This window comes from Pantoea sp. X-Soil-MYKO-1289, assembly GCF_059730625.1.
Map to the genome: position 1 here is coordinate 2,876,159 of NZ_AP036004.1, position 53,106 is coordinate 2,929,264.

Genomic DNA, 53,106 nt, shown 5'->3' on the forward strand with positions numbered 1-53,106 from the left:
TTGTCCAGTCGTTCAGGTTGTCCGGCTCTGACTGCAGCGCGGTGCGCAGCCCAAGCTGGAGTCGCGCCAGCTCCTCCAGGGTCAGCGGCTTCGCCTGCGGATCCATCACCCGCGCGCGCAGCGCCGGATAATCCTGCTGCACCTGCATCCATGCGGCGACCTGGGTCAGACCGCCGCTTTTCAGATAGAAGCCGAGCGACACCGCGATCAGCGCCACCACGCCGGGCAGCAGCACCAGACGGCCGCTGGCGCGCGACGGCGCGACGTTCTGCGGCGGAATATCGGTCAGCAGCGTCTGCTGCAGTTCGCTCACCATGGTGGCGCGCTGGCCGATTACGCCCTGCGCCTCATCCTCTTCCAGCTCGCGCAGGCGCTGATGATAAAAGTCGGTATTAAGGCGATCGCGATCGGCCTCGCTCGCCTGGCGCTGACGCCAGCCCGCGCCGAGAAACAGGGCGCTGGCGGCCGCCAGCAGAATCATAATGCTTATCCACAAAGCGCTCATTTCAGCTTCCCGTCGCGTTTCAGTATCGCCGCCAGGCGCTGTTGATCGGTATCGTCCAGCTCGCTGCGCGTTTTACGCTGGCGACTGCGCAGAACGATCACCAGGCCGCCGAGCACGGCGAACAGCGCCGGCCCGACCCAGAGGATCAGCGTGGACGGCGTCACCGGCGGCTCATAGGTGACGAAATTGCCGTAGCGCGCCACCATATAGTCGATGATTTGCTGGCGGCTCTGGCCCTGCTTCATCAGCTCATAGACCTTGAGGCGCATATCCGCCGCGATCATCGCATTCGAGTCGGCGATGCTGTTGTTCTGGCATTTCGGGCAGCGCAGCGAGGCGGTGAGATCGCGGTACTGCTCCTCCTGCGCCACAGAGTCGAACTGGTAAGTGTCGATCGCCGCCCACAGGCTGACGCTGAACAGCAGGCCGCAGAGCATAAAAAGTAAGCGTTTCATACGCCCTCCTTGCTGTATTTCCGCCACAGCGGCAGCACTTCCTGCTGCCAGACGCGCGCGTTGAGATCGCCCGCGTGGCGGTAGCGGATAATGCCGTTGCCGTCGATCAGGAAGGTTTCCGGCGCGCCATAAACGCCGAGATCCAGCCCCAGCATGCCGTCGCCGTCATAGAGGCTGAGCGCATAAGGGTTGCCCAGCGTATTGAGCCAGGTCACCGCTTTGGTGCGATCGTCTTTGTAGTTGAGGCCCACGACGCGAATGCCCTGCTCCGCCAGCTGGTTGAGATACTGATGCTCCGCGCGGCAGGTCGGGCACCAGGTCGCCCAGACGTTCAGCAGAATCGGTTTGCCGTCGTTGAGAACCTTCTGGTCGTAGATCTTGCCGGGCCGATCGAGCGCTTCCAGCTTAAACAGCGGCACCGGCTTGCCGATGAGCGCCGACTCCAGCCGGGTCGGATCGTCGCCGCCGGCGTTGCGCGACAGCTGCCACAGCAGCGCCGCCGCCAGCAGCAAAAACAGAATCAGCGGAATAAAGAGAATTTTCTTGTTCATGCCCGTTCCTCACGCGCGGCTTTTTTCCGCGAGCGGTAGCGCGGATCGAGCAGGCAGAGCAGGCCGCCGACCGCCATAAAGAGGCCGCCGAACCAGATCCAGCGCACAAAAGGTTTGTAGTAGATGCGCACCGCCCAGGAGCCGTTATCCAGCTCTTCGCCCAGCGCGGCGTAGAGATCGCGCGTAAAGCCGCCGTCGATCGCCGCCTCGGTCATCATGGTGCGCGCCGCGGTGTAGAAACGTTTTTCCGCGTGCAGCACCGCTTCTGGCTTGCCGTTGCGGCTGACGTCGATAATGCCGACGCCGCCGCTGTAGTTCGGCCCCTGCAGGTTATGCACGTCACGGAACACGAAGTGGTAACTGTGAATATCAATGCTGTCGCCCGCTTTCATGCGCACGTCGCGCTCGACGCTGTACTGGGTGCTAAAGGCGATGCCGATCACCGTGACGCCGACGCCGATATGGCCCAGCACCATGCCCCAGTGGCTGCGCGACAGATGGCGCAGACCGCGAAAGAAAGCGTGGCGGTGAGTGGCGCGCTCGTGCAGCTCCATCAGCGTCAGCACCAGGATCCACACCGACATCAGCAGTCCTACGACCGTCATCGCCTCGATGCGATCCTGCAGCAGCCAGGGCAGCAGAATGGCGCTGGCCAGCGTTACCACCAGCGCCAGCGCCAGACGCTTCCACAGCTTCTGCGGCTCGTCGCGACGCCAGCGCACCAGCGGCCCGATGCCGAGCATCAGCGCGAACGGCGCCATCAGCCAGCTGAACATGGTGTTAAAGAAAGGCTCGCCTACGGAGATGCTGCCGAGGCCGAGCTGCTTGTGCACCAGCGGCAGCAGCGTGCCGAGCAGCACCACCAGCATCGCGGCGATCAGCAGCACGTTGTTGCCGAGCAGGAAAGATTCGCGCGACCAGGTTTCGTTCTGCACGCGGCTGCGCACCTGTCCGCCCTTAATGGCGTAGAGCAGCAGCGAGCTGCCGATCACGATCACCAGGAAGGCGAGGATAAACATGCCGCGCGCCGGATCTGAGGCAAAGGAGTGCACCGACACCAGCACGCCGGAGCGCACCAGAAAGGTGCCGAGCAGGCTGAGGGAGAAGGCGGTGATCGCCAGCAGCACCGTCCAGGCTTTGAAGGTGCCACGCTTTTCCGTCACCGCCAGCGAGTGCATTAGCGCGGTGCCCGCCAGCCACGGCATAAAGGAGGCGTTCTCGACCGGGTCCCAGAACCACCAGCCGCCCCAGCCGAGTTCGTAATAGGCCCATGCCGAGCCGAGCACGATGCCGATGGTCAGAAACACCCAGGCAGCCGTGGTCCAGGGGCGCGACCAGCGCGCCCAGGCGGTATCCAGCCGCCCCGCCATCAGCGAGGCGATGGCGAAGGCGAAGGCCACCGAGAAGCCGACGTAGCCCATGTAGAGCAGCGGCGGATGGAAGATCAGGCCGATATCCTGCAGCATCGGATTAAGATCGCGCCCGTCGATGGGGAAGTCCGGCAGCGTACGGGTAAAGGGATTCGAGGTGAGAATAATAAACAGCAAAAAGCCGAGATTGATCATGCCCATCACCGCCAGCACGCGCGCCAGCGCATCCTGCGGCATGCCGCGGCTGAATATCGCCACCAGCAGCGTCCAGCTGCTGAGCAGCAGCACCCAGAGCAGCAGCGAGCCTTCATGAGCGCCCCAGGTCGCGGCGACGCGGTAATAGACCGGCAGCAGCGTATTGGAGTTGGCGGCGACGTAGGCGACGGTAAAGTCGTTGACCACGAAGGCGTGCACCAGCACGAGGAACGCCCCGGCGATGCAGAGGAACAGGCCGCTGGCGAGCGGACGCGCCAGCCCCATCAGACGCGCGTCCTGACGCACCGCGCCCCACAGCGGATAAACGCTCAACAGCAGCGCGATGCCCAGCGCCAGGCAGAGCAGAAAACTTCCAACTTCTGGCATCATGACTGGGTTCTCGCCTGTTCCGCCAGCGCCTGCGGGCTCTTGTGGTTCTTCTTCATCGCATCCTCGATTTCCGGCGGCGTGTACTTCTCGTCATGCTTCGCCAGCACCTCTTTGGCGTTGACCAGGTTGCCCTCTTCCAGCACGCCCTGCGCGACGACGCCCTGCCCTTCGCGGAACAGGTCCGGCAGAATGCCTTCGAAGCTGACGCTGACCACGCCGTTGGCGTCGTAAAGCTTAAACGAGACGGCCAGCGTATTCGGATCGCGCTTGACGCTGCCCGGCATCACCATGCCCCCGACGCGCAGGCGCTGCCCCGCTTCCGGCTTCTGATGGTCCTCGCCTTTGCCGTAGAGGATTTCGCTCGGCGTGTAGAACAGGTCGATATTGGAACGCAGCGCATACATAACCAGCGACGTGGCGAGGCCCAGCCCCACCAGGATCGCCACAACAACGTACAGGCGCTGACGACGACGGGTATTCACATTGGATCTCCTGCCGCTTCACCGGCGGCTTGTTTCATTTTCGCCGAACGGATGCGGCGCTCCCTGGACTGACGCTGGCGGATCTCTGCCAGCAGACGGCGGCGCTGCAGCAGCGTATGCAGCAGCAGCCCGCCAAGCGGAACAAGGGTGCAGATCACCGCCAGCCAGACGTAAAAGGCGTAGCCGCCCATGGCGAAAAAGGCGGACAGGGAAGAGAAAGCGGGCGTCATGCTTTACGGCCTCCGTTGGAGAGGTTCGCTACCCAGGGGCGGTGACGCTCGGTGTAGAGGATAAGGTTGCGCAGACGCATTAGCGTCAGCGTGACGAACAGCAGCAGATAGCCGAGGATCGCCCAGCGCAGCGGCGTGCGCATGCTCGGCGCGATCGCCTGCTGCAGAATACCTGACGAGCCCTGATGCAGGGTGTTCCACCACTGCACCGAGAAGTGAATGATCGGCAGATTGACCACGCCGACCAGGATCAGAATGCCAGCCGCGCGTCCCGCCGTGCGGCGGTCGTCAAACGACTGATAGAGCGCTATCACGCCCATATAGAGGAAGAGCAGCACCAGTTCCGAGGTCAGGCGCGCGTCCCAGATCCACCAGGTGCCCCACATCGGCTTGCCCCAGGCGGAGCCGGTGATCAGGGCGATAAAGGTAAAGACCGCGCCGACCGGCGCCATCGCGGCAGAGACCAGATCCGCCATCTTCATCTGCCACACCAGGCCGGTAAACGCGGCAACCGCCATCGCGGCATAGACGCCCATCGACCACATCGCCGCCGGAACGTGAATGTACATAATGCGGAAACTATCGCCCTGCTGATAGTCGGCCGGCGCAAAACCAAAACCCCAGATCCAGCCGAGCAGCAGCGTCGCCGCGCCCGCTACGGCAAACCAGGGAATTAAACGCCCGCAGAGCTGATAAAGCCGCTCCGGCCTTCCCAGCTGATGTAACCATTTCCACATGTTGCATTGCTCACAGGTTAAAAAATCATTCCCGACATGTCTGACGCATGTGCGGATCAGTGCAGCGCGATACGCAGCGCGGCAGCGGTGGCGAACGGCGCCAGCGTCGCGCTGGCCGCCAGCATCGCGCCGAGGATCGCCAGATAACCGCCGATCGGCAATCCCTGGCCCGCCGCGTCGATCGCCGCGCTGGCGAAAATCAGTACCGGCACCGCCAGCGGCAGCACCAGCAGGCTCAGCAGCACGCCGCCGCGCCGCAGTCCAACCGTCAGCGCGACGCCGATGGCGCCGAGAAAGCTGAAGGTCGGCGTGCCGAGCAGCAGCGTCAGCGCCATCGCCAGCCAGCTGTTGAAATCGAGCGACAGCAGCAGCGCCGCCAGCGGCGACAGCAGGATCAGCGGCAGTCCGGTGACCAGCCAGTGGGCGATCACCTTGCCCAGCACGGTAACCGGCAGCGGCGTCGGCAGCAGCAACAGCTGCTCCAGCGATCCGTCGATAAAATCGTCGCGGAACAAGCGCTCCAGCGCCAGCAGCGATGAAAGCAACGCGGCGACCCAGGCGACGCCCGGCGCGATGCGCGCCAGCTGCTGCGGTTCCGGCCCGATACCGAGCGGGAACAGCGTAATCACGATCAGAAAGAACCAGAGCGGGTTAACCACCTCTGCGCCGCTGTGAAAGGCGATGCGCAGCTCGCGCTGAATCACGCGCAGCGACATCAGAGCAGCTCCGCGCCAGTAAGCCGTATTTTACGCACGCGCGCATGGCTTTTTGGCAGATCCTGATGGGTGGTGAGAATAACCGAGCCGCCATTTTCGGCATGTTGCGTAAAGCGCTTCATTAACTTCTCCACACCCTCTTTATCTATCGCCGTCAGCGGCTCATCCAGGATCCACAGCGCGGCGTCGCTGAGCCAGAGCCGCGCCAGCGCCACGCGCCGCTGCTGTCCCGCCGAGAGCTGCGCCACCGGCACCTCTTCGTAGCCCAGCAGATCGACGCACTCCAGCGCGTCGAATATCTGCGAGGCGTCGCGGTTCGGATGATAGAAGCGCAGATTTTCCAGCGGCGATAGTACCGCTTTTACGCCGGGCTGATGGCCGAGAAAAAGCAGGCTTTGATGCCACTGTTCGCGCTGTTGGCGTATCGGCTCGCTTTGCCAGCGCACCTCGCCCTCTTCCGGACGGCTCAGTCCCGCCAGCAGGCGCAGCAGCGACGTTTTACCGGCGCCGTTCGGCCCTTCGATCTGTACGATATCGCCCGCCGTCACGCCGAACGACAGGCCGTGGAACAGCGTGCGTTCGTCGCGAACGCAAGAGAGATTAATGACTTCGAGCATGCAGGAGAGGTCGCGCCAGGTAAAAAGAGGCCAGGATAATACCACAAGGTTGCGGTGGGCCGAAGCCCATGCCGTGCGGCGCGGCGCGCCCGGTCTAAGGGTTATGGCTGTTCCAGGGCGAATATGGATAAAAAATGCTCAGCGTTAAAATTTTGTTACGCTTCATCTGAAAGATAGTTACATTTCGCCCTTGCCAAAACAGGCTACGCTTATTACGCGCAGCAATAATAACAAGGAGCAAACATGAAACCTTCCCCATCAGTTAACCAGGATGAAAACGATGTCGACAGCGAAGAGAAAGAGCAAGGAACGGAAATTGAGGTAAACGAAGAGGCCCTGCCCTCACGCGCGGCGGCGATACATGAAGAGATTCGTCAGGATGGCGAAAAGGAGCTGGAGCGCGACGGGATGGCGCTGCTCTGGTCGGCGATTGCGGCCGGCCTGTCGATGGGCGCCTCGCTGATGGCGAAGGGGATCTTTCAGGTTCATCTTGACGGCCTGCCCGGCGCTTTTTTGCTGGAAAATCTGGGCTACACCTTCGGCTTCGTTATCGTCATCATGGCGCGCCAGCAGCTCTTTACCGAGAATACGGTAACGGCGGTGCTGCCGGTGATGCACAAACCGACCATGGGCAATATCGGCCTGCTGCTGCGGCTGTGGGGTCTGGTGCTGCTCGGCAACCTGATCGGCACCGCTCTCGCCTCGCTCGCCTTTGCCGAGATGCCGATTTTCGACGACGCGACGCGCCAGGCCTTTAGCGCCATCAGCCAGAAGGTAATGGAAAACACCCCCGGCGAGATGTTCGCCAATGCGGTGATTTCCGGCTGGATTATCGCCACGATGGTCTGGATGATGCCGCAGGCGGGCGCGACTAAGCTGATAGTCATCGTGATGATGACCTGGCTGGTCGGGCTCGGCGATCTGGCGCATATTGTGGTGGGTTCGGTGGAGATCCTCTATCTGGTCTTTACCGGGCAGATTAGCTGGTATGAGTTTATCTGGCCGTTCGCGCTGCCGACGCTGCTGGGTAATATCACCGGCGGTACGCTGATTTTCGCATTGATCAGCCATGCGCAGATCCGCAACGATATGAGCGAGGCGGCGAAAGCGGAGATGAAAGCGAAACAGCGCGAAGCGAAGCAGCAGGAAAAGCAGCGCTAAGCTGTTGAGGAAATGAGCAAACGCGCCGCCATTGGGTTATTCTTGCGGCGCGTTTGCGCTATACTGCGCGCCGCGGTCCCCTTAGTTAAATGGATATAACGAGCCCCTCCTAAGGGCTAGTTGCAGGTTCGATTCCTGCAGGGGACGCCATGGTTCAGTTCGCTACTCTCCGTACAAGTTCGTAAAGTCCATACAAAGCAACCTCTTCCCTTCACATCTACTCCGCCATCGGTTGTCCCGGTTCGTTGACATCCACATGTGCCTCTGGGTAAATTTTGGGTAAAAAGATTTCACCCGTACAGATTTTACCCAATGCTCACTATTAAACAGATCAACGCCGCAAAGCCCAAAGACAAGCCTTACCGGATTGCTGATGGTAATGGACTTTACCTTTACGTACCGGTAACCGGTAAAAAGGTCTGGCAGGTCCGTTATCAGTATTATGGTAAAGAGAAGGTGCATACCATCGGTAAGTACCCGGAGATAGGGCTGGCCGATGCACGTAATCTCGCATTTGAGCTGAGACGCGATCTAGCTTCAGGTTTAAACCCGGCGACGAAGAAGCTGCGAAAAAGCAAAGAGCCAGACTCTTTCAGTACTATTTTTGAGGAGTGGTATAAATACAAAAGACAGTCCTGGTCTGAAAGCTATGCCATTGAACTCAGGCAGATGTTTAAGGATGATATCCTTCCTTACATCGGAAAATTGCAGATGGAAGAGATAGAGCCAATGACGTTGCTTGCGGTACTGCGTCGGTTTGAAGAGCGTGGAGCTCTTTCGCGTGCCAGCAAGGCCCGTCGCCGGTGTGGTGAGGTATTCAGGTATGCCGTAGTGACAGGGCGCGCCAGATACAATCCCGCAACTGATCTCGCAGATGCCATGCAGACTTACCGGAAAAAAAATTTTCCGTATCTGCCTGCTGACCAGATTCCAGCCTTTAATGCAGCGCTGGCAACATATCCAGGAAGTATTGTTTCACGCGTCGCTACTCAGGTTCTTCAGTACACCGCAATGCGTACTATAGAACTCAGAAGCATGCAGTGGAAAAACGTCGATTTCGAGAACAGGCTCATCACGATTGAGCCAGAAGTGATGAAAAGCCGCAAGATGCACGTCGTGCCGATGTCTGATCAGGTAATTGCGTTGCTCAAATTCCTGAAACCGATCACGTCCATATCACCTTATGTATTTGCGGGACGCAATGACAAGATGAAGCCAATAAGCGACTGTGCTGTGCTGACTGTAATTCGCCTGATCGGTTACGGTGGCATTGCGAGCGGTCATGGGTTCCGTCATCAGTTCAGTACCATACTGAATGAGCACCTGTGGCCTAAGGATGCTATTGAACGACAACTGGCGCACGCTGATCCAAATAATATCCGCGGCATTTACAACCATGCTCAGTATCTGGAAAAACGACGCGAAATGATGCAGTGGTGGGCAGACTGGCTTGATGGCAAGCTGAAGTAAATTTTAATACAGGTGCTAATCTTAGAATTTTCATCTAAGGAGTTTCAGAAATGGACGTATCACCTCGCACTGTTATTGCACTCAATATTATTTCATCCGTTGTGCTTGTTGCCGGGGCAGCCTTTTATCTGAACTGGATTTGAAGCCCTTCGCATAAACAACCGGCCAGTATGTCCGGATATTCAACGTTATTACTCAGCACGGTTATTACACTTCCCCGCTGGTAACAAATGAGCGTCCTGCGCGATAGGCCGTAAATTTTGGTGCTTCGCCAGGAGGGATATAACAGTAAACACGGCCAGACCGTTTACTGTTACCTACGAACACGATCAACTCGTGCACATGTGAACGGCCGATCGCCGGCAGGCTTATTCCTTTTATTTTGTAACTCATGCCCAGGGCATGTCCCTTATTACCGGTATCCGCGTAATCGAGCTGAACATCTTTATATATTTCGTTTTGATAATGATGATGCCGGATGATTAACTTAAACTGCTGCCGTTTATGCTGGGACCGAGCCACCAGAGTCAGATTTGTATCCAGAATACGGTCAAATGACTCGCCAGCGATTCTGAACAGAACGTGTTCTCCTTCTTTGTCGGACCAGCTGAAAGCGCCTTCGGGTAATCGCACTCCACCTGACTGAACATTATAAATGTCACCTGTTATCTGTTTTGCATCCAGAATACCTTCAATGGTGCAGCTGTCTTTAATCGTGACGTTCTCAAGCTCACCCGATATAGCGCGAAGCGTGCCGCTGATATCAGCATCCCTTGCCGTCAGTTTGCCATCAGGCGTGAGTTCAAAAGCTGGCGGATTACCGCTGCTGGTAATGCTGACCGCACGCAGGTACCTGATGAGCGCTTCACGGAAATAGATCTGGTCGTGTTCAATAACCAGTGCGGGCACAGAGTTTCCATTCTCCGGGTTCACAAAAGCCACGCGATCGGCGGCCATCAGGATCTGGCTCTGCATCCCCTCCGGCTTTTCTTCAATTCCCATGCCAAAGCCAGCCATGCAGTACTGACCATTTTTCAGCTGCTGTAATTTGACTGACCATTGCGAATTCAGTCGCCCTTCCGTGTTTTTCCAGCTCTTTTCAATTTTCCCGATTTTTGCGGCGCCCTCTGACAGCTGCTCCATTTTTGTCAGTAAGCTCTGTCCAAGATGTGTGTCGCTGATTTTTCCCTTATAAAACGCCAGATAGTCTTCCGCTTTTTCGCTCGGGCTGGCGGGCTGTTCTGTGAAAGCAGATTTTCCCAGCGCATTCAAGCTGCGAATATAGAAATAGTGCGTAATGCCGGGTTTTAACCCGTCTTTTATCCAGCAGCGTCCTTCTCCAAGATACTGCGCCTGAGATTCGGCCTGTTGTGGGTCAGCGAGCCGGGTTCCGGAATACCAGAATTCATAACGTACAGTGGCATCATAAACGGCCTGATGCGGCACCAGCGTGACCTGGAAATAGCCGGGTGTGGCATCAATGGATACGGGAGCCTCGGGTGCAGCAACCGTAATACCGGCAGAGGCAGGTTCGCTTTTCTGCCCGGCCTCATTGACTGAACTGACGCTCAGCGTATAGCTTCCCCTTTCTGGCAGAGTGAACGCACATTCAGGCCGATCCGTTGTGTGGCTGAAAACCAGATATCCCGTGGCATCATGGCCACGAGTGACCCGTACATCAAAGTGTGCGCTGCCGGATGTCCGCAGAACTTCCCACCGGGCAATGGCATGAATGTGGCCGGATGAAGCGCTGACGCTGACATGAAGATGCCGGACAGCGGGCGGTAACATGGCGTGCCCGCTGGCCGGGGGTTCTGAAAAGCGCCTGCCTTCGTCCACCCGCGCCTGCTTCTCCGGGCAGTGCTGTAGCGCGGTCACGGCATAGCCGCCGTTTTCGCTTTCACGGATGGCCACACAGCGAAACAGTCGCTGTCGCAGGCCCGGCAGTTTTAGTCCCCAGACGCTGAGTGACGCCATACCTTCAGGAATGGTATCCACCTCAACACAGTCAGGTTCAGGATGGCCGGTCACGATGACGGTGAAAGGCTGCCCGGCCTCACCCATCAGGTTCAGCGAGGCACGGCCCTCTTCAGGAAGGGACACGGGCCGGTCAAGCCTGAGCAATTTTTTCCCCGGCTCTGCGGCAATAATGCGGCCACCGGTCGCAGTCCCGGCATAATCGTTGTCGCATATTTCAAAGATATCCCCGGGAATATGGCGCAGCCCTTCTGCCCCCACGCAAAAATCGACAGTCTGGGTTTCCAGCAGTTCGGTCTGGATGATCCATAAGCCGGTCCGGTGTGCCTGCCCCCGGCTGGTACAGCCAAACGCATCGACTTTCAGCAGATTGCGCCCGTATCGCTTTATGGCCTCGCGGTCTTCCACCAGCTCTACGGAAGGCTGCCAGTTATTGTGTGGGTCGATGAAACGCACCTCAACCACGTTATGGCGGTCTTTCAGCGCGCTGAAGCTGTAATGGAACTGGCCGCCGGCCACGCTGGCACTGGTGTAGGTCCAGACAACATCCGAAGGCGTATCCTGAATAAACGTCAGACGCTGCCCGTTCCACACGGGCATACAGCGCATCATGCTGCAGAAATCACCGATGACATCGAACGTCTTCCGCTGCCGGGTCAGCCACGCGTTGCAGCGAATGCGAGGCTCCAGCCCGCCATAGCCATCACTGACCTTTTCATCACAGTAGCGGGCAATGTTATAGAGCGCCCACTTGTCTGCATCTGCAATACCCATTCGCTGACCCAGACCATAGCGTGGGTGCATCAGCAGGTCATACAGGCACCATGCCGGGTTGTCCGTCCAGGCCTCTTTAAACTCCCCATTCCAGCGATCTCCGGCATAGCTGCGCGTCACCGGGTCATAATTTGCCGGCACCCTGACCAGGCGCCCCCGCATCATGTAATTGCGCTCCGCGCGCTGATTGCCCGATTTTTTTGAGTCAATTTTCAGGCCCGTCACGGCCGTATGGGGATAGCATTGCCGGACACTGGTGATTTCTGTATATGATGACCAGAAGGTCTTATTGAACAGCCGGTTACCGGTGCTGTCAGGCGTAATACGCATTACGCGAACGTCAAACGGCGCAGCTGGCAGGTTTTCAAGGATCACCGAAAACGCAAACGGCTCGTGCGTACGTCCCTTCACGGTAATGTCTTTTTCCGTTTTCCAGCCTGCAGGATGCCGGATATGAATTTGCAGGGTGACTGACGCATCCTGCGTTTCGCCTTTTTTGTTGACCGAGAACAGCTGGCGAACGCCCAGCGTCAGGCGAAGCCGGTCTGTTTCCTTTCCATCCACCGTGCGCGTGACGGCATATTGCGCGGTCACGTCAGCATTGATCAGCTTTTCCCGGGCTGATGCCTCAAATCCGCTCAGCGGTGGTTGATCCGCCGTTCCGGCATGAAAGTGCATACTGACGCCCTGCACGTTCACCTGTCCGTCCGGCCCAAGCACAGGCGTGCCGTTAATCAGCACGCTTTTTAAACCGTCAACAAGACCGGCAACGGGGCCTTCGCTGACAACATCTATTACGCTCAGTACCTGAGAGGAGCGAAGATTGTCAGGTTTGTCGTGTGGCGTTTGTGCATGGTGATGCAAGATCTTCATAGTTTTAGCCTGAAGGAAATGAACCCGGAAACAACTCCCCTTTGAGTTCTTTTTTAATGCCCGATAACAATGACTTTTCCTTCCCCGCTCATGTCCCGGGTGGAAATCTCCTGAGAAATTACGCGTGACCCCACCCGCATTTCCCCATACAGAACCGGTACCGGCGCGCCCTGAGCCATCATGTTTTCTGTGCCTGAAAACCAGGTGCTTTTGTTATCTCTGCCATCTGCATCTGCAGATCGTGGAGCCAGCAGCTGAGCAGCTCCGCCCAGCATCAGGCTGGCCCCCAGCGAAAAAGCCGCCCCACTCAGCGAAAGCGTTGTTGCGCCCACTGTCCAGGCAAAAGCATTCAGACCCGGAATAAATGACGCCGCGATGAGCGCGGCACCCGCAAACAGCTGAAGCAGGCCTCGTCGGGAAGCACCCTGCAGCCGGGGAACCAGATGGACAACTGCGCCAGACGGTAGCTTTTCATGCAGGCGGGCATGCAGGTTGTCATTATCAAGATCGCTGCCGGCAATACGCACCTGATAAAGCCCTTCGCTAAACTGGCGCCTGAACTCACCGGACTGCATCACCAGCGCATGCAACGCTTCTGCCGCAGTCGTCACATGTAGATCAATGCGCCTGCCAGACCTGGCGAGGTTGCCGTACAGACACACCCGAACCGGTCCGGCCCTTTCAGAGGAAGGTTCAGTTGAGCTCATTGTCATCTCCAAAACGATAAATGCTGTCGCCGCAGACCAGCCACCAGCTGCAGGCGCTGTGCCTCATGGCGGCTTTATCCGCAGGGCTCAGTTCAGGTGGCCCATCAGGATGGCTGTGAACCAGCGCGATAATCGTGCCGGCAGCAGAGGCACTCAGGTAATCTTCAGGGGTGATCAGAAAATGCCGGTGTGACTCAGGGGAAGCGTTGATGCAGGGTCGATACTGGCAGTCGTCCGGTGTCAGGATGACCAGACCACAGCACTCCTGCGGATGACAGGCCCGGGCATGAGCGAAGATATCTTCGAAGAGACGTCCGGCCGTCGCTGCGCTACAGGCGTACGTCATTCTGCAGAGTACGCATTCAGCGAGAGAAACCCGCCGAAGCGCCCGGTGTTATGACGAAGCCGGCAACCTGCCGCACAGTTGCCACAGTGATCCTGAGTGGCCTCCTTCACGGGTTGTCCATTGCTGTCCGCAATAGCTGGCCCGGTGTACCCACAGTCTGCAGAGCGGTATTCCCACGGGCAAAGGTCGGACAGCATGATGCGGCCCGGGCACAGCTGCCCTTCGGTTTCTGTCGGCACGGCCAGAATAAATCTCGCCGTCAGTGACGTCAGTTCTGCCAGTTGCTCGATAACATAACGGCTGACCACTTCCTGCTGCGGATCGGCGTCCGGATTTCCTTGCCTGAAATTCTCTGCATCCAGAAACCGTGCGCAGACCGTTCGTCGAATGACAACGCCGCCCACCAGGCTCTGGTGCGCCTCAGCCAGGCCGGTCACGATGCCATACAGGTTTGAGACAACAACTGACGGACGCGCAGCCGGGCCTCGCCCGCTCATGCCACACTCTTCCATCCTGACGGGATAAGGCCGGTAGCGACGTTTCTGCCAGATAACCGCTTTTCCGAGTTCATTCTGTTCATTGCAGAAGAAGTAACGTTTACCGCCTGTTGCGGTCAGATCCGCTTCCCACAGGTCAATACGGGCAGACGGCTCTGTCCGGGTCAGTTCACTCAGCATTTGAGAAGGAATGGTGTTCATCGCTGTTACCTCAGGCGGGGACCTGTTCAAATTCGCCGGTTATTTCCGTGCGCCTCGCCATACGCACCGCCGACCAGCGTCGGCAGACAAAGGCGGCAGGATCGGGCTGGCCCGGCGGTTGCCACAGAAAAGCTCTGATACCGCTGTGCCGGGTAAGGAAGTCCTCCACCGCCTGCATCGTGGCGTGAGGTCCGGACAGCATAATGGCGTAGCGGCTCTGAAGAACATTCAGGCCATCTGCGCGCCGCTGCTCATACCCGTCACCAAACCGGATTGTCTGCACACGTGGCTCTCGCTCCGCACGCATACCCGGCCGGATCTTCCAGTTAAATGATTCCATCAGACCCGGCCTCCGCTCATCAGGCCGCCGTCACGCTGCTGCTGAAGGAAGAAATCTTTCGCGCCCTGACGCCCCAGCTCATACATCATTCTTGCGGCCTCCGGCCCGAGCTGCCCGTTACGGCCGTCATTGTGAATGGTGACATTAAAGACGGGTGCGTATTTCAGGCCGGCTCCTGTCATCCGGGCCACCACACCCAGCTTACCGTCGGCACCGCGACGTAGTGGAAAGATACCTTCCGGCCCGGCCTCTCCCATGACGCCGGCACCATGGGCAAACGCAAACAGCGTAGGCGTCCGGATCACGCTTCCGCTGAAGGCATGAAGATCCTGAGAATGAAAAACACCGCCCTGCGCATGAAATGACAACGCATGTTGCTTAAGCAGTCCGGCGAAAAAATCCACGCCCCTGACCAGCGTCATTTTCACCAGGATCTGGGTGAGCATGCTCAGAACGTTTCGGGTAAAGTCGCGAAAACCTGCCTTACCGTCCGTTAGCAGAGCACTCAGCTGTGTGCTTAACCCGTCAAGCGCCCTGGAGGAAGCCTGTTTTATCTGGCTGTTGGCATCAAGCGCCGCATCACGGTACTCAGCCCATGCGCTTTTTGCTCCCGCCAGCCAGTCGGCCCGCAGCTTTTCTTCCGCCTGCCAGGTTTTTTGCTGTGCCTTTAACACTGCAGCAAGTACATCTGGCGCCTCTGCATAAGTGGCGCTGAGTCGGGTAACGCTGGCATGCTGCTGCGCCTCCCGTGCCGACAGGCCGTGTTCAAGCGCCGCAATTTCCGCCTGCCGCGTGCGCTGCTGCTCCGTAAATTTTCCAGCCTGCACCTGAAGCTGATTCATGCGTTCCTGAAGCGCAACTTCATCCCCCAGCATGGCCAGTTTTTCCTGCTGAAGCAGGACGCTGGCTTTACCGGCAAGCAGGGATTTTTCCTCATGGGTCAGCTGGCGTTTTTGTGCGGCTTCCTCAAGAACATGAAATTTCGCCTGGGAGGCCCAGAGCTCTTTACGCTGCTGGCTGACAATATCTGCTTCCTGATGCGTCTTCAGAGCGTGAAGCCGGGCCTGCAGCGCCAGCATGTCAGCCTGCGCCTTTTCGCCTGCAAGGGCAGCCGCCGACGGCTGATGTGCGTCCCGCCGTTTTCGGCGGCCTGCGATAAGCGTGTCATAGCGCTGTTTTTCACGGCGCATCGCCTCCTCTTTAACCTCACGGGATGCCCATGAATGGCGGATAACTGACAGCGCGCGCTGATGCTTTTCCTCTTCCGTTTCATACTGTTTTTTCAGGGTCTGGTCAGCATCGAAACGGCGCTTTTTACGGATTTCCGCATCCTGATCTGCTTTATCGCGGGCGGCCTTCAGGTCATGCTGAAACTTCTGTTCTTCCAGCCGGGAAAGCCTGTCCCTGTCCTGCTGCGTGACAGGTATCCAGGCTTTGCCCAGGGCCTTTCCACCCGCGTTTAACTTCTCCCTCAGGGCAGCAATCTGCTCTTCCAGCGACCGTTCCCGTCCGATGCCCAGCATGGCATCCCAGGCACCCGCCGCCGTCTCCCCCAGCCATTTCCAGGTTTTCTCCAGCGTTCCCAGATGCTGTGCCACATCGTCGCTGCGAAGACGCAGGGTTTCAGCGTAACGATCCATAGCCAGAGCTGCCGCATCGGCTTCACGCCCCTGTTCTGCCAGGCGGGTGATGTTTTCCAGTTCAGTCGCCGTCAGAAAGTGCAGGGATTTATCCAGCTCCCGGACGGCAGCGACGGGCGTGTCCTGAAGCCGCGCAAACTGCCGGATAGTCTCTTCGGTAGCCTGACCGGTTACAGTTTTGAGACGGGCCGCGACGTCAGCGACCTGCCGGAGGTGCTGCCCGTTAAATAAACCCGAGCCAGTGACTTCCGCCAGCACAGAAGCCGCTTCATGCTGCGTAATACCGTTGCCCGTCAGAGAGCGGCTCATCGCCTGTAGCGCTGAGGTTGTCCGGGCGGCATAGTGGCCGGTGAGGATAAGATTCCTGTTAAAGGTCTCAGCTTCCTGACTGCCCTGATACCAGGCTTTCCCCAGTCCCCAGACAGCAGCGGCAATACCACCCACCATCCCGGCTATGCTCAGACCGCGCAGGGTCATCAGCTTTTCTATCCATCCGGCATTATTCGCAAGCGTAATGCCTGAGCCACGAAGTGCGCCAAAATTGCCCCGCGCCATTTCGCCAAACAACACGCCAAGCTCGCGCCGCGCCGACGCGCTCGCCAGTCCCAGAGAGTGTGTTTTCTGACGGGCCGACTCCAGCTTACGGATATAGATTTCCGCCGCATCGCCCAGCCCCAGCTGTGCCGCGCGCGTTCTCAGCATCTCTTCACGTGAAAGCCGTTGTGTGGCCAGCTGTGCCTTGAGCTGGCTGAGAAAACGGGCTTTTGCCTGCGTGGCCTGCACTTCAGCGCGCGAAACGGAGGAAACCTGCTGTGCAGCGCGCCCGGCCTGCTGCCCCGCGTTTTTCAGCTGACGTTCGACCCGGCCCATCTGCTCGTGAAACCGGGCAGTCTCAGCCCCAAGATTTACGACAAGATCAGCGATCTGCTGGGACATGGCGTTCTCCTCCCATGGACTCTGCTACGGCCATCAGCATGTCATCAGTCATGAGGTCACCGGTTCCTGAGCGACTGAGCAGGCTGAAGTCTTCTGCAGTCAGCCCGCATTCGCCTGTGGCGAGCGCCACCATTGTGCTGCTGAGCGCCGCAAATTCAGCATCCAGCAGGCGATGGCTGAACGGCACTGTGGCGAAATAACGCTGCCAGTCTGCGAGTTCAGAAGACGTCATCTCGCTCAGCATCCGGCGCCAGTCAGGACGGCGAAACTCATGGGCCAGAAACATGATAAATTTCAGCCCTCGTCCGTCGGCTTTACCTTCAGGTCATCCTCCCCGGGGCCGGATGGCTCGGCCGGCTTTTCATCCCCCTTGAGATCGCTGAGAACCATCACCTTTTCCGCAGCCACACACAGCGCCTTTTCGGGCCAGTCGGCCAGGATCCCCTGATAAATATCGTTAACGTCCGCCTCACGATGACAATTCCAGAGCGCACGCGAAACAAGCCAGGCACTGGACTCCGTATTCAGCCTGACTAGTGCTGCGTTCCGGGTTGCGTCAGTGGGGGCCTTATCTTTAACCACGTCAGAACTGGCAATAAACGCAAAAAACTCGGCGCGCTGCAGCGCTGTCAGTTCAGATAACTCCATTTGCTCGGACCCGTAATGAAACACGGTTTTTTCCAGAAACATCACAGTCCTCCTTTCTCATGGTTATTGTCGGAATGTGGCGCAGGTGCAGGCGACTGCGGAATTTCCTCAGCCAGAACCGGACGGCCGCTGTTCGTTACCTTGATGGTTCGCGTGATGACCTCTTTTGCCGGAATGGTCTTGCCCAGGCTGCTGACCCAGCCCCGGAACAGATCAACCGTGCCGTTCGGATAGCGAATCTTGTAATAGCGAACCTCCCCACTGTGAAACCAGCTCAGTAAATCTTTCTGTCCCTGCTCGCCGGGTTTCCAGGCAAGCGTAATACTGGCCTCTCCCGCCGATTTCTCGCCCTGCGCCGTGGCTTTCCAGTCGGCGTCCGGATCGTCCAGCCAGGTGTCGTCGTAACTTTCCGCACTGATTTCGCCAGGCTGCAGCTCCCGGATCTGGGCGAGCCGTGTCCAGCCGTCATCGTTCAGAGGTTTAGCGGTGGCATCGCCGCTGCCGGTGAAAATCAGTAAGGTGGTTCCTGCACCTTTGACTGATGCAAGAGGATTAGGTGTCGCCATAGTGGCTCCTTACATCTGATAGGTAATGAGATAAGTCAGATCGGCTGAACCCCAGCTCGCCATTTCACTGTCCCGCTGCCAGTCATAACTCTGCGGCGTGAGCGTATCGATCACGGATGAAAGTGCCGGCACATTAACGAGCGCCGGAAGGATATGGCGTTCAACCCACTCATCCAGTGCCGTATCCGGTTGGGTTGCCAGGAGGAATACCTCGATATGCAGCGTGGCCTGCCAGGCTTCTGCATCCAGATAGTTACCGCTGTAGCGGGCGTCTGACAGATAAACGGCTACGGCGGGCAGTTCTTTTTCATCAATAAAAACGGGGCGGCCATCATGAAAGGCCGCCCCGCTGATGTGGGACTTAAGCGCTTCCGTGAGGGTGCGCCTGATTTCAGCATGTTTTTTCATACCTTCCTCCTCAGGTACAGCCTCAGTTGCTGTCTGAGCGCGGCGGCCAGTTCAGCCTGCATATCCGTTTCCAGCAACTGCCGGCTTTGTTTCTGATAGCTCTCCGTCAGCGCTCCGGACAGCGGGATTTTTACAACCTGAACCGGATAGCGACTGCGGCCGGTCCGCTGAAGTACATGCCAGCGGCCGTTAGCCAGTTGCTGTATAAATGCATTCCGGAAAGTAAACCGCCCGATTTTCAGCACGCTGCCATGCCGGCCGGCTACTGTTTTTCGCCGGGACAGCTGCAGACGGGCCGTGCCCAGACTGATAGCCGGCAAATCCCCGCGGTTAACGACCAGTCGCGCGGTCGGATCAGCATGGCCCGGCGTGGCCGGGCGTAGCCGGACACGCTGCCTGACCAGCTTCTGAGGAACACGCGTCTGCTTTGCAACCTCGCGAGTGCAGCGCGTAATGACGCGACGGGCCACACGGTTCACCGCCTGCGCCAGCGCGCGGGGCACCAGCTGACGATCGAGCTCATGCAGGTTATTCAGTGCCTGGTTCAGTCCCTGCACTTTTATCCTCCTCAAGCCAGATTTGCGGCTTGCCGTTGTAAAACTGCCAGCGGGTCACTCTCCAGTGTTTCTCCTGCCATTCAACCCAATCATGTCGTTCGGGCTGATAAGCCCTGTCGAAGACAATTAATGACACGCCCTCTCCGGACAGTGGTCCCATGTCAGCCGTAAAGGCATGTTCAGTTGCGCACATCGTCCGCCCATTAATCACCACGGCCTGACCGAACCGGCGTGCAGTGACATCATCCATCCTGTCAGTCAGGCGGAAAAATGGGCTAGCCAAAAAGCTTAACAGCCACTACGGCCGCCTCACTGTCGGCGTTTTCCCAGGCGATACCCAGGGTTACGGCCCCCTCTGTCTTGTTGGCTACAACCTGATGGCCCTGTTCATAAACAGGTTTGCCGACCTGAACAGAGACATTGGCTTTTTTCGGTAAGGTGAAGACGCCTTCCGCCAGGCCAGTTCCGGGGCAACCTTTCGGGGTATCTGTTACGGCAATAACGATACGATCTCCCACACGCACCATATCGCCGCTTTTATAGTCTTCGTCCGCAATGAACGTCAGTGTCTTGCCATCCTGCACATAATTTTTTGCCATGGTTATTCTCCTTCCCGATCCGTGTTGACCGGATTTCAGGCATAAAAAAAGCCCTTCCGGGCGTTCAGGTTTATTCAGGGTGCATCAGGCGGTGCACTTCACCAGGCCGCGATAGTCAACAGGTGCAACACCAGCATCGATGCGTACTTTCGTCGTGACACCATCAGAAGTAAATCCCTCCATCTGGTCGATAAACGGCGTATCCACACCGTTAAGGTAAGCGACCTCAATCGTGTCCGAACCTTTTGCCGCCGCGAGGTAGAACGTGTTCTGGCTGGCATCGTCCAGACGTGGTTCGGCAATTACCGTTGCGAAGTTCTGCACGGGGTTAATGATACCGGCGTTGATGTCGGCACCTTTAACAGACGTTGAGCGAATGACCTGACTGGCAGTGGACTCCATGGCGGTCGGCACCAGCACGAAAGCAGGACGGATATTGAGATGGCGTTCGCCTTCTTTCTGACGACGCATCATCTGCCGGGCTTTATCCAGTGACGCTACATCCATTGCGGCTTTGGTCAGAAGATTTGCATGGCTGTCTGCAAACAACGCAATGTTATCCGTGCTCAGTTGCGGATTTTTCACGAGGATGGCATAGACCAGATCTGCCACCGTGGCTTTAGCCGCACGGCCAAGTTTCATGGGAACATCGGTCAGCATGCTCAGGTCATCATTGATAATGGCCTGGCGGGTGATGCTGAACAGCTCACCGTAGGTGGCCAGGGCAATCGTTGCCTGCTTGTCTGACGTCGTGACGTATTTGTATTCCGCCCCCTCGCGGACCTGACGTAGTGAAGGAAAACCACCCAGCCCCACACGGTGCGCAATTTTGAAATCGGACAGCTGTCCCTTTTTGGTCCACTCACCGAACGTCTCAGGGGCCTGTTCCCAGCCCTGAAGAATGGATTTGTAGGACACATCCAGCATGATATTGCCAAAATCGGAAGTGCTGTGCGTAAACGCCAGCCCGACGATCTGTACCGGGTTATAACTGGCCACACCAAAGCCCCGTTCGGTCAGTGACAGGCGCGCATGCTCGCGAAGCGTCATAGCGTTGTAAGGGTTATCTGACTGGAGTGGCTCATAACCGGCCCGCGCCATGATGGCCTGCCGGATACCGTCACCGGTAAAATTACCGTTTCCGGCATAGATGTGAGGTGCGGCTGATTTGTTAGACGGCGTGCTGTCTTTGCCCATTTGCGTCAGCAGCTTCTCGCGTGCCAGCTCAAGTGTGCACGTCGGATCCGCGATGCAGGCTGCCTGCAGAGCATTGTATTTATCACCGAACATCCCAAACAGGTCAGTGAGCGCCCGTGCGCGGACACGCTGTTCTTCAATGAACTGTTCACGTAAAACCGCTTCGTTCACACCTGCCTGAGGTGGAGCAGGATCATGCGTCAGGCTGTTCTGCGGCGGCGTCAGCATATTGCGAAGGTTTTCTGGCATTTTTTCGTACTCCTCGATACGTTTTGAATCAATGCGGGCCATTGCCTGAACGGCGGGCGCCAGCTGATCAGCGAATCCCAGCGAGACACACTGGGTCCCATCCATCCAGGTCTCTTCTTTCAGCATCCCGGCGATAACCTCATGGGCCAGTCCTGTTTTGGCGGCATAAGCCGGGATGAGCACAGCTTCTGTTTTATCCAGCAGCTCAGCGAAATCACGCATGTCATCGGCGTCACCGCCCGCAACCGCCCAGGGTTTATGGATCATCATGAAACTGTTGGCCGGCATGATGACCGGATTACCGACCATGGCGATGACGGAGGCCATCGACGCGGCCACGCCGTCGACATGAACCGTAATGGCAGCAGGGTGATATTTGAGTGCGTTAAAAATAGCGATCCCTTCAAAAATGCTGCCACCCGGCGAATTGATGTGAAGGTTGATGTGTTTGATCTCGCCGAGTGCCTGGAGGTCGCTGATAAACTGTTTTGCTGGCACCCCCTGAAAACCAATTTCGTCATAGATATAAATTTCTGCCTCAGCTTCGCCCCGTATGGCCATCCAGAACCAGGATTCAGTCTTCTTCGCCTGTATCGCCTGACGCTGGCTTATCTGCTTTATTTTCTCGGTCACTGCTGACTCCTTTGTCGTTTGCCGGGTCAGTGTCGAACACCAGCCCCTCTTTCTGGTTTTCATCGACTTCCGCTTTGCGGCGACGTTTAACCTCATCAGGGTTGCGTCCGCACGCCCGCGCCCAGTCGGATTCGGTTGCCGCCCCACCCCGTATCTGAATTTTCCAGGCTGTCGCCTCTTTCACAGGGTCGATCCAGGGCATACCGGGTCCCGAGTAAATGGCGTCATACAGTGTGGAAAGCTCGATGTCGGCGGGTGGCTTAATCACGCCCGCCGCAAGCGCCTGCTTCAGCCATGCGCGATAAACCGGCCGGGTGACAGCAGCAATAAAACAGTCCTGCAGAATGAGATATCCGTCCGTAGACTCCACCAGCTCCTGCCGCTGCGCGCTGTATGTGCCGTTGTAATTGCGTGCTGTGCTCGAAAAGCTCAGACGTGTACCGGCAGCCACGGCACGTAGCTGCCCGTTCCGGAATGATTCAAGGTTGGTGTTGGGCCGGTCTGACTTGATCATGCCAATCTCTTCACCCTGCCGGAGATCGTCATACAACATGCCCGGCTGAATAGTCAGTTCACGCTCACTGCTGCCACTCAGGCTTTCTGAATAGTCCTGCCCGTCACCTTTTTTGATGTACATCCCCAGAGCAGCGGCGATGCGCGCGGCAACCATTTCGCTTTCTTCATAATCTTTCAGGGCGCTCAGGCGGATCATCACACCGGACAGGATGGTAATGCCCCTCACCTGGTGCAGACGCCGTGCAAATTTAAGATGCAGCATGGCGTCAGAAGGCACTTCTTTGGTATCAGAGAGCAAACCGCTGACGGGGAGATTTTTATAGACCTGATACTTAAGCGGCTTACCCCACTCGTTCAGCCAGACGCCCTGAATGAGCCCGGCGGCAGGATCGGAGTTCATGGTCACAAAATCTGGCTCAAGTGCTTCAAGCCAGAAAGGTACGCCGCCATCTGCCCTGAGCCCGGCGCCATGGCCGCTCACCAGCTGAGCAAAAACCTCTCCGTCTCTGAGCCAGGTGCGCAGCATCAGGCGCTCCAGTACTGGCCGGGAAAACTCGCCAGTGACATCAGGCCGCAGTGACCATTCACCCCATTTTTTGCGTATGGTTTTCACCAGCTCTGTGGCCACACGGCCGTCTTTCAGCAGCGGATGCGGGTCAACGATGATGCCTTTTGCGCCGATAACGCGCTCTTCCAGCTTATCCAGTATGCCGATCACCAGGTCATGATTCGCATCAAGCGCTCTGGCCTGCTGGCGAAGGGAAACTGCCCCGGCCTGACTGAGCTGGTTGGCTGAGCGTGTTTCGCGTCTGGCTTTATGTGTGCGGGTGGGGAGCGCGGCTTCGTAGGCGCGGATCTGCATGCGGGCACGCAGCCTGGCAGCCTTCCACGACGGCGAAAAAGCACCGATTGCATTATCCAGGAATGACATCAGAACCTCGCTAAACGATAACCCGTCTGACCACAGCGTTTTTTAAGATATTCGGCCAGGCGGCGCTCCCACTCCTGCCGCCCCTTTCGAATGTCTGCCAGATTCTCCATCGTCATGGACTGTCCGTTCAGCATGATGGTTTTGCCGCTCAGTACGGCAACCTCTGCCTCGGTGTAATAGCGGATCATGGCTTCCACCTCGGTCTGGTTCATATCCAGCCTCCGTTTGTAATCCAGGGATTGTTTGTCATGTCGCGAGTCGGTTCTGATGAGGGTTTGCGGGTGCGGGCTTTCAGTGGCGGAGACATGCTTGTCAGAGTGTTATCTGTATCACTGTCTTCAAGCCAGGTTTCCCGGCAAGCCCATGAAGGCGCATCAGGCCATTTAATTTTTTCGTAGCCATGCAGAATGACCAGCGCATCGGCATAGACGAGCAGGTCAAATCCTTCATTGGCTCCCCGCCCCGGTTTACGCCATCGCCCTTCTGGTGAGCGCTCTTCATAGGTGAGCTCGTCATAAAACCAGCTCCCAATCCAGGCCGGAAAATGAATGTAATTGGGACCCGGGGCTTCACGCCACAGGGCGTTATTTACCCGGTCCTTGAGCGCATCGGTCTGGAGCAGATAAAGCGGAACATCCCCTGCGGCCTTTGCCCGGCGCGCTGAGCGTCCGGTATTGTCAGGCCATGTCCGGGTGATCAGCTTTTCACGCTTATGGCTGTCGCCCTTGAAAAGATAAACACGCTTTCCTTCCCCCTCCCGACGGCATTTTCGCCAGAAGCGATAGGCGTTGTCGGTCACACCGTCCTCGCCTCCGGAATCCACAGCCATCGCCATAAGCGACATTCGTTTTGACGGATAGCTGGCCAGCGCCCAGGTTTTGTACAGCACGTCCGAGAGAAGCAGATCCCAGTCCTCAGGGTAACTGCCGGGATCGAGAGGGCGGCTTTCGCCAAGGTCATCGCTGCGTAACGAATGACGGATGTTGTACCGGTCAACGACCCATCGTTCTCCCATCGCACCGTATCCGGTTATCTGCACCACGAAACGACGATGCCGGCCGCCCTGCACATCCACGGTTGCAACAAGAAACCTCACCCCGTCTGCAACCGTTCGCTCGGGAATATCCTCTGCCCGGCTCTCCAGATGTTCTCCCTTACGTTGTTCAAGGGCGGTCCGGGGAAAATAAGGCCTGCCGAAATCCGTATTGAAGACAGCTTTAAGGGTTTCTTCACTGCCTGTTGCCTGATACTCCTGTTCGGCAGTGAGATATTTATAAATCAGCTGAGTCCATGTCTGATATGCCGCTGCCGGTCCCTCCATCCAGAAAGAGGCAATCCGGGACTGGCGTGCCTTCCCGCTGAGTTGCCCCTCACGATCCATGCTCTGCCCGTCACGCAGCCAGACGCCGCGGCTATTCAGGACACGCTTCATATCGGGTTCAATCAGTTCAGAGCAGGCCGGACACTGCAGACGTGCAGCCTCACTGGCCAGTACCGGATCGGTATAGCCGCGATAGCCTGTCATACTGGCTATTTCCGGCTGAAAATATTCCCCACAATGCGGGCACGGCCAGTACCACCGGCGGCGATCGCCCCGGTTATATAACGAGAGGATCCCTGTTGCTGGCGGTGCTTCATGTGGCGTCGAAGCCTTCCATTTTGTATCGCAAATATCCCGGCCCGGGGAGCTCTCCACCAGCGTCATCCCGGCTGACATAAAGGTGGTGGTGCGTTTGGACGCCAGGGAAAAACCATCCCCCTCCCCGTCTATATCATCGGGCCAGCGGTCATAGTCAGTGAGTGCAACATATCGATAATCGGATGAGGACATGATATTGACGGATGGCCAGCCAATTTTGAGGTAGTTGCCGGCGCGAAAAGTCCGGTCATGCACATTATTATCGCTGGCGCGCGGGCTGAGACGGCTGTGAAGCTCAGGGCTGCAGCGAAAAGTGCGTTCAAGGCGTTTCTTTGAATGTTCGCGCGCCTTTTCTTCTGTCATCTGTATCAGCAAGAAATCTGCCGGATCGCAGACCACAGAATAGGTTATCCAGCCATCAATCAGACCCAGCGTTTTACCCGTCCGCGCGGGGCCGACAAAAACCACAGCGTCATAATTGCGCGACGTCAGGCAGTTCATGGGTTCAACAATATAGGGCGTCAGTGTCGCGTCCCATGGGAGTGAACTGCCGCCACCCAAAGGCACGCGCATGTAGCGTTTAACCGCATCAGCTACTGGCATTCGATGTGGAGCTTTAAAGAGTTCAGATACGTCTCGGCGTATCTCAGCAGCTGAGGCGTATGTCATGACTCACTCTCTTCGACGATATCTGCACTACGGATTTCTGCAGCCAGCGCTTCTCGAATTTCATCAACAATGCTTTGTGCTTCTGAAATCTGATGCGGAGACCACCCATGATCGCGCTCTAGCCTGTCAGGCCATGTATCCAGTACCTGTAAAACAGATTTCGCCATCATGGCCATCTCGCGATGTACTTCATTAGCAGGAACGAGCTGGCTGAGCGCAGCTTCAAGCTTTACGCGCTCATTCTCAGACTGAAACCAGTCCTTACGGGATTTAGGATCCATACGGGAGGGATCATGAAGTGTTTCAGGTGTGGCTGCTTCGTCAGGGGCAAAGAGAACAGGACCGATGTCCTTGAGGGCATAGACCGGATTTCCACGAATGTTTCCGGCGGATGCAACCTGAGCGTTCATGATTTTCTTTCTGACCGTCTTACGATCTATGCCGAAAGCTTCAGCAATTTTCGCAACACTCCAGTTATAGGCATCCCCGATTCTGCTGATGTCTGACATTCCTCACCTCAACACACCAGCTCATTTACGGATTTCCTTTTTGATATCATGTAATTAACCGCTATCCACCTGTCCCTGTTTTTGGCGAAATGGACACCTCAAAAGCCGTTTTACGCTATATATTCAATTAGTTACGACACGTGGTGGTGTCCCTATGAAAATCGCAAAACTAGCCGTTTTCTGCGGGGCCGCCGCCTCGTGGACAGGGTACCCCTCCGGGAGGACCCGCAGGTTCAGAGCGTCGCAGGGCAATGATTTTTACTGAAGCCTCTTATTCATCTCTGATACAGTTTCTGGCGCAGCTTTTGAAATCAACGGGACACTCAAGAAGAACTTCTCTTGTTTGTAAATGAATGCCATAAACATACCAAGGATGAGGAATGTCAGAAATTATCAAACGGTCATCTAAAAATGCTGGTGATGCGGGCGAATACTATATTGCTTACATGCTTTCACGCCTTGGCATTAGCGCAGCTCTTACAACAAGCGGTTCTAGCGCTGTTGATATAATTGCTACTATCAATGGCTCAAAAAGTATTAGTATTCAGGTCAAAGGTTCTTGGGCAAGAAGCCAACCGCGACAATGGATGGTTGGAAAACATATGCCTACCATTTCTCCTGATTATTTCTATGTTTTCTGTAATATGTCTGAAGACATTGCTAATAAAAGTGCTCCCGAAGTTTTTGTTGTGCCCAGTGAAATAGTCGCTAATCAATCAACATGGCAGCATAGTGTTCCACTATTCAAGATTGGGAAAGGTGAGGATTCAAAATACCTCGACCGCTGGGACTTTATCCAGTCAGCACTGGCACACACTCCAACTTGAGCACATCATCCGGCGTAAGACACCCTCACGCACCATCTTCCTGAGCAATGCCGATAAAGCCATTCACGATTTCCGGCTGTGACGGTTCATTATGCCAACATAGGTTTCGCCGGATTTGGTGGTACGGTGATGCGGTGAGTATCGGATCTGCTGGCTCCAATAAAAAAACCTCCCGAAGGAGGTTACTTGTCAGAGTGGGATTCGAACCCACGCTCTTGCAGTATCGGTCACGTGCACCACTGCTTGATGTAGCTCATGTCACGCTTTGTCCCGTCAGAGCTTTCGCTCGGCCATCTCGCGCACCTGACTTCTAAATCATATACAAGCTTCGCCATGCTTTAAAGCGTGGCTAATCGTTATAACTCGCCGGATTATTCATCATCGGGCGACCTTGTAAATGAACCCAATAACGAGGTTTTTAGCTAAGCAAGGTTTCTGGATAACCACTCAGCCGCCGCGCGCATTTGCTTAATGGCCTCGCTTTTTGCCAGTGCCTCTAAATCTGCAAGGGTTGTATCAAGCTTGTAAGGCAACTTCAGATACAGAGACACGTTTTCACCACCCGAGTCGGGATCGGTATAAATCGTTACTTCTGCATAGACAGCGTTTCCTTTGACACGTGTGAAGTTTCCAACGTCTATTTCCATTTTTCACTCATGTGCTGATGCATTGAACCAGAATTATGCATCATCACAAGTCATGCAAAAAGCCGGGAGAATTATTGTTACCTCAGGCATTGCTTTCTGATGTACTGCTGCAAACCGGCTATTTGCTTTCTGACGAGCTCGATTCGACGTCTGAGAGTGAAATAATCCCGTTCAGCGGACTTAGCAGATCGGGTGCGGGCTGCATCATCCACGCCGCTGGCGCCGGGGGCTTTACCCTCTTGCATGGCTGAACGGCGGGTTTTGAGGTACAGCCGCTTGCGACCAGCAATAACGTCATTGTGAAGCTGATCAATAGTCTCCTGAGCATCGGCTAACTCCTTTGTGTATTTCTCATCGAGCATGGCAACTTCACGCTGTCGTGTCTGCATTTCACGTATAGCGGCGTCCTGCTGCCTCGCCAGCTGTTGTGTCTGATGAGCTGCCGTACGCCACTCTTGGGCTTTGTCGTGATAATGGCTGGCGAGCAGACCGGTTCCCATCGCAACCAGACAGAGGCACAGCAGCACATACCGCATCACTTCACACCCTTCAGGCAAAGCTGCCTTTCTTCCTCGCGACGTGTCGCTAACCCAGGCAGCGCTTTGCCCCCACCGAAAACCCACCGGGGAAATTCATTACATCCGTCCACCAGCTGCCCATGGCGGAAATAGCGGAACATCGTCGATTTCTGCATTTTTGGGCAGCCGACATTGAATGCGATCGAGACCGCAGCGGAAAATGTGTTATCTGGCAGCCGGGCGCCAGCGGCGTAGCGATTTACGCATGCTTCGGCGTCCAGTATGTTTTGTTGCCAGTCTGCGGCTATCTGTTCGTCAGTTTTGCGTGTGCCTAGCTGAGTACCGTGTGTGTTGCCTATTCCATCGGTAATAAAGCCTGCCGGACATGTATACGGCTCACGCCGGCAACCCTCTGCATTACCAATGAGTTCCAGCCCGCGCTGGTTTGTGCGCACCTGGCCGCCCGAAAGCACAATTGCAACGATGACACTAACAGTACATACCGCGCCCGCTGCGCCGGCTTTTCTGTTAAGTATCGGCATCTGTCTTACTCTCGCCTCCTGTTGCTTTAGCCACGACTTCAGCAGCGGTTGGACGCTCGCTTTCAGGCTTAGCGATAACGCTGTCCAGATAGGCTCTAAGCATCTCTGTTCGCTTGCGCTCTTCCTCCAGCTGCTGTCGCCTTTCGCGTCGCGAGGCATAATAGGTTTTGATCGTGAAAAACGCGGAGATCGCTGCGCCGATGCAAAAAACGCAGTCGTAAAGCGTCAGCGTTGAGAAGAACGCCAGACACGCAGACCACCAGTACGGCATTTGATGAGATGTAGAATTTATACGATGCATGCTCTGCCCTTTCTGGTATAGACAACGGTGGGTTAGAAGAAAGAAGCCGAGCGTTGGCGTGCGCAGGGTGCGCGGTGGGAACCAGCGGCGACTTTGGGTATAAAAAAGGCCCGCCGAAGCGAGCCTTGAGTCTGTACATCAGGAATACGTCATGAAGCCTTGTTCAGGTTTTTCAAAACATTTTTAATACACAACGGCATCATTCTTTCCCTGAAAAAATCTCTGGCTTCTTGATATGGAGTGGTCATTTGTCCGACCATCTTTCTGAAGCTTTCTCCACCTTCTATTGATACTTTTATGAAGTATTGTTCGTCTATCGAGTATTCAGAAAGCGAATGGCCGTTTGCTTTAAACGCCTTAACTTCATCGAGCACTATCTGCTGAACATTGAGCTTTGTAGAGGATGACTTGTCTGTTATTCGCCACTCCATTTCGCACAAATCCTTAGCTGAAGTATCAGGATCAGCCCAGGTTGCAAATGAAGTTAGAGATGACAGTAATAAAAGTACGCATTTGAATCTCATATTTCCTCCTTGAAAAAGACAATCTTACCCTTCATAACAAATCAGGGAAAAACAGCCTGAACTCGAATAGAATCAGGCAGTGACAGTGCCGCATAGCTAGTGAGATATTAGGGTTCTTATCAGCAGTATGTTAGTAATGACGATGCTTTACTACAGCAGTAAGCTTCATGCCATTGATAGCACTCTTACCATGATATTTGCTTTTTTACGATCGTAAAGCCTCTATTCTCTGAGGCGTTATCGCCATTCTTGGCGATGATAAAAGCTTTGCCTGGATAATGCGTAAACCAGATAACCCGGAAAAGTAATCATATCTCAGAGGAAAATCACTTTCTAATGATATCTGCGATACACCTAGAAAACAGTGCCGAATTTGAAATATTCAGACCCCAAGTTTCCGCCAGACATCGGCATCCATCTCAAGCCTGATATCCAGTGCCATCAGATAGCCATCAACCATTCCCTCAGCATTCTGCAGCTTCTTACCGATATGCGTATCAGAGCAATGATGCTCACGCGCCAGCTGCATGAATGTTTTGCCAAAGATGTAGTAATTAAAAAGGAGGTCATGCGCGTCCGGATACTTACGATGCAGCCTGGCCATGATATCAGAGATGATCATTCCGTCATCATCACAGCACTTTTGGCGGCTTTTAATCTTTGAGGGTATGAGGTCAGCGAACCCGGCAGCGACTGACGGCCACCAGACCGGTTCCCGGTTATCTGCCACCCATGCTCCCCAGCGTTCAAGTACCTTTTGAATATCACGCATCGCTCTGGTCTCCATCTTGCTTAAACCGACCCACGGAACACGATTATACTTTTCATTTATGGACGTTACCGAGAAAGTTAGGGCTGACACAGGTTTGAATAATGCGTGAAACGCCTGTCGAGAACGAGCTGCTGCATCGGAGTGCATCTTAAAAGGGATAATTTGAATGGGAGTCAGGAACGGCTACGTTCAGGCACAGCACACCAGTATGCGATAAGCGCCTCACTGGCTGCGCGACCCAATTCTACTCCCTGCTTCCACCCAAGAAAATGCAATATGACGACTTAGATGTCATTTACAATATTCTACCAAGAACGATCATCCCGGGCGATGTCTGCCTTTAATCTCAAGCAGTCCAATTTTAAGAACTTACAAATATTCATGTATACTTTAAGAATACGCTCGGACTTATCGATCCCTTCCCAAGCATGAAAAAAAATAAATTGCACTGTTTATGAAGTGGATTTAATTAAGCTATCCTAAAAGGATAGCTCTAACATTGACAATTATTCACTTAGTTAAATACTGCCATGTAGATGAGATTATGAGACAATCAACTGTCGACTAACATCTTTTTTTGAAAAAAATTAAAACTAAAAAATCCATCCTCATAGATTTTCTGGCTTAACTCGGTTATCAAACTGTCTAAAAATTCATAAGCAGCTTTTTTGTTATATTCAATCATCTCCTCTAGCTTTTCTTCAGACCTTTCACCAAACAATCCCTCCACCCCTTCACCATCATCATAATCAAGCCTTTCAGACAATATAGTTTCACGAATAACATCCTCATTGGTTTCTAGGTCACCTAAGGGAATGTTATTTGATGTTAATATATCAACCAATTCTTCTTTAATGTTATCCTTCGCGTCTTCTTCATTACTACTTCCTTCAACAGCCCCTCTAAATGCGACTTCAATAAGTGATTCAACAAACTCTACTACATTATTATCACTTTTAAAATAGTTTATAATTCTTGCTGCCTCTTCATACTCGAGAAGGCTTTCATTGAATGTTGAATGGACTTCTAACCCAAAATTAACAACGACTTCATTCCTTACTACTTCCTCTATTAGAGGCCTTATAAAGGAGTTCATTTCTTCATATTTTTTCCTAATGGAAAGCTTCCTCTTCCTAATCTTATCACCTTTTACACTAGTAAATTCTTTAGCTCTTATTTTATCGTTAAGGTGCCTATCAATTTCCTTTACATAATTTTCTTGTGAAATAGAAAAGCATTTTGAATCATCCAATTCTTTTAATTTTTCTATTATCCCTCTGGTGATAGCTCGCCCACCTTCATCAAAATGGAATATTAGCTCATGATTAAAGTAGCTATCCGGATGATTTTTTGATCTATCAACTGAATCAGCTGTAGAACTAAAATTCATTGAACCAGCATACAAAGCATCATTTAATTGTAGAAGTTTGATATGAGTGCTTGGGTTAGATATGACATTTATTTTTATTTTTTTAGCCACCTGAAATATCTTTTCAAAAGAACCAATTATATCAGCGGTTGCCTTGCCAGAATTGAAGACTATAGTTATCAATGCATTCTCATCTACTCTACGTATAATTTCAATAACATCATTCGAAAACCTACCTCTTATATTATAAGTCATAATAGTTATTTCATTGAGAATGCTTGCTTTTTTAGTATGGCAATGATGGTCGCCTATGACTTCCAGCAGACTTAGTGATTTATCTCTGAATAAAACCTCATGTAACTTAGGCTTTGAATACTTATCCAAATTTATAACACTTTCATTAAAAGCTTCTTTTTTATATCGCAAAGTGGCAGCAACACCATCAAATATTAATCTTTTTATTCCACTCATATCATACCCCCTTTCTTTAAATGCATACGTTTAACTCACATCATTATAGATTGCTTTGATAGAAAACAATAACATTAACCCATATCCAACTCAACCACAATCATTGACATCTAATATACCTCCAATTTTTTACTGAAATCATTAATTATTTATTCAACAATCAGAAACCCCTGGAATATATTCAACACTTTCAATATTGTGCCATGCAACTTTATAAAAAAGTTGTGTTATGCAATAATGACTCCTATCAGTTTCCTATAGATAACAGTTCATTATTATAGTTTCTAACTGCATCACTAAATATATCCATGTCAAAATTTTGTGGATCATCATGACCATCTTTGTAGTACTGGTCTAGCACCGCATGAAAGGCCGGAATCAACCATTGCCCACGCCTAGCACTTGCCACGATATAAATTAATGCTAATCTCGCATATTGTTTACTGGTGAACCCGGGATCTGGAGCGTCATAGTCATTTGCCTTTTTTCCTGGGCGCGGTATTGAAGGATCACCAATCCGAGGTTGAATATTTTCTATTCCGATGAATAGGTTTTTCTTAGCTGAAGAATCATAACATGATTCAAATTTTGTAGTAGCTATATGGTCAGCAAAGTTTACCTCGGTAATAGATGCGCCTACGCGATTTGTAAAAACATGAGCTGATCGGTTAGGATAAGTCTTAGGATGCCCTCCAAAATTTTTATTATAAATCCAAGTTATATCGTCTCGGTTTCTTTGGAAGTTCACCACGTACTTTACATGATGTAAAATTCCCATATTCAGAACAATTAGGTGTACTAGTATCATGGATGATAAAGTAGTTAGCTAAAATAGCCTTGTTAAGATCCCCGCCAACATCAGCTGTTTTTATTTGTTGTAATTCAAGCAGAGCTTGCACCTTTGATACAGAAGGGGCTGGCTCCGCTAAAAGGCTTTTAAGATATTTTGTAATCGTTTCAGTACCTATAAAACCCATTCTTTTAACTTTTCGGGTCAGGCAAGCCGCCTGTTGTGACTGTGTACCTTTGAATTTTCTATTTTTTACGTCGAAATGACAAAAACCCTCGTGTGCATCTTGAATGTTTAGACTATCTTTCAAAGTGCATTTTGAAGCCCAAGCTAAGGAATCCGTCCCAAAGAGGAAAAATATTAAAAAGCAAATCATATTCTTAAACCATTGATTTAAAATCATATCTAACTCCTAGAAAACATTTTGCCAAATGATTATGTATGGCTTTGCCTAACAATTTAAATCGTTCTTAATTGCATGGCGTAAGCTAATCGGTTTCACAGCAGAAGGTAAAATAAGTTAACTAGCTAGTTTTTGAACATTTACACATTAAAATGATAGTCTGCTTTCACCAAGTTAGACCATTTAAAATGACAATACATTTGTTGGTGATGCGAACAACTATAAGTCTTTGTATTTCATTTCTTAAAAATTGAGAACAACAATTTTCACTCCTATATCCCTCCTGAAATCTCCATTTTTTAGCATTAAATTTCATGTAAGTTGTATCAATAATGTCTTAGGGACTTCTCGAACTAGCAGACTGATTACATGCAACAGCTTACCATCTCTTCTGATGCCACTGCCTGTTTTTTAAACGAGACTAATAATGGTCAGCATCAGCTGAAATGCCCTCCCTGATATAAAATCGTCGAGTTGAGCTGTACGCTTTTGCCATACAGAATTTTTCTGTTTGATAAACGCTTTCATGCGCGCCACGTTGCTCAGCGCTTTCTCGTTGCTGACGGCACATATAGCTTCTCAACCCGAGGGCAAGGTGTCAGAATCAACTCGCCAGACTGGATGCGTGCAGCCATCCTACGCAATTCACTGCGACATTTCAGGCGCAGCTCCTGCTCAGAAACCCCCTTTGCGCGCATTGTGCTGTACAGGCTTGTGACCAGCCTACGCTTTATATTTACCCAACATGCTGAACGATTGCAGTGCCCGTTATGACGGTTGAATGCTCAACAAAAGGAGATGTTATGCTGCCCGACCATTTAAAAGGTTTGCAATTAAGGCCATCTCGTCTGGTAACAGTGGAGGGTGTGGCAATCAATGTCTGGGACTTCGCCCCCCCAACAGATCCCGAAATTCTGGACAGCTGGGCACTGCATTTTCGCCGGCAATACTGTTCTGATACAGAGCTGCCGATGCTCATAGAAGGGACGGGAATGACAATGGAGCAGTATCTGAATGCCTTCGTTTTCCCCAACGAAACAAAGGCACCAGGCCCCTCTATCCGCTCTGGTGATTTCGCTGAGTTTCTCATTTCCGATTATTTAGAGTTCATGCTCAACCTCTGGGTCCCCAGGGGCAAATATGCGGATAAAGCCAGCAATAATGAGTCGGTTAAAGGGGTGGATATTCTGGGTTTTCATCAGATGAACATCTCCTTAGCCGATCCGCAGGATGCCCTTTACGCGTTTGAGGTTAAGGCATCACTCTCTGGGGGGAAGTATAGCGGTCAGCTCCAGAGTGCGGTAAACGATGGCTCCAAAGATGAGGATCTGAGGCAAGGTTTCACATTAAACGCCACGAAACGCAGGCTTATCCATGAAGGGAAAAACCTCGAAGCCAGCAGGATTACCCGATTCCAGAATCCCACCGATAACCCCTATTTATATCAATCAGGTGCGGTTGCCGTGCTTTGTGATACTGCGTTCAACGAAGAAGAAACTGGCAAATACTCTGGCCGCTGGGCACTCGAATCGCGCGGCGCTCTGCCTGATGGTTGTGCGTTCTGACCTGCAGATGACGCTGGTTCATGAACTCTATACGAGGGCATGCAAATGAGAGCTGGATTCAACAGCAGACGCCTGTTTGGGATCACGCGTTCAAAAGGAAAGATGTACGAATTCGGACTGGAGGAATCTCAGCATATCAAGTTGCCTGAAGGCACTAATCCCCTTCAACTGTTAGTCATGACTATCGGGACGCTGGGTGACGTAACAGCCAATCTTGCTGAGTTGACGCATCCATTAACTCCCCTGCCCCCAGAGCAGCAAGAAGATCTGAATTTTTGTGCCAACTTCTTCGACGCACTCTTGGACTCTAGATTCGCGCAAGGGTTTGAAAGAACAACGCTGCTTTTAGCCTCTGCAGCTTATTACGTGGCTCGTCGTCCGGGCAGCAGTCTGGTTCTTGCACGTCGCATTGAGCCCGGGGATGAAGGAAACAAGGTTGAACTTTTCCTACAGTGGCTGCTGAAGGCGGACTGGAGCAACTACTGGTCACTGAACGACGAACGTTTTGGAAAAATTTTATCATCAGCTTCACGCTCTCTTGTCATGCATTTTGCTGAAGGTTCCCGACTCGCAGAAATTGAGCAGTCATTAAAGCACCTTCGGGAGGTGGCTTATAAGGTTGGCACTCCTGAGGAGGTCCTCTATGCCGATATTGCCTCGTCAGTTTGCCGCATGCGACTCGCCGCATCGGCGTGGGCAACACTTCCACTTTATTCCAATTTATCAGTCGAGTCTTGGCGACCAGTTATCCAGAGAGCGCGTTTCCCTAAAGAGCTCTGGCCCTCTCAACTGCTTTTAGGAACTAGGGGGATCTTCAGTGGTGCCTCAGGCCTAGTTCAAATGCCTACCAGCGCGGGAAAAACGAGATCGATTGAGATCGTCCTACGAAGCGCCTTTATGTCAGGACGCACAAAACTCGCTGTGGTAGTCGCGCCCTTCCGGGCACTTTGCCACGAGATAGCTTTATCGCTGCGGCAGGACATGGCGGGCAACGACATTAAAGTCAATGAATTGACAGATGCGTTGCAGATTGATTTCGCTGAGCAGATTGCAGAACTGCTGGGGAGTGCACCGCCCGCAACATCGTATGTATTGGTTCTGACGCCTGAAAAGTTCCTCTACGTACTGCGTCAGTCACCCCAGATACTTAGGCATATAGGACTTGTCGTCTACGACGAGGGACACCAGTTTGATACCGGCCAGCGAGGCATTACGTATGAACTGCTGTTGACTGAAATTAAGGGTTTACTGCCAGACACGGCTCAGACCCTGCTGATCTCAGCAGTTATGAACAATCCGCAGGCTATTGCCAACTGGTTGATGGAGGCAAAGGCACAGGTTATTGACGGCGCAACGCTGTTGACCACGAGCCGGTCTGTGGCTTTTGCCAGCTGGGCAGAGTCACTCGGGCAATTAATGTTCCATGAAAATGGCTATAAAAGAGAGGACTACTTCGTCCCGAGAATTATCAAAGCGTCAAAGCTCGCGGGAATAAAATCGGCTGACTCATCATTTCCTACGCGCAGGAAATCAAGCGACGTATCGCTGTATCTGGGTCTGCGCGTTGTCAGTAACGGTGCCGTTGCCATATTTTGCGGCACAAAGCTGACGGCAAATGGAATAGCGAAACGGGCGGTGCAGATAGCCAAAGCGGGATACAATACCGTCTGGCCAGCAGCCTACGCCGATCCTGAAGAGGTTCAGGCTTTAAAAACCATCATTGAGGGTAACTTTGGCCGTGACGCCCTTTCCACAGAGGCTGCGGCCCTTGGCATTTACACACACCACAGCAATACGCCACAAGGGATTCGACTAGCGCTTGAGCATGGGATGCAGAATGGCCTCATTAATTTTATTGCCTGTACATCCACCCTTGCTCAGGGCGTCAATCTCCCCATTCGTTATCTCATTGTCCAGAGTGTCCATCAGGGAGCCGGACGTGTCAAAGTTCGTGACTTCCAGAATCTGATCGGTCGTGCTGGTCGCGCCGGAATGCACACCGAGGGCATCGTTTCTCTTCGCAGACTCTACCGTGTGGGATAACCGGAGGAACCGGCTGGAATCATGGAAATTCCGAAGTGCCGTTCAGCTGCTGTCACCCGATGAGGCGGAAGGAGTAACCAGCTCCTTGCTCATGCTGTTAGAGCCCTTCACGCTTTCCCAATACCAGGTGTGGAAATTCTCTCCAGAAGAACTGCTGAACCTGATGGATGATGAACCAGGTTGGGAGCGCTGGGCGCGAGACCTGGCGGAGCACGTATTCCCTCTTAGCACGGAGAAAAAGGAGGCGCTGATTAAAACACTGCAGCAGGAGCTGGGTGAGCGGAAAAAGATGACTCATACCCTTGAAAGCTATCTGATGGCAAACTGCGCCACCGCCGATGCGGACGCCTTCGAACGGAGGGCCGGTGAACTTGCGCGTGAAACACTGGCGTACTCGCTGGCTTCTGACAGCGCATCCGATATTCTGGAAGAGTATTTCAGGCTAGTGGCACGACGCATCAACTCTGTCGAAAATTCACCGGTAAAACAGGCATTTTTCGGTAAGACATTACTGGGTGTAAAGCAGGCCAAGCGTATTGAAGCATGGGCCGAGGAAAACAGAGCCGCCCTGTTAGCCCTGGATTCCAGTGAAGGTTGGCTCAATGCCGTCTGGCCATTGCTGACGGAACTCTGCGACAGCCGTTTCTTCCGTAAGGTCGAGCCTGCCGACGCGGGCTTCCACCTCGCGCTTTTCTGGATGAGAGGAGCAAACTATGGAGATATATTCAGGAAGGCAGCGCAGATGCAGGTTAAAAAGAGGTCAGCAAAGCGCCTGCAGAAGGTAAGTGACGACGATATACTTCAGTTTCTTGAGAGCACGCTGGCCTTTGATTGTGCGCTCATTCTAGCAGCTCTCGCGCAATTCCTTTTTACGCCGGAGGAGATCGTCAGCGAACTGGGTGCCGCCCTTGCTGGTTTCCAGAAGAGCCTGAAAAATGGCCTTCCGGACGCGCTGTCTCTCAACTTGTATGACGCAGGATTTGCGGATCGCCATATTGCACAAACTATTCGCGATGCTCTTCTTCAGGATGGGTTTAGCGGCAATTCGTATGTGGAAGCCCGGAAGAGCCATTTGGCCGCTATTGAGCAAGTTGTCAGCGCTGCCCCAGCCTATTTTAGTTATGTGCTGAATACGGACTAACTCCGGTGGAATGGACCACTTACCGGCTGCCAAAAGCCATTTATTGGTTAGAGTCACCTTGTTATTCCACTTGTTGAACCAAGACTACCTGCACATTTATGTGCTGCCCGAGACCAATACTGTATCGCTAAAAATAAGTTGTAATAACCACAGGAACCAGCCCGATGAAGAAATTCAGCAACAAGAGACCTAGTACAACACTGGGGCGAGATACTGAGGCGTTGATTAGCAATGGTCTGGACTTTTTGAACAAGGCTCGCGAGGAGTTGCAGGCAGGTCAGGCTAAATTCTCGATTGTCAGTTTCTGGACGGCAGTAGAAATTCTGATAAAAGTACCACTGGTGCATGAGCACTGGAGTCTGGTGTGTTCAGGCAAAAAAATGGAGCGTCGAAAATATTTGGCTGGCGATTTCCAGTCAGTCACTTACGATGAGGCATGTGCACGACTGAGTGACGTGCTTGAGATGCCACTGGATAAAATCACGGCCGACCTATTTCATAAAGTCAAAAATCATCGCAACCGCGTGGTGCATTTTTATCATACTGAACTTACTGAAGGTGATCAGCAGCGGGTACTGACCGAGCAGGCAGACGCATGGTTTGCGCTTAACAAACTGATGCGCGATAACTGGTCCCCCCTATTGGGACAACAACTGATTCAGAAGATCGCTGAAGATGAATCTAGGATGCTACGCAGCAATGAGTTCTATGCCGGGGCCAAATTTCGGCATGAGTCTGTACAGGAACAGCTCAGAGCTGAAACAGAGGCTGGAGAGTCAATCAGGACCTGCGCTGTTTGCGGTTATGCTGCGGCACTAAAGCAAATGCTGGTTTCAGAAATTGACCTATACGACGAAACCTGTCTCGTGTGCGATGCGCAAACCATTTGTTTAGACGCTGAATGCTCAGGCTGTGGAAAAGCTACTCGTTTAGAGACGGGTGATAGCGATTTTAAATGTAACAGCTGCGGATATCAGTCCAGTCGTTACGATGCCATTAGTCAGGTGCCGGTTAATGCACGGGATGAAGCCGATGCTGCAGGATGTTCTTTCTGCTTACGCCCAAACTCCGTTTGCCAGTACTATGATGAATATATCTGTACCGGCTGTTTTAATTCGCATGAGCTCCTGGAGAAATGTGGCTACTGTTCTCACTGGAGCGCTGATATTCCATCGGATAGCGTGAGGGTGGGATGTACCTTCTGTAATAGTCTCAGGGAAAAAAGAGCTCAACGCACCAGCGAATAAGACATAAATAAAGTCTGGCTCGCCTCCGAAGTAGAACAAATTCCAAACGCCATGAACATTGGTACAACGTTAGGCTCACTGAGCATGACGAAAACTGGTGACCTGCTCCCCGTTGATTCAAATTGAATGCTGTGAGCATTGTCCGTTCATTGCTCAAAGCGGGCTTTCACTTTAGGCAGTTGCCTTCTTCATCACACTGAGTCAGACCCGAAAAATCCCCACCCTATCCTCCCCGGAAACCCTCAGGTATTTCATAGGGCGCCTCAGGTATCGCGTTAACATCTCGTCATGGCGCCTTATTCCGCTGACATTGTCGATCTTCAATCAGCCGCTAAGCCATTTTCATGTCCTACTGCGTCTGTCTGCACAGCTTCCCTTTAGATCGCCAGAATGCGCAAATTCAGCAATCTGGGCGGGCTCTATTCCGGTGGCCTTTGTCGGAACGAAATAAGCTGGCATCAACAATCGTGTCGTGCGCATGCTAATGAAGAGTAGCAGGTCCTGATACTCCTCTGGAGCCGCTTCCGATTTTTCAGCGAGACTGATAATTGCCAGCAGCATCTGGCGGGTCTGCTCAAAGAGCGAGGGCGCCGGGATGAGCTGTGTCACTTTGGCCATGAGGAGCTCCTTTTCGACTTGATTAGCGCCTTCAAGTGCGCCACGTGATCCAGAGCTTTCTTGTTGCTGGTCGGCACGTAAAGCTTCTCCAGTTGCACACGCGGTGCCGGGATTTGCTCACCAGACCGGATGCGCGCGGCCATTTTACGCAGCTCGCCGCGACACTGGATTCTCAACTCAGATTCGCTTAGCCCCTGCGCCAGCATCATGCTGTACAGGCCGGTTACCATCCAGAAGCAGGCGTTGCTCCTCCACGGATAAGCTTCGGGTGATTTGTACAGCCCGCGGCGGGCGCAGTATTTCATCACCATGTCGTAAAGCTCGTCTTCGTCCGGCAGGCCCGCTGCGCTGTATTCGCCCTTTCGGCACCACTGGATAAACTCACCCGGTGAGGGCCAGAACGGCGAACCGCTGGCGCGAGCGCATTTCATCCCCGCCGACAGCTGCTGCTTAGAAGTGATACCGTTCTCCACGAAAGCCGCAATCCACTGCCGTTTCGCCGCCGCTTCGTCACGCGGGTCTTTCAAGGCCGTACTGACCGAAGCAGGGAACAGCTGCCTGAGGTTGCTGAACAGAATATCCACCAGCTGTTCAACGGCTTTGTGCACGCCCCGCTCTGCTGATCGAGATGCGCATCCGGCAACGTATGGACGCGCGTTCGAATACCGGTTGTTTGTGGCTGAGAAGAAATTGTTCACAGGAAATTATTCTCCCATTCGCTGAGATCGTTCCAGTGTGGCTGGCTTGCGCCGTCAGCCGGTAGCTGACCACGCCAAGCAGCCTGTTTGTTCTGGTAACTGAGCTTCTGGCTAGCCGTTATGAACCAGTTTTTGGGTCGTTCATGTGAAAACTCGATGTCGAGTTTCTGCAGCTCGTAAATCAGATCGACGCTCGAGTAGAGCTTCTGCCACGATGCAAAGTCTGCGTGGTTCAGCTTCACCACCCTGCCTTCGAAAGCGTAACGAGATAATCCCGTTTTCGTCACGCACGTCGCGTCAGCGGCGGGTGTTATGTTTTTAGATTCTATGACTGGTTCTAATGACTGATTCTGTGACCCGTTTTTGGGTACATTCAAACACCCGTTTTTGGGTGCATTCAAAGACCCGTTTTCGGGTATATTCCCGTTTTCGGGAATATTACCGTTTTTGGGTTCATTACCTCTGACTGAATTATTCCGTTTTTGGGTAAATTCAAAATCGAGATTTAGCTGCAGAACCCGGACCCGTTTTGTGGAACCTTTACGCTCACCAGTGTCTGTGATCAGGCCTTCGCTGATCATTTGATTGATCCATTTTCCGATCGTTTTCTTGTCGAGGCCTGTGTCGTTAACCAGCCTCATCGTGCTTGGATAACAGCGGTGAAATTCGTCGGCCCGGTCAGCCAGGGAAAGGAGAAGAAGTTTTTGTGAAGCCTTAAGGTTAAGGCTCCAGACCCATTCTGTTGCTGCACGGCTCATTTACTCTGCTCCTCCAAAGTAATCGAATTCTGCCAGGACATCCAAGTAACTGAGCTCGAGGTTACGGAACACGCCGTCATTGGTGTGCTCATTGGCAGCACTCCAGAAAAGCAGTAGTGACGTGACCGTAACGCAGCACGTTACATTACGCATTAATAGTGCGGAACGTTGCCCGCCGACAGACACGTCAAAACAGGCGCTTCCATCCGCCGGTTTCTCCAGCAGCGCAGCGATTTCATTCACTTTAGGATGCGACTTTAGTGAGGTACGCATCTTGATCCAATTGTCTGACATAACGACATCTCTTCGGGCCAATAATAACTAGACCAATACTGATGCTAGAGGCATTATTGATATGAATGGATGGCAGAATCTGTGCGGGGTGCAGGAGGAAATACATCATCTAACTCTACTTGAGCACCAAACTCTTTCAATGCACTAACCAACATCCTGCACATCTCCAAATCAGGCTTTCGGCGCTTATTTTCATAATGCCCAATGGCGCCCTGACTGCACCCAACTTTTTGGGCAAGAAGGGCTTGCGACACATTGATAGTTTTTCTGATTTTCCTGAGGTGACACATTGAGAATCTCCTACAGTAAGAAGAGAGATCGTATAATACAAATCGTACTTATGCTGAGCAAGAGGATAATACATTTTGTGTGTTGTGACTATTAATACGCTTCGTAATAATCTGCGTATGAACTTTACATGGAATCAACTGGCGAAAGCCAGGATGAAGCAGATAGGCCTGACTCAAGAAAGGCTGGCCGAGGCTCTGGGTAAAACCCAAGGCGCGATTGGCCATTGGCTAAATGGACGCCGCGAGCCAAGTATTGAAGATATAGCTGCGATGATGAAAGTCTTGGGACTAAAGGAACTGGTTCTTAGCTCCAATGGGATGGTGATTTTCCCAGATGAATCTCTTATAAACGTATCAGATCGTTCCCCTCTCGGGGAGGTAAAGAGCTTTCCTGTTATAAGCTGGGTAAGCGCAGGTAATTGGTCGGAAGCTTGCGAACCTTATAGCTTAGATGAAGTTCAGGAGTGGACACAAACCACAGCTAAAGCAAGTCCAAATAGCTTTTGGCTAACCGTCAAAGGCGATTCAATGACTGCCACAACAGGGTTGAGCATACCTGAAGGGATGAAGATACTAGTAGATCCTGCCGTAGAAGTAACAAATGGAAGGTTGGTCGTTGCTAAACTTGATTCTGAAAATGAAGCTACCTTCAAAAAGTATGTCGTTGATGCTGGACAGCAGTATCTTAAACCTCTCAATCCCAGCTATCACATGATTCCCATTGATGATAAGTGCCGAATCATAGGTGTGGTTATCGAAGCAAAACTCGAGGGATTATGACCTCTGGGGTGGATGTGCCTCATACAACAACCGCACCGTATCTTCGCTAAGCTTTACCTTCTACATCTCCTTTGTCGCATCCGATTCTCCACCTGAAACCAATACGTTTAGTACTCTCGCTCATTTTTAGCACGATTTGTATTGACCTAAGTTAATACAATTTGTATTTTTACCTTGAGTATGACGATTTGCAAGGCAATCAAGCTCTTTAACAACGAGCGGGAAGCTCTACGGCAGGTGCCGAGAACGCACCGAACCTCAGGTTACTGAGTGCATGGTTGCGACTGTGCAGCCAGTAACTTAGCGGAGGATGTATGGCAATTATCAGCTATGGCAAATCTGTTAAACCTGTGGTGAAGGACAACGCCAGAACACGCCGGCATATTCGCCGCATGGTTGAGGCGATTGAATGCCGCAAGATTGAAGAGATTCTGGCTGCAGAGCTGGGATGGGGACCACCAGCACGGACTACTGAACTCAGCCGGGCAGAAAACCATTGCAGGCGAGTAGTAAGCGATCGCGTAAGTATGGCTGTGGAGACGGAAACGGAGTACCACAAGCAAATTCGGGCGGCCGCTGCGAAGTACGTTGAACACCGAATGAAGAGTAAATACCTGAAGGTCGCTAACGAAGCCGGACGTCAGATTCGAGCAATACAGAAGCCGCGCCGAAGAAGCATACCACTGGTTTAACCTCTTTCACTCCAGCACCTGCGTTGGTAAGCAAGGCAAGGAATTTTTTTCTTCATCCTGAAAGGGGAACAGAAATCGGCGATCCACTTTTCCTGATCCGGGATACCAGGCGTAAGCGCTATGCACAGTCCAGACCAATGAGATGCAAATTGCCATACTGCTTTTAGCCAATTAGACCGTTTTCTACAGACAATCATCAGTTAAATGATGTTTAATTCCTGCTTCGGTGGGGCTGCCTTTAGAGGTCCTGACTGGTTTATCAAAAGGATGTAGATAAATGAGCATAGTGTTTATTCCCCCTCTCATTACATTGCTGCTGAGCAAAGAAAATGAGAAAGGAAGCCCTCTCACTATAGAAGAAGTGAATTGTATTCGAGATAACGCCACCGCTATCCAGGTAGATGGCGATACGGCACTGGCCATAGCTGAAAGCCGGGGATATCGTGATATTAACCCTGAGGATTGCTGGAACGAATGGGCTGCGTTCAGAAGAGAGCACTGAAGTTTTACCTGAATGTCAGTGACGTTTTTACTGGGAACGCATACGGTTTACATGAAGAATGAGAATTAGCCTGTGAAATGGATTTTTTTGTCGGGAATATTATTTTCAGTGGTTGCTGTAGCTGACGATCGCTCTTTCGAGCCACCTGAAGTCAGATGCTTAAACGATCACACCATTCCATTGATCAAGACAACTATACCCGTAAAAAAACTGGTCGATGATGCCTGGGTTCAATGTAAGCCAGAACTTGATGAATGGATGAAAATGCAGGAATCATTACCTGAAGAAATGAAGCAAAACATGCGCAGGCAGTTATATGACTTCTATATCAGGATGATTGAAAAAAGAAGGCAGTTCGAAGCCAGACAACCCGCATAAACCGCCCACCGAGGCGGTTTTTTTACGTCTAAATCCGGAGAACACCATGAATAAAAACAACCCCTCACAAGTCCTGACTCAAAAAGAAATGCAGCGTCTCGCCCTTGTTCATGTGCAGGCGTATGTGGGTGCCTGCCACTGTCAGAGCCGCAGCGATGTGCTTCTGGCACTGGAGAACTGGCAGAACGTGGGCGATGAGGTCGCTGATTTCATCAGAACCACACGCATCGTCGTCGTCAATGAATATGGCGCCCATGAGTTTTGAGACGTCGTTGCGTTAATCCCGCCCGACAGGGCATTCATCTGACCCGGAGGTCACCATGCAAAATCGTGAAGTGGCAAAAACAGTCATCGAGACCCTTTTCGATGTGGCTGAAAAACTGTACGCATCACTGGACATGACTGATGCCTGCTTACAGGAAGGAAAAATCAGCAAAGAAGAGGCCGACGCTTATCGTACGGCCCTGATGAACCTACTGGAAGAGATGGAGCATGCCATCGTCAGCCCGATTTTCGGCATTCATCCTGACCTGCGCCCAACCTGCTGCTGTTGCACCGAATCTGAACAGGATGAGGCAGGCCTGCAACCGTGAAGCTTTCAATGAAGGTCCTTAACCCAACCGCCCGATGTGGCGGTTTTTTTATGCCTGAAGGAGGCCCGGTATGGTTATTCAAATCCATGATGGCCGGTACACCTTTACCGCCAGCGTATTAAACCGAAGCCGGCAGTTTGTCAGCTTCAAAGAAGGCATTACCTGGGTGTTTGTGCAGAAGCTCGCCGCTGCCTGCGCCGCTGAGATGAGGCAGCCGTGATGCCCAAGCCTCATGCACCCGACAGGATAACCCGGCGCGCACAACAGCAGATCAGACAGTGGCGCGCAGGGCACATTCACGCCAGACGAACCTACCGTGACGGGTACCTGACACTGCGCGTTACCCCGCACTGGCGCCTGCTTTCACGAGACAACGGTCGGCACTGGGAGCTGCTCAGCCATGCCGACTACAACAACCAGATTTAATCCCCCAGCCTGACAGAGGAACATTTCCCATGATGCAGTCACACATCAGGGGCGATGCCGCTTTTGCTCGCCCGTTTAACGCCATCCGCGATATCGAGTTCGCACCGGAAAACATCGTCACCGGCGCCAGCTTTTCATCCCAGCCGCCGCCGGCTCTTCCACCCCAGCCACCGCTGCCGCTGTTACAGATAGCCTTTGACCATGTTGTTGAGATTTTGCTTCAGGAGGGTCAGCCATGATCTGTTTTCCCCGCACAGAACGATGCCAGGAGCAGCGGGACACTGAGGCTGCAGAGGATGAAATGGAGGCGCTAAGGGAGGAGCTTGCGTCGTTTTTCCCCAAAAAGCTCCATCAGTTTGCCTCCCCTTACCTGCCGTCAGGCATTGTCTGCACGCTTTACAGCAAAGACGCTGAGTATGCCTACGCCCGGCTGGTGGACAGCCTGATTAATGCTGAGTTGAACGCCATCCGCCATCTGAAAGCCATGAAGTGGATGCCCTGACATGCTACCTGCTCACGCCGGCCGAAGCGCTCAGGGCCGGCTTGAGTGATACAGAAAGGAGAAGAAAATGAAGTTCCCTGTTTACCGCCAGCGCGTCAGTCCGTATTCCCTTATTGCTTCTGATGCGGCGCTGGTTGAAAGAGAAGGTAATTACGCGCTTGCCGCAAAAATGTGGAAGAAAGCGGCCGGTTGCGCCTGCCGGGCAGTCAATCAGAACTGGGCAGAAAAACGTGCCGGTTTCTGTCAGACAATGGATGAACGGTTACCGGCGGTTGCTTCAGGACACAACGAGGTTTCTCGTGCAAAAGAAGACGACAATGGACGGCATCCCTGACGCAGGTAACCCCCAGTCATCCTGGATGACGACGCCACGTTACCGGTTTTGCCGGCCGCGCCAGGCATCTTCACCCGGGTGACCGGCAGCCTTAAGTCATTTCCCTCTCCCTGCGCGACGACTGACTGCTGGCCAGAAACAGACGCTCTCTGACGTCAGCCTCGCCATGCGTACGTCCCTGCGCAGGGATCTGATTTCATCTGCACGGAACTCTCCATGAATAACCATTCTGACCACACCAGAAAGCGCCCGGTATTACGGGCGCTTGTCTGGCTTTTTACTCTCTCTGCGATCGCCGGGGCCGGACTGACAGCAGGCTCGCTTGCCCTGTCTGCCCTCGTGATCAGTGTGGCTTATCTTGCCGGTATTCCCGGATAACGCATTTTCAGGAGACACCATGAAAATCATCTTTCAGCAGGGCAATAAACAGGCCTCTCTGATCCTGACGGCCTCTCTGTTCCACTTCCCGCGCCTGGTCCGGGTGGCCAGTGCTGCACTCAACGTTGTGCCCGGTGCAGTGGCGGAAACGACGGGGATGTTCCGTCTGCGCACGACGATTACGGGCCCGGCCTCCTTCATGAACGAGGCGCTGGCGGCAGCCCTTTCTGGGCTGTACCTCTCTTCACGATATACCGCATCCCGCTGAAGAAGACAGTCAACGCCAGGCTCAGTCAGCAGCTGAAAGTGTTTTCGGCTGCTCCTGGAAAAGACCATAAGCGGCTCAACCACAGGAGAAAGAATATGGAACTACGTGATGACACACTGGTGGATCTGAAGTTTATTATGGCGGATACTGGTTTTCGCAAAACCTTTATTTATGACCGCATCAAAGATGGCACCCTTTGCAGGCCTTATAAAATCAGCGGGCGTTCGCGCTGGAAGTACAGCGATTACGTCACTTTCAGAAATCGCTTAACAGGTCACCATTCTGGGTAAAATTCCGGGTAAAAAATTTATATTATTGGGAAAAATATCCCGATATTTAGCTACTTGCGCTGTTTGTTCAAAGTCTGCAGGGGAATGCCGCTCCATTGCAGAAAGGCGTCGTCCTGAACGCCGCGCCCTGTCACGACCTCGTCAAGCAGCGCGCACTGCGCATAGAGAATATGCTGGCAGCTGTCCTCATCCAGCTGCGCCACCTTCAGGGCGGTCTGTACGCGCACGATATCATTGACGCAGCGGTTCCACAGCGGGCGGCCTTCTCCCTCTTTAAACTGCAGGCCGTTACGCAGTCGAATGGCCTTTAACCATGTTTTTTGCAGCAACGCATCGATATTGACCGGTGCGACGGCTTCGTTTTTGCTTTCACACATAATTCAAACACTGCCACTCACGGTTGAGAATATTTTTTGAAAAAACATTCTGGTTGATTTAAACCAGAACGGCGTTATTACGGGCTGGATAATAAGCCGATGCCCTTGCGCTATCCGCGCGAATGCGTTGCGCTTTTTGATCTTTTTCCCGATAAGCCGGCATGGAAATTCATCTCCCGTTGGACTTTATTCGGGTAGAAATAGTTGTTCATCAGATAATCCATTTAAACGCCGGGTGGAATATCGCGGCGTTTCACTACAGGCGATAGTAGACCATAGTGCCTTATTTGATCAATCAATCAGATTTTAGGAGTGAAAAAATAAAAATCATCGTCTTTTGGCGATGCTTGTTAATAAAATCAGATCTGGCTATGCTGCGCTTAACACGTCTCTCTGACTGGCTGTCAGCGTTATAATGGCAGCTTATTTTGAATGAGAAAAAAAGCGCGGAGGAAACGCATAGGGATAATTAAATGTTGACAGGAATCAATGCGGCTAATTACCAGCGGGAAATGCAGAAATATATCTACGCGGCGCGAATATTACCTTATCAAAATAATTAACAAAGTAAATTAAACAGCAGGTAAATAATACCGCTGCGTCTCGCGTAATGCGCGCGACGCCTTTACGCCCCGCGTGCCCGGCGGTAAGCCGAAGGCGACACGCCATGGATCTGCCTGAAACGGTTGCTGAAATGACTGGGCGAATGAAACCCGCAGCTAAAAGCGATGGTCGTCAGCGAAAGCGAGGCGTCCGCCAGCATCTGTTGCGCACGCTGCATGCGACGCCGCATCACATACTGGTGTGGCGCTTCACCCATCGAATGGCGAAACATGCGCGCGAAGTGAAACTCGCTTAGCGACGCTTCGTGGCTCAGCTGCGCCAGCGTCAGCGGCCGATCGAGATGCGCGTCGATAAAGGCCAGCAGTCGACGCAGCACCGCAGGCGCCAGGCCGCCTCGTACCTGAGGCGCGCGCCAGCGCACCTCGCTGTAGCGCTGCAGCAGATGGGTCAGCAGCAGGGTCGAGGCGCTGCTCAGCATCAGCTGATTGGCGGGCTGCTGCCAGTCGCAGCTGAGCAGAAAATGGCGATAGAGCTGGGTAATGCGATCGTCGCTGGCGAAGACTTTTTCGTGCAGCTGAAGATGCGCCGGGCTGCGATCCCACGTCTCTTCCGCCAGCTGGCGCAGATGCGCTTCGGAGCAGTAGAGATGGACGAACGAGAGATCGGAACGCAGATCCCAGGTGGACTCGACGCCGGCGGGCATCAGGCAGAAGCGATCCGGGCCGCCGCCGTTGCGCCAGCCATACGGGGTTTTGTGCCAGGTATCGTAGCCGTCGGCGATATAGAGGCTAAGAGTGTGATGATTGCTGAGATTGGTCACCCGATCGCCGCTGTTGAACCAGTGCGCCAGCTGCGTGCCGTCGCTAAGCCGGGCGTGGTGACGCAGCTGGGCTTTATGACGTTGCAGCATATCAAAAGTCTGGTAAGTCGGGGCGTTCACGGGCGTTCTCCTGCTAACAGGCTTCCAGTGTATGAAGAGCCGACTAAAGAGAACAGTCTTATCCGACGCGACGGATAAAAAAGCGCAAGAATTTGCAAGTGCGCCGCAAACCCTTGCAAGCCGCTCGCCGCTTTCCCGGTAATACTGCGGCCTGAACTTAAGGAGGCGCGCAATGAATATCGGTTTATACCTTTCCGTGGTGCTGATCTGGGGCACCACCTGGATCGCCATTTACGCCCAGCAGGCGGCCAGCGGCGGCAGCGTCGGCGCGGCGGTGTTCTGGCGGTTTATCGTGGCGTCGCTGGTGATGCTGGCGGTGCTTAAAGCGATTAAGCGTTTGCGCGCGCTGACGGCGCGCGATCATCTTTTTTGCCTGCTTCAGGGCTGCTGCGTGTTTGGCTTTAATTTTCTCTGCTTTTACCACGCCGCTGCATGGATCAACAGCGGGCTGGAGTCGGTGATCTTTTCGATGGCGGTGCTCTATAACGCGCTTAACGGCTGGATCTTCTTCCGGCAGCGCCCCTCCCTGCGGCTGCTGCCGGCCGCCGTACTCGGCGCTGGCGGAATGGTGGCCCTTTTCTGGCGCGATCTGCACGGCAGCGAAGCCTCTGCCCAGCTGTTATGGGGGATCGGGCTGAGCGCGCTGGGCACGCTGGGATTTTCGCTGGGCAATATGATCAGCCTGCGCCATCAGCGCCTGCAGCGCGATGTGCTGACGACCAACAGCTATGCGATGCTCTACGGCGCGCTGGCGATGGCGCTGGTTACGCTGTTGCAGGGTGAATCGTTACAACCCGTCTGGAACCGGCAATGGCTGGGCGCGGTGGCGTATCTGGCGATTTTCGGCTCGGTGATTGGCTTCGGCGCCTACTTCACGCTGGTCGGCCGCATAGGCGCCAGCCAGGCTGCCTACAGTACGCTGCTGTTTCCGCTGGTGGCATTAGGACTGTCGACGCTTTATGAAGGCTATCACTGGCATGCGGAAGGCTTGATGGGATTAACTATGATTCTGGCGGGTAATCTGGCGATGTTTGCGCGCCTGCCGGTATGGCGCAGGCGCGTTCCCGGCTAAAGCAAAGAGCGGGCTTTCGCCCGCCCTGCTGAGCGTCATGCCCGGCGCTGCACAGGGGTAAGCTGATGAGGTCGGTTAATCGCCTTGCGCGCTATCCAGTAGAGCAGCACGCGCTCATCGTCATTATCCTGGTCGGCCATGGAGAGCAGTTTCAACGCCAGTGTGGATTTAGTCACAGGCTGCTGCTCATCGCTGAGTTCAATCACTGCCTGACCGATGATGCAGCGGACTTCGTCCTCACAACTAAGGGATTCATATGCTCGGTCTTTCATATTTCCTCCTGTAAAGTGAGCTTTAAGCCTGGCAAATATTCTGCGTTTTTGCTGGAAAAACCGGCCGGGAGACACATCTGGTTACCTCAGCTAACCAATCATTATCAGGTTGCCGAATTGTTCATACTTTAGCGAAGCGGATTCGCTGCCGTTCATACCCTGACAGCGGCATTTCATGACGCGTTTCATCCCGTTCATGCCTTTTCTCGTCGCGCGCGCGTAGCCTCGTTTTAATCTGGCGTTAGTGTCCAGATCCCCGGACGGGAGAGAAAAATTATGAATCAGACGATGTCATCATCCTATCAACGCACCCGCTGGCTTACCCTGGTCGGCACGGTTATCACCCAGTTCGCGCTGGGTTCGGTCTATACCTGGAGCCTGTTCAACGGGCAGCTGGCGTCAAAACTCGACGCGACGGTAAGCCAGGTCGCCTTCTCATTCGGGCTGCTGAGCCTTGGTCTGGCGATAGCCTCGTCGCTGGCGGGCAAGCTGCAGGAGCGATTCGGCGTACGGCGCGTCGCTATCGGCGCGGGTCTGCTGATGGCGGTCGGCTTCTGGCTGACAGCCCATGCCAGCAATCTGATGATGCTCTATCTCAGCGCAGGCGTGATGGTCGGTCTGGCGGACGGCGCGGGTTATCTGATGACCCTGTCGAACTGCGTGAAGTGGTTCCCCGAACGCAAAGGCGTGATCTCCGCCTGCGCCATCGGCGCATACGGCCTGGGCAGCCTGGGCTTTAAATTTATCTGCGGCGCGCTGCTGGCCGCGGTTGGCCTGGAGCAGACCTTTATTATCTGGGGCCTGGCGGCGATGGGCATGATTATTCTCGGCGCGCTGCTGATGCGCGACGCGCCGGTTCAGCGCGCAAAGGATCAAAGCGTACAGCAGGCGCGCGACTATACGCTGGCGCAAGCGGTGCGTCTGCCGCAGTACTGGATGCTGGCGCTGATGTTTTTGACCGCCTGCATGAGCGGTCTCTATGTAATCGGCGTGGCGAAAGATATCGGTGAAGGTCTGGTGCATCTCGGCGCGCAAACCGCGGCCAATGCGGTGACGGTCATCGCCATCGCCAACCTGAGCGGTCGTCTGGTGCTCGGCGTGCTCTCCGATAAGATGGCGCGTATCCGGGTGATCTCACTGGCGCAGATCATTTCGCTGACGGGCATGAGTATTCTGCTGTTTACCCGCATGAATGAGACCACCTTTTTTGTTTCGCTCGCCTGCGTCGCCTTTAGCTTCGGCGGCACCATTACCGTCTTCCCGTCGCTGGTCAGCGATTTCTTCGGCCTCAATAACCTGACGAAAAACTACGGTCTGCTTTATCTGGGCTTCGGCATCGGCAGCGTGCTTGGCTCGCTGATCGCGTCTCTGTTCGGCGGCTTTACCGTTACCTTTAGCCTGATTATGACGCTGCTGGTGATGTCGCTGCTGCTGTCGCTGATGATTCGCCTGCCTCAGCGCGAGCCGCTGGCAGAGCAGATGCTGCAGCGTAGTTGAGCAGCAGCGCGGGGGTCATGGCGCGGCGAAAACCGCTGGCATGATCCCCGCGCCTTTACGCGCGAAGTGATGACCTGCGCGTTATGCCGGAAACAGCGGCTCCGCCATCCCCGCGACCTCCACCTCGACTGCCAGAATATCCCCTGACTGCGGATAGCGCGCCAGCTCCTCTTCGGTGCGGTTCTCGCGCGAGCTGGTGATATAGAGCGTTTTCAGATCGGGGCCGCCAAAAGCGACCATGGTCGGCCAGCGCACCGGCAGCGCAATCTCATCAACAATTTGCGCGCTGACGGGATCGATACGCACGATGCGTCCGCCGTCGAACTGCGCCGACCAGTAAAAGCCTTCGCTGTCGACCGCCGCGCCGTCCGGCAAGCCGCCTGCGGCGTCAAACTGGCGGAAGATTTCCCGTGCGCCCGGCTCGCCGTCCGCATCGAGCGGATAACGATAGAGCACTTCATTCGGCGTATCGCTGTGGTACATCCAGCGGCGATCGGGCGAAAAGGCGACGCCGTTGGAGATCTTGATGTCGCGCGCTTTCACCTCCAGCTCCAGCGACGGCGTTACGCGGCACAGCAGCGCGCCGTTCTTATCCTGCGGCTCCCACAGGCTGCCGCACCAGAAATTGCCCCAGGGATCGACGCGCCCGTCGTTAAAGCGGCTTTTCGCCGACTCGCCCGGGTTATCGGCAATTTTACGCTGCGGTCTGCCCTGCTCATCCAGCAGCCAGACGCCGCTGCGCAGCGCCGCAATCAACCCGCCCTGCTCGCGCAGGCCGATACAGCCGACCTCTTCCTGCTGCGGAAAGCTCTCCAGCGCGCCGCTGCGCGGGTCGAAGCGGTGAATGGCGGGCGCCAGGATATCTACGCACCACAGCACCTGTTCGCGCGCCGACCAGGTGGGGCACTCGGCCAGCTCCGCCTGTAACGCCAGGACATTTTTTACTTCAGGCTTCATCATCGCTCCTTTTTATTTTGCCTTAGCATACTTTAGCCGTTATTCGCTGCTGCGGGTAAAAACGCCGTGCTTGCTTTTCAGAATTGTCTTGCTGATAATCATCTTTATTCAGCCTGTTCTGATAGGCTTATTAAATATTCCTCTACTGCTGGCTGGCTCTGAAATATTCCGTAAT

At 53.6% G+C, this 53,106-nt stretch carries 66 protein-coding genes, 1 tRNA gene and 3 pseudogenes (1 of these 70 running past the window's edge); 24 read left to right on the plus strand and 46 right to left on the minus strand.

Going from position 1 to position 53,106, the window contains the following annotated elements; translation table 11 throughout:
* The 9 genes in view from ccmI to ccmA are tightly spaced (at most 56 nt apart) and all read right to left on the minus strand, a layout consistent with a single transcriptional unit that may run on beyond the window.
* On the minus strand, nt 1-505 hold the beginning of the coding sequence (gene ccmI / locus AC6I7Z_RS13750) for a c-type cytochrome biogenesis protein CcmI (protein WP_497814628.1). Its footprint begins 707 nt before the window's first position; the window shows 505 of its 1,212 coding nt (coding positions 1-505); its start codon is at nt 503-505; its stop codon lies off the left edge, out of view.
* Complete coding sequence (locus tag AC6I7Z_RS13755) at nt 502-960, minus strand: cytochrome c-type biogenesis protein (protein WP_497814629.1); 459 nt, start codon at nt 958-960, stop codon at nt 502-504. Before AC6I7Z_RS13755 ends, ccmI begins: the two co-directional genes overlap by 4 nt.
* A complete protein-coding gene (locus tag AC6I7Z_RS13760; protein ID WP_033750630.1) occupies nt 957-1,511 on the minus strand; it encodes a DsbE family thiol:disulfide interchange protein in 555 nt (184 codons plus the stop codon). The genes AC6I7Z_RS13755 and AC6I7Z_RS13760 overlap by 4 nt, the downstream gene beginning before the upstream one ends.
* On the minus strand, nt 1,508-3,466 hold the full coding sequence (locus AC6I7Z_RS13765; RefSeq protein ID WP_497814630.1) for a heme lyase CcmF/NrfE family subunit: 1,959 nt from the start codon (nt 3,464-3,466) through the stop codon (nt 1,508-1,510). The genes AC6I7Z_RS13760 and AC6I7Z_RS13765 overlap by 4 nt, the downstream gene beginning before the upstream one ends.
* Complete coding sequence (gene ccmE / locus AC6I7Z_RS13770) at nt 3,463-3,948, minus strand: cytochrome c maturation protein CcmE (RefSeq protein WP_033750634.1); 486 nt, start codon at nt 3,946-3,948, stop codon at nt 3,463-3,465. The genes AC6I7Z_RS13765 and ccmE overlap by 4 nt, the downstream gene beginning before the upstream one ends.
* On the minus strand, nt 3,945-4,178 hold the full coding sequence (ccmD, locus tag AC6I7Z_RS13775; RefSeq protein WP_033750637.1) for a heme exporter protein CcmD: 234 nt from the start codon (nt 4,176-4,178) through the stop codon (nt 3,945-3,947). The genes ccmE and ccmD overlap by 4 nt, the downstream gene beginning before the upstream one ends.
* Nucleotides 4,175-4,915, minus strand: coding sequence for a heme ABC transporter permease (locus tag AC6I7Z_RS13780; RefSeq protein ID WP_497814631.1), 741 nt, complete (start codon nt 4,913-4,915; stop codon nt 4,175-4,177). Before AC6I7Z_RS13780 ends, ccmD begins: the two co-directional genes overlap by 4 nt.
* A 56-nt stretch (nt 4,916-4,971) precedes the next feature.
* A complete protein-coding gene (gene ccmB / locus AC6I7Z_RS13785) occupies nt 4,972-5,631 on the minus strand; it encodes a heme exporter protein CcmB (RefSeq protein WP_497814632.1) in 660 nt (219 codons plus the stop codon).
* A complete protein-coding gene (ccmA, locus tag AC6I7Z_RS13790; RefSeq protein WP_497814633.1) occupies nt 5,631-6,248 on the minus strand; it encodes a cytochrome c biogenesis heme-transporting ATPase CcmA in 618 nt (205 codons plus the stop codon). Before ccmA ends, ccmB begins: the two co-directional genes overlap by 1 nt.
* A 243-nt stretch (nt 6,249-6,491) precedes the next feature.
* On the opposite strand from ccmA, the gene AC6I7Z_RS13795 reads away from it, so the two are divergent.
* From AC6I7Z_RS13795 to AC6I7Z_RS13805, 3 genes are all read left to right on the plus strand, one after another.
* On the plus strand, nt 6,492-7,409 hold the full coding sequence (locus AC6I7Z_RS13795; RefSeq protein WP_497814634.1) for a formate/nitrite transporter family protein: 918 nt from the start codon (nt 6,492-6,494) through the stop codon (nt 7,407-7,409).
* Nucleotides 7,410-7,484: 75 nt separating this feature from the next.
* A tRNA-Arg gene (locus AC6I7Z_RS13800) sits at nt 7,485-7,559 on the plus strand.
* Nucleotides 7,560-7,721: 162 nt separating this feature from the next.
* Nucleotides 7,722-8,879 (plus strand): tyrosine-type recombinase/integrase, encoded by a 1,158-nt coding sequence (locus AC6I7Z_RS13805; RefSeq protein ID WP_497814635.1) that lies wholly within the window; start codon nt 7,722-7,724, stop codon nt 8,877-8,879.
* Nucleotides 8,880-9,086: 207 nt separating this feature from the next.
* Here AC6I7Z_RS13805 and AC6I7Z_RS13810 read toward each other — a convergent pair whose 3' ends face one another.
* The 18 genes and pseudogenes from AC6I7Z_RS13810 to AC6I7Z_RS13895 form a co-directional block, all read right to left on the minus strand.
* The gene (locus AC6I7Z_RS13810; RefSeq protein WP_497814636.1) at nt 9,087-12,503 is read right to left on the minus strand and encodes a TipJ family phage tail tip protein; all 3,417 of its coding nucleotides are present in this window, start codon (nt 12,501-12,503) and stop codon (nt 9,087-9,089) included.
* A 53-nt stretch (nt 12,504-12,556) separates the two neighbouring features.
* Nucleotides 12,557-13,210: a tail assembly protein gene (locus AC6I7Z_RS13815; RefSeq protein ID WP_497814637.1), complete on the minus strand. Its 654-nt coding sequence runs from the start codon at nt 13,208-13,210 to the stop codon at nt 12,557-12,559.
* A complete protein-coding gene (locus tag AC6I7Z_RS13820) occupies nt 13,197-13,556 on the minus strand; it encodes a C40 family peptidase (RefSeq protein WP_497814638.1) in 360 nt (119 codons plus the stop codon). The genes AC6I7Z_RS13815 and AC6I7Z_RS13820 overlap by 14 nt, the downstream gene beginning before the upstream one ends.
* A complete protein-coding gene (locus AC6I7Z_RS13825) occupies nt 13,553-14,254 on the minus strand; it encodes a phage minor tail protein L (protein ID WP_497814639.1) in 702 nt (233 codons plus the stop codon). The genes AC6I7Z_RS13820 and AC6I7Z_RS13825 overlap by 4 nt, the downstream gene beginning before the upstream one ends.
* A 10-nt stretch (nt 14,255-14,264) precedes the next feature.
* The gene (locus tag AC6I7Z_RS13830) at nt 14,265-14,594 is read right to left on the minus strand and encodes a phage tail protein (protein WP_497814640.1); all 330 of its coding nucleotides are present in this window, start codon (nt 14,592-14,594) and stop codon (nt 14,265-14,267) included.
* Between the two features lie 134 nt (nt 14,595-14,728).
* A pseudogene (locus tag AC6I7Z_RS13835) lies at nt 14,729-17,032 on the minus strand (phage tail tape measure protein); the annotation flags it as partial.
* Nucleotides 17,033-17,150: 118 nt separating this feature from the next.
* Entirely contained in the window at nt 17,151-17,456 is a 306-nt protein-coding gene (locus AC6I7Z_RS13840) for a phage tail assembly protein T (protein ID WP_497814641.1), read from the minus strand.
* An 8-nt stretch (nt 17,457-17,464) separates the two neighbouring features.
* Nucleotides 17,465-17,860: a phage minor tail protein domain-containing protein gene (locus AC6I7Z_RS13845; RefSeq protein ID WP_497814642.1), complete on the minus strand. Its 396-nt coding sequence runs from the start codon at nt 17,858-17,860 to the stop codon at nt 17,465-17,467.
* Nucleotides 17,861-17,907: 47 nt separating this feature from the next.
* Nucleotides 17,908-18,384 (minus strand): annotated as a pseudogene (locus tag AC6I7Z_RS13850) (phage tail tube protein); the annotation flags it as partial.
* Nucleotides 18,385-18,393: 9 nt separating this feature from the next.
* Nucleotides 18,394-18,792 (minus strand): phage tail terminator protein, encoded by a 399-nt coding sequence (gene gpU / locus AC6I7Z_RS13855; RefSeq protein WP_497814643.1) that lies wholly within the window; start codon nt 18,790-18,792, stop codon nt 18,394-18,396.
* Nucleotides 18,789-19,355, minus strand: coding sequence for a phage tail protein (locus AC6I7Z_RS13860; RefSeq protein WP_497815449.1), 567 nt, complete (start codon nt 19,353-19,355; stop codon nt 18,789-18,791). Before AC6I7Z_RS13860 ends, gpU begins: the two co-directional genes overlap by 4 nt.
* A complete protein-coding gene (locus AC6I7Z_RS13865; protein ID WP_497814644.1) occupies nt 19,321-19,599 on the minus strand; it encodes a hypothetical protein in 279 nt (92 codons plus the stop codon). Before AC6I7Z_RS13865 ends, AC6I7Z_RS13860 begins: the two co-directional genes overlap by 35 nt.
* A 25-nt stretch (nt 19,600-19,624) precedes the next feature.
* Nucleotides 19,625-19,948, minus strand: a complete 324-nt coding sequence (locus AC6I7Z_RS13870) for a DUF2190 family protein (RefSeq protein ID WP_497814645.1) — start codon at nt 19,946-19,948, stop codon at nt 19,625-19,627.
* An 84-nt stretch (nt 19,949-20,032) separates the two neighbouring features.
* Entirely contained in the window at nt 20,033-21,955 is a 1,923-nt protein-coding gene (locus tag AC6I7Z_RS13875) for a ClpP-like prohead protease/major capsid protein fusion protein (protein ID WP_497815450.1), read from the minus strand.
* A 13-nt stretch (nt 21,956-21,968) separates the two neighbouring features.
* Entirely contained in the window at nt 21,969-23,474 is a 1,506-nt protein-coding gene (locus tag AC6I7Z_RS13880; protein WP_497814646.1) for a phage portal protein, read from the minus strand.
* Nucleotides 23,474-23,686 (minus strand): DUF6148 family protein, encoded by a 213-nt coding sequence (locus AC6I7Z_RS13885; RefSeq protein ID WP_313383192.1) that lies wholly within the window; start codon nt 23,684-23,686, stop codon nt 23,474-23,476. The genes AC6I7Z_RS13880 and AC6I7Z_RS13885 overlap by 1 nt, the downstream gene beginning before the upstream one ends.
* The gene (locus AC6I7Z_RS13890; RefSeq protein ID WP_497814647.1) at nt 23,683-25,782 is read right to left on the minus strand and encodes a phage terminase large subunit family protein; all 2,100 of its coding nucleotides are present in this window, start codon (nt 25,780-25,782) and stop codon (nt 23,683-23,685) included. Before AC6I7Z_RS13890 ends, AC6I7Z_RS13885 begins: the two co-directional genes overlap by 4 nt.
* A complete protein-coding gene (locus tag AC6I7Z_RS13895) occupies nt 25,779-26,291 on the minus strand; it encodes a DUF1441 family protein (protein WP_081140155.1) in 513 nt (170 codons plus the stop codon). Before AC6I7Z_RS13895 ends, AC6I7Z_RS13890 begins: the two co-directional genes overlap by 4 nt.
* Before the next feature lie 380 nt (nt 26,292-26,671).
* On the opposite strand from AC6I7Z_RS13895, the gene AC6I7Z_RS13900 reads away from it, so the two are divergent.
* On the plus strand, nt 26,672-27,118 hold the full coding sequence (locus AC6I7Z_RS13900) for a hypothetical protein (protein WP_497814648.1): 447 nt from the start codon (nt 26,672-26,674) through the stop codon (nt 27,116-27,118).
* Between the two features lie 422 nt (nt 27,119-27,540).
* Here the strand turns inward: AC6I7Z_RS13900 and AC6I7Z_RS13905 are convergent, their stop codons facing one another.
* The 10 genes from AC6I7Z_RS13905 to AC6I7Z_RS13950 form a co-directional block, all read right to left on the minus strand.
* The gene (locus AC6I7Z_RS13905) at nt 27,541-27,765 is read right to left on the minus strand and encodes a hypothetical protein (protein WP_497814649.1); all 225 of its coding nucleotides are present in this window, start codon (nt 27,763-27,765) and stop codon (nt 27,541-27,543) included.
* A gap of 77 nt (nt 27,766-27,842) precedes the next feature.
* On the minus strand, nt 27,843-28,301 hold the full coding sequence (locus tag AC6I7Z_RS13910; RefSeq protein WP_497814650.1) for a lysis protein: 459 nt from the start codon (nt 28,299-28,301) through the stop codon (nt 27,843-27,845).
* A complete protein-coding gene (locus AC6I7Z_RS13915; protein ID WP_497814651.1) occupies nt 28,301-28,825 on the minus strand; it encodes a lysozyme in 525 nt (174 codons plus the stop codon). The genes AC6I7Z_RS13910 and AC6I7Z_RS13915 overlap by 1 nt, the downstream gene beginning before the upstream one ends.
* On the minus strand, nt 28,812-29,126 hold the full coding sequence (locus tag AC6I7Z_RS13920; protein WP_497814652.1) for a hypothetical protein: 315 nt from the start codon (nt 29,124-29,126) through the stop codon (nt 28,812-28,814). The genes AC6I7Z_RS13915 and AC6I7Z_RS13920 overlap by 14 nt, the downstream gene beginning before the upstream one ends.
* Before the next feature lie 149 nt (nt 29,127-29,275).
* Nucleotides 29,276-29,650 carry a hypothetical protein gene (locus AC6I7Z_RS13925; RefSeq protein WP_497814653.1) on the minus strand — a complete coding sequence of 125 codons (375 nt, stop codon included), beginning with the start codon at nt 29,648-29,650 and terminating at the stop codon, nt 29,276-29,278.
* Nucleotides 29,651-30,032: 382 nt separating this feature from the next.
* Nucleotides 30,033-30,422, minus strand: a complete 390-nt coding sequence (locus AC6I7Z_RS13930; protein WP_497814654.1) for an antiterminator Q family protein — start codon at nt 30,420-30,422, stop codon at nt 30,033-30,035.
* A 553-nt stretch (nt 30,423-30,975) separates the two neighbouring features.
* The gene (locus tag AC6I7Z_RS13935; protein ID WP_497814655.1) at nt 30,976-32,262 is read right to left on the minus strand and encodes a hypothetical protein; all 1,287 of its coding nucleotides are present in this window, start codon (nt 32,260-32,262) and stop codon (nt 30,976-30,978) included.
* A 247-nt stretch (nt 32,263-32,509) separates the two neighbouring features.
* Entirely contained in the window at nt 32,510-33,013 is a 504-nt protein-coding gene (locus AC6I7Z_RS13940; RefSeq protein ID WP_497814656.1) for a hypothetical protein, read from the minus strand.
* Nucleotides 32,967-33,455 carry a hypothetical protein gene (locus AC6I7Z_RS13945; RefSeq protein WP_497814657.1) on the minus strand — a complete coding sequence of 163 codons (489 nt, stop codon included), beginning with the start codon at nt 33,453-33,455 and terminating at the stop codon, nt 32,967-32,969. The genes AC6I7Z_RS13940 and AC6I7Z_RS13945 overlap by 47 nt, the downstream gene beginning before the upstream one ends.
* A gap of 542 nt (nt 33,456-33,997) precedes the next feature.
* Nucleotides 33,998-34,189: a replication protein P gene (locus tag AC6I7Z_RS13950; RefSeq protein WP_497815451.1), complete on the minus strand. Its 192-nt coding sequence runs from the start codon at nt 34,187-34,189 to the stop codon at nt 33,998-34,000.
* A gap of 69 nt (nt 34,190-34,258) precedes the next feature.
* Between AC6I7Z_RS13950 and AC6I7Z_RS13955 the strand changes: the two genes are divergently transcribed.
* The 4 genes from AC6I7Z_RS13955 to AC6I7Z_RS13970 all read left to right on the plus strand — a co-directional run bounded on the left by AC6I7Z_RS13955 (nt 34,259) and on the right by AC6I7Z_RS13970 (nt 39,451).
* A complete protein-coding gene (locus tag AC6I7Z_RS13955) occupies nt 34,259-35,020 on the plus strand; it encodes a Hachiman antiphage defense system protein HamA (protein WP_497814658.1) in 762 nt (253 codons plus the stop codon).
* A 45-nt stretch (nt 35,021-35,065) separates the two neighbouring features.
* Nucleotides 35,066-37,063, plus strand: coding sequence for a DEAD/DEAH box helicase (locus tag AC6I7Z_RS13960; protein ID WP_497814659.1), 1,998 nt, complete (start codon nt 35,066-35,068; stop codon nt 37,061-37,063).
* 85 nt (nt 37,064-37,148) lie between these two features.
* A complete protein-coding gene (locus AC6I7Z_RS13965) occupies nt 37,149-38,204 on the plus strand; it encodes a hypothetical protein (RefSeq protein WP_497814660.1) in 1,056 nt (351 codons plus the stop codon).
* A 164-nt stretch (nt 38,205-38,368) separates the two neighbouring features.
* On the plus strand, nt 38,369-39,451 hold the full coding sequence (locus AC6I7Z_RS13970) for a hsdR (RefSeq protein WP_497814661.1): 1,083 nt from the start codon (nt 38,369-38,371) through the stop codon (nt 39,449-39,451).
* 342 nt (nt 39,452-39,793) lie between these two features.
* Here AC6I7Z_RS13970 and AC6I7Z_RS13975 read toward each other — a convergent pair whose 3' ends face one another.
* The 5 genes from AC6I7Z_RS13975 to AC6I7Z_RS13995 all read right to left on the minus strand — a co-directional run bounded on the left by AC6I7Z_RS13975 (nt 39,794) and on the right by AC6I7Z_RS13995 (nt 42,109).
* Nucleotides 39,794-40,069 (minus strand): hypothetical protein, encoded by a 276-nt coding sequence (locus AC6I7Z_RS13975; protein ID WP_497814662.1) that lies wholly within the window; start codon nt 40,067-40,069, stop codon nt 39,794-39,796.
* Nucleotides 40,057-40,677 (minus strand): replication protein P, encoded by a 621-nt coding sequence (locus tag AC6I7Z_RS13980; protein ID WP_497814663.1) that lies wholly within the window; start codon nt 40,675-40,677, stop codon nt 40,057-40,059. Before AC6I7Z_RS13980 ends, AC6I7Z_RS13975 begins: the two co-directional genes overlap by 13 nt.
* A gap of 86 nt (nt 40,678-40,763) precedes the next feature.
* Nucleotides 40,764-41,525, minus strand: coding sequence for a helix-turn-helix domain-containing protein (locus AC6I7Z_RS13985; RefSeq protein ID WP_497814664.1), 762 nt, complete (start codon nt 41,523-41,525; stop codon nt 40,764-40,766).
* Entirely contained in the window at nt 41,526-41,819 is a 294-nt protein-coding gene (locus tag AC6I7Z_RS13990; protein ID WP_497814665.1) for a hypothetical protein, read from the minus strand.
* A 53-nt stretch (nt 41,820-41,872) separates the two neighbouring features.
* Complete coding sequence (locus AC6I7Z_RS13995; RefSeq protein ID WP_497814666.1) at nt 41,873-42,109, minus strand: helix-turn-helix transcriptional regulator; 237 nt, start codon at nt 42,107-42,109, stop codon at nt 41,873-41,875.
* Between the two features lie 117 nt (nt 42,110-42,226).
* On the opposite strand from AC6I7Z_RS13995, the gene AC6I7Z_RS14000 reads away from it, so the two are divergent.
* The 14 genes from AC6I7Z_RS14000 (at nt 42,227) to AC6I7Z_RS14065 (ending at nt 47,252) form a co-directional block, all read left to right on the plus strand.
* Nucleotides 42,227-42,889: a LexA family protein gene (locus AC6I7Z_RS14000; protein WP_497814667.1), complete on the plus strand. Its 663-nt coding sequence runs from the start codon at nt 42,227-42,229 to the stop codon at nt 42,887-42,889.
* 314 nt (nt 42,890-43,203) lie between these two features.
* A complete protein-coding gene (locus AC6I7Z_RS14005) occupies nt 43,204-43,581 on the plus strand; it encodes a hypothetical protein (protein ID WP_497814668.1) in 378 nt (125 codons plus the stop codon).
* A gap of 277 nt (nt 43,582-43,858) precedes the next feature.
* Nucleotides 43,859-44,083 carry a hypothetical protein gene (locus AC6I7Z_RS14010; protein ID WP_497814669.1) on the plus strand — a complete coding sequence of 75 codons (225 nt, stop codon included), beginning with the start codon at nt 43,859-43,861 and terminating at the stop codon, nt 44,081-44,083.
* Nucleotides 44,084-44,155: 72 nt separating this feature from the next.
* On the plus strand, nt 44,156-44,461 hold the full coding sequence (locus tag AC6I7Z_RS14015) for a hypothetical protein (RefSeq protein ID WP_497814670.1): 306 nt from the start codon (nt 44,156-44,158) through the stop codon (nt 44,459-44,461).
* Nucleotides 44,462-44,507: 46 nt separating this feature from the next.
* Nucleotides 44,508-44,726: a hypothetical protein gene (locus AC6I7Z_RS14020; RefSeq protein WP_497814671.1), complete on the plus strand. Its 219-nt coding sequence runs from the start codon at nt 44,508-44,510 to the stop codon at nt 44,724-44,726.
* A 55-nt stretch (nt 44,727-44,781) separates the two neighbouring features.
* Nucleotides 44,782-45,054, plus strand: coding sequence for a hypothetical protein (locus AC6I7Z_RS14025; RefSeq protein ID WP_497814672.1), 273 nt, complete (start codon nt 44,782-44,784; stop codon nt 45,052-45,054).
* Between the two features lie 70 nt (nt 45,055-45,124).
* Entirely contained in the window at nt 45,125-45,274 is a 150-nt protein-coding gene (locus AC6I7Z_RS14030; RefSeq protein WP_497814673.1) for a hypothetical protein, read from the plus strand.
* Nucleotides 45,274-45,480: a ParE family toxin-like protein gene (locus AC6I7Z_RS14035; protein ID WP_497814674.1), complete on the plus strand. Its 207-nt coding sequence runs from the start codon at nt 45,274-45,276 to the stop codon at nt 45,478-45,480. The genes AC6I7Z_RS14030 and AC6I7Z_RS14035 overlap by 1 nt, the downstream gene beginning before the upstream one ends.
* Nucleotides 45,481-45,509: 29 nt before the next feature.
* Complete coding sequence (locus tag AC6I7Z_RS14040) at nt 45,510-45,719, plus strand: hypothetical protein (protein WP_051905644.1); 210 nt, start codon at nt 45,510-45,512, stop codon at nt 45,717-45,719.
* The gene (locus tag AC6I7Z_RS14045) at nt 45,716-45,982 is read left to right on the plus strand and encodes a hypothetical protein (RefSeq protein ID WP_497814675.1); all 267 of its coding nucleotides are present in this window, start codon (nt 45,716-45,718) and stop codon (nt 45,980-45,982) included. The genes AC6I7Z_RS14040 and AC6I7Z_RS14045 overlap by 4 nt, the downstream gene beginning before the upstream one ends.
* Nucleotides 45,983-46,049: 67 nt before the next feature.
* Entirely contained in the window at nt 46,050-46,316 is a 267-nt protein-coding gene (locus tag AC6I7Z_RS14050) for an ANR family transcriptional regulator (protein WP_497814676.1), read from the plus strand.
* Between the two features lie 216 nt (nt 46,317-46,532).
* Nucleotides 46,533-46,694 carry a hypothetical protein gene (locus tag AC6I7Z_RS14055; RefSeq protein WP_497814677.1) on the plus strand — a complete coding sequence of 54 codons (162 nt, stop codon included), beginning with the start codon at nt 46,533-46,535 and terminating at the stop codon, nt 46,692-46,694.
* A 19-nt stretch (nt 46,695-46,713) separates the two neighbouring features.
* Nucleotides 46,714-46,962, plus strand: a complete 249-nt coding sequence (locus tag AC6I7Z_RS14060) for a hypothetical protein (protein ID WP_497814678.1) — start codon at nt 46,714-46,716, stop codon at nt 46,960-46,962.
* Between the two features lie 95 nt (nt 46,963-47,057).
* Nucleotides 47,058-47,252: a helix-turn-helix transcriptional regulator gene (locus tag AC6I7Z_RS14065; protein ID WP_497814679.1), complete on the plus strand. Its 195-nt coding sequence runs from the start codon at nt 47,058-47,060 to the stop codon at nt 47,250-47,252.
* 74 nt (nt 47,253-47,326) lie between these two features.
* Here AC6I7Z_RS14065 and AC6I7Z_RS14070 read toward each other — a convergent pair.
* Both AC6I7Z_RS14070 and AC6I7Z_RS14075 read right to left on the minus strand, forming a co-directional pair.
* Nucleotides 47,327-47,629: pseudogene (locus tag AC6I7Z_RS14070) on the minus strand (DotU family type IV/VI secretion system protein); the annotation flags it as partial.
* Nucleotides 47,630-48,254: 625 nt separating this feature from the next.
* Nucleotides 48,255-49,103, minus strand: coding sequence for a helix-turn-helix domain-containing protein (locus AC6I7Z_RS14075; RefSeq protein WP_497815452.1), 849 nt, complete (start codon nt 49,101-49,103; stop codon nt 48,255-48,257).
* A gap of 202 nt (nt 49,104-49,305) precedes the next feature.
* Between AC6I7Z_RS14075 and AC6I7Z_RS14080 the strand changes: the two genes are divergently transcribed.
* The gene (locus AC6I7Z_RS14080) at nt 49,306-50,205 is read left to right on the plus strand and encodes a DMT family transporter (RefSeq protein WP_497814680.1); all 900 of its coding nucleotides are present in this window, start codon (nt 49,306-49,308) and stop codon (nt 50,203-50,205) included.
* 35 nt (nt 50,206-50,240) lie between these two features.
* Here AC6I7Z_RS14080 and AC6I7Z_RS14085 read toward each other — a convergent pair whose 3' ends face one another.
* Nucleotides 50,241-50,477, minus strand: a complete 237-nt coding sequence (locus AC6I7Z_RS14085; RefSeq protein WP_084882889.1) for a hypothetical protein — start codon at nt 50,475-50,477, stop codon at nt 50,241-50,243.
* A gap of 276 nt (nt 50,478-50,753) precedes the next feature.
* On the opposite strand from AC6I7Z_RS14085, the gene AC6I7Z_RS14090 reads away from it, so the two are divergent.
* Nucleotides 50,754-51,974: an L-lactate MFS transporter gene (locus AC6I7Z_RS14090; RefSeq protein ID WP_497814681.1), complete on the plus strand. Its 1,221-nt coding sequence runs from the start codon at nt 50,754-50,756 to the stop codon at nt 51,972-51,974.
* A gap of 81 nt (nt 51,975-52,055) precedes the next feature.
* Here the strand turns inward: AC6I7Z_RS14090 and AC6I7Z_RS14095 are convergent, their stop codons facing one another.
* Nucleotides 52,056-52,931: an SMP-30/gluconolactonase/LRE family protein gene (locus AC6I7Z_RS14095; protein ID WP_497814682.1), complete on the minus strand. Its 876-nt coding sequence runs from the start codon at nt 52,929-52,931 to the stop codon at nt 52,056-52,058.
* Nucleotides 52,932-53,106 lie beyond the last annotated feature (175 nt).

Excerpts from the sequence above, each read along its gene's own strand:
- AC6I7Z_RS13755 (WP_497814629.1), bottom strand. The coding sequence starts at position 960 with ATGAAACGCTTACTTTTTATGCTCTGCGGCCTGCTGTTCAGCGTCAGC.
- AC6I7Z_RS13760 (WP_033750630.1), bottom strand. The coding sequence starts at position 1,511 with ATGAACAAGAAAATTCTCTTTATTCCGCTGATTCTGTTTTTGCTGCTG.
- AC6I7Z_RS13765 (WP_497814630.1), bottom strand. The coding sequence starts at position 3,466 with ATGATGCCAGAAGTTGGAAGTTTTCTGCTCTGCCTGGCGCTGGGCATC.
- ccmD (WP_033750637.1), bottom strand. The coding sequence starts at position 4,178 with ATGACGCCCGCTTTCTCTTCCCTGTCCGCCTTTTTCGCCATGGGCGGC.
- AC6I7Z_RS13780 (WP_497814631.1), bottom strand. The coding sequence starts at position 4,915 with ATGTGGAAATGGTTACATCAGCTGGGAAGGCCGGAGCGGCTTTATCAG.
- ccmB (WP_497814632.1), bottom strand. The coding sequence starts at position 5,631 with ATGTCGCTGCGCGTGATTCAGCGCGAGCTGCGCATCGCCTTTCACAGC.
- ccmA (WP_497814633.1), bottom strand. The coding sequence starts at position 6,248 with ATGCTCGAAGTCATTAATCTCTCTTGCGTTCGCGACGAACGCACGCTG.
- AC6I7Z_RS13795 (WP_497814634.1), top strand. The coding sequence starts at position 6,492 with ATGAAACCTTCCCCATCAGTTAACCAGGATGAAAACGATGTCGACAGC.
- AC6I7Z_RS13805 (WP_497814635.1), top strand. The coding sequence starts at position 7,722 with ATGCTCACTATTAAACAGATCAACGCCGCAAAGCCCAAAGACAAGCCT.
- AC6I7Z_RS13810 (WP_497814636.1), bottom strand. The coding sequence starts at position 12,503 with ATGAAGATCTTGCATCACCATGCACAAACGCCACACGACAAACCTGAC.
- AC6I7Z_RS13815 (WP_497814637.1), bottom strand. The coding sequence starts at position 13,210 with ATGAGCTCAACTGAACCTTCCTCTGAAAGGGCCGGACCGGTTCGGGTG.
- AC6I7Z_RS13820 (WP_497814638.1), bottom strand. The coding sequence starts at position 13,556 with ATGACGTACGCCTGTAGCGCAGCGACGGCCGGACGTCTCTTCGAAGAT.
- AC6I7Z_RS13825 (WP_497814639.1), bottom strand. The coding sequence starts at position 14,254 with ATGAACACCATTCCTTCTCAAATGCTGAGTGAACTGACCCGGACAGAG.
- AC6I7Z_RS13830 (WP_497814640.1), bottom strand. The coding sequence starts at position 14,594 with ATGGAATCATTTAACTGGAAGATCCGGCCGGGTATGCGTGCGGAGCGA.
- AC6I7Z_RS13840 (WP_497814641.1), bottom strand. The coding sequence starts at position 17,456 with ATGTTTCTGGCCCATGAGTTTCGCCGTCCTGACTGGCGCCGGATGCTG.
- AC6I7Z_RS13845 (WP_497814642.1), bottom strand. The coding sequence starts at position 17,860 with ATGTTTCTGGAAAAAACCGTGTTTCATTACGGGTCCGAGCAAATGGAG.
- gpU (WP_497814643.1), bottom strand. The coding sequence starts at position 18,792 with ATGAAAAAACATGCTGAAATCAGGCGCACCCTCACGGAAGCGCTTAAG.
- AC6I7Z_RS13865 (WP_497814644.1), bottom strand. The coding sequence starts at position 19,599 with ATGGATGATGTCACTGCACGCCGGTTCGGTCAGGCCGTGGTGATTAAT.
- AC6I7Z_RS13870 (WP_497814645.1), bottom strand. The coding sequence starts at position 19,948 with ATGGCAAAAAATTATGTGCAGGATGGCAAGACACTGACGTTCATTGCG.
- AC6I7Z_RS13875 (WP_497815450.1), bottom strand. The coding sequence starts at position 21,955 with ATGGCCATACGGGGCGAAGCTGAGGCAGAAATTTATATCTATGACGAA.
- AC6I7Z_RS13880 (WP_497814646.1), bottom strand. The coding sequence starts at position 23,474 with ATGTCATTCCTGGATAATGCAATCGGTGCTTTTTCGCCGTCGTGGAAG.
- AC6I7Z_RS13885 (WP_313383192.1), bottom strand. The coding sequence starts at position 23,686 with ATGAACCAGACCGAGGTGGAAGCCATGATCCGCTATTACACCGAGGCA.
- AC6I7Z_RS13890 (WP_497814647.1), bottom strand. The coding sequence starts at position 25,782 with ATGACATACGCCTCAGCTGCTGAGATACGCCGAGACGTATCTGAACTC.
- AC6I7Z_RS13895 (WP_081140155.1), bottom strand. The coding sequence starts at position 26,291 with ATGTCAGACATCAGCAGAATCGGGGATGCCTATAACTGGAGTGTTGCG.
- AC6I7Z_RS13900 (WP_497814648.1), top strand. The coding sequence starts at position 26,672 with ATGTCAGAAATTATCAAACGGTCATCTAAAAATGCTGGTGATGCGGGC.
- AC6I7Z_RS13905 (WP_497814649.1), bottom strand. The coding sequence starts at position 27,765 with ATGGAAATAGACGTTGGAAACTTCACACGTGTCAAAGGAAACGCTGTC.
- AC6I7Z_RS13910 (WP_497814650.1), bottom strand. The coding sequence starts at position 28,301 with ATGCGGTATGTGCTGCTGTGCCTCTGTCTGGTTGCGATGGGAACCGGT.
- AC6I7Z_RS13915 (WP_497814651.1), bottom strand. The coding sequence starts at position 28,825 with ATGCCGATACTTAACAGAAAAGCCGGCGCAGCGGGCGCGGTATGTACT.
- AC6I7Z_RS13920 (WP_497814652.1), bottom strand. The coding sequence starts at position 29,126 with ATGCATCGTATAAATTCTACATCTCATCAAATGCCGTACTGGTGGTCT.
- AC6I7Z_RS13925 (WP_497814653.1), bottom strand. The coding sequence starts at position 29,650 with ATGAGATTCAAATGCGTACTTTTATTACTGTCATCTCTAACTTCATTT.
- AC6I7Z_RS13930 (WP_497814654.1), bottom strand. The coding sequence starts at position 30,422 with ATGCGTGATATTCAAAAGGTACTTGAACGCTGGGGAGCATGGGTGGCA.
- AC6I7Z_RS13935 (WP_497814655.1), bottom strand. The coding sequence starts at position 32,262 with ATGAGTGGAATAAAAAGATTAATATTTGATGGTGTTGCTGCCACTTTG.
- AC6I7Z_RS13945 (WP_497814657.1), bottom strand. The coding sequence starts at position 33,455 with ATGATTTTAAATCAATGGTTTAAGAATATGATTTGCTTTTTAATATTT.
- AC6I7Z_RS13955 (WP_497814658.1), top strand. The coding sequence starts at position 34,259 with ATGCTGCCCGACCATTTAAAAGGTTTGCAATTAAGGCCATCTCGTCTG.
- AC6I7Z_RS13960 (WP_497814659.1), top strand. The coding sequence starts at position 35,066 with ATGAGAGCTGGATTCAACAGCAGACGCCTGTTTGGGATCACGCGTTCA.
- AC6I7Z_RS13970 (WP_497814661.1), top strand. The coding sequence starts at position 38,369 with ATGAAGAAATTCAGCAACAAGAGACCTAGTACAACACTGGGGCGAGAT.
- AC6I7Z_RS13975 (WP_497814662.1), bottom strand. The coding sequence starts at position 40,069 with ATGGCCAAAGTGACACAGCTCATCCCGGCGCCCTCGCTCTTTGAGCAG.
- AC6I7Z_RS13985 (WP_497814664.1), bottom strand. The coding sequence starts at position 41,525 with ATGAGCCGTGCAGCAACAGAATGGGTCTGGAGCCTTAACCTTAAGGCT.
- AC6I7Z_RS13990 (WP_497814665.1), bottom strand. The coding sequence starts at position 41,819 with ATGTCAGACAATTGGATCAAGATGCGTACCTCACTAAAGTCGCATCCT.
- AC6I7Z_RS13995 (WP_497814666.1), bottom strand. The coding sequence starts at position 42,109 with ATGTGTCACCTCAGGAAAATCAGAAAAACTATCAATGTGTCGCAAGCC.
- AC6I7Z_RS14000 (WP_497814667.1), top strand. The coding sequence starts at position 42,227 with ATGAACTTTACATGGAATCAACTGGCGAAAGCCAGGATGAAGCAGATA.
- AC6I7Z_RS14005 (WP_497814668.1), top strand. The coding sequence starts at position 43,204 with ATGGCAATTATCAGCTATGGCAAATCTGTTAAACCTGTGGTGAAGGAC.
- AC6I7Z_RS14010 (WP_497814669.1), top strand. The coding sequence starts at position 43,859 with ATGAGCATAGTGTTTATTCCCCCTCTCATTACATTGCTGCTGAGCAAA.
- AC6I7Z_RS14020 (WP_497814671.1), top strand. The coding sequence starts at position 44,508 with ATGAATAAAAACAACCCCTCACAAGTCCTGACTCAAAAAGAAATGCAG.
- AC6I7Z_RS14025 (WP_497814672.1), top strand. The coding sequence starts at position 44,782 with ATGCAAAATCGTGAAGTGGCAAAAACAGTCATCGAGACCCTTTTCGAT.
- AC6I7Z_RS14030 (WP_497814673.1), top strand. The coding sequence starts at position 45,125 with ATGGTTATTCAAATCCATGATGGCCGGTACACCTTTACCGCCAGCGTA.
- AC6I7Z_RS14035 (WP_497814674.1), top strand. The coding sequence starts at position 45,274 with ATGCCCAAGCCTCATGCACCCGACAGGATAACCCGGCGCGCACAACAG.
- AC6I7Z_RS14040 (WP_051905644.1), top strand. The coding sequence starts at position 45,510 with ATGATGCAGTCACACATCAGGGGCGATGCCGCTTTTGCTCGCCCGTTT.
- AC6I7Z_RS14045 (WP_497814675.1), top strand. The coding sequence starts at position 45,716 with ATGATCTGTTTTCCCCGCACAGAACGATGCCAGGAGCAGCGGGACACT.
- AC6I7Z_RS14050 (WP_497814676.1), top strand. The coding sequence starts at position 46,050 with ATGAAGTTCCCTGTTTACCGCCAGCGCGTCAGTCCGTATTCCCTTATT.
- AC6I7Z_RS14055 (WP_497814677.1), top strand. The coding sequence starts at position 46,533 with ATGAATAACCATTCTGACCACACCAGAAAGCGCCCGGTATTACGGGCG.
- AC6I7Z_RS14060 (WP_497814678.1), top strand. The coding sequence starts at position 46,714 with ATGAAAATCATCTTTCAGCAGGGCAATAAACAGGCCTCTCTGATCCTG.
- AC6I7Z_RS14065 (WP_497814679.1), top strand. The coding sequence starts at position 47,058 with ATGGAACTACGTGATGACACACTGGTGGATCTGAAGTTTATTATGGCG.
- AC6I7Z_RS14075 (WP_497815452.1), bottom strand. The coding sequence starts at position 49,103 with ATGCTGCAACGTCATAAAGCCCAGCTGCGTCACCACGCCCGGCTTAGC.
- AC6I7Z_RS14080 (WP_497814680.1), top strand. The coding sequence starts at position 49,306 with ATGAATATCGGTTTATACCTTTCCGTGGTGCTGATCTGGGGCACCACC.
- AC6I7Z_RS14085 (WP_084882889.1), bottom strand. The coding sequence starts at position 50,477 with ATGAAAGACCGAGCATATGAATCCCTTAGTTGTGAGGACGAAGTCCGC.
- AC6I7Z_RS14090 (WP_497814681.1), top strand. The coding sequence starts at position 50,754 with ATGAATCAGACGATGTCATCATCCTATCAACGCACCCGCTGGCTTACC.
- AC6I7Z_RS14095 (WP_497814682.1), bottom strand. The coding sequence starts at position 52,931 with ATGAAGCCTGAAGTAAAAAATGTCCTGGCGTTACAGGCGGAGCTGGCC.